The sequence below is a fragment of the Cohnella sp. WQ 127256 genome (genome assembly GCF_024519285.1).
GTDB lineage: Bacteria > Bacillota > Bacilli > Paenibacillales > Paenibacillaceae > Cohnella.
Genome location: NZ_JAMZCY010000001.1, coordinates 576,714 through 634,384 on the forward strand (window position 1 = coordinate 576,714; position 57,671 = coordinate 634,384).

The 57,671-nt window shown below is 44.7% G+C and carries 41 protein-coding genes (2 of these 41 cut by a window edge); 35 read left to right on the forward strand and 6 right to left on the reverse strand.

Translation table 11 applies throughout. The annotated features are described in order from the left end of the window. The 11 genes from melA to M1K58_RS02405 form a co-directional block, all read left to right on the forward strand. Nucleotides 1-722, forward strand: partial view of an alpha-glucosidase/alpha-galactosidase gene (gene melA, locus M1K58_RS02355; RefSeq protein WP_256757052.1) — the 3' end only. Its footprint begins 802 nt before the window's first position; 722 of the gene's 1,524 nt are visible here — the last part of the coding sequence; its start codon lies beyond the left edge, outside the window; its stop codon occupies nt 720-722. Between the two features lie 178 nt (nt 723-900). Beyond that, nucleotides 901-1,548 carry a CBS domain-containing protein gene (locus tag M1K58_RS02360; RefSeq protein ID WP_256757053.1) on the forward strand — a complete coding sequence of 216 codons (648 nt, stop codon included), beginning with the start codon at nt 901-903 and terminating at the stop codon, nt 1,546-1,548. Nucleotides 1,549-1,559: 11 nt separating this feature from the next. After that, a complete protein-coding gene (locus M1K58_RS02365) occupies nt 1,560-2,369 on the forward strand; it encodes a pyruvate, water dikinase regulatory protein (protein ID WP_256757054.1) in 810 nt (269 codons plus the stop codon). Nucleotides 2,370-2,557: 188 nt separating this feature from the next. After that, nucleotides 2,558-3,880 carry an ABC transporter substrate-binding protein gene (locus tag M1K58_RS02370; protein ID WP_256757055.1) on the forward strand — a complete coding sequence of 441 codons (1,323 nt, stop codon included), beginning with the start codon at nt 2,558-2,560 and terminating at the stop codon, nt 3,878-3,880. An 80-nt stretch (nt 3,881-3,960) separates the two neighbouring features. Next, entirely contained in the window at nt 3,961-4,902 is a 942-nt protein-coding gene (locus tag M1K58_RS02375; RefSeq protein WP_256757056.1) for a carbohydrate ABC transporter permease, read from the forward strand. Further along, nucleotides 4,899-5,729 carry a carbohydrate ABC transporter permease gene (locus M1K58_RS02380; protein ID WP_256757057.1) on the forward strand — a complete coding sequence of 277 codons (831 nt, stop codon included), beginning with the start codon at nt 4,899-4,901 and terminating at the stop codon, nt 5,727-5,729. The genes M1K58_RS02375 and M1K58_RS02380 overlap by 4 nt, the downstream gene beginning before the upstream one ends. Before the next feature lie 56 nt (nt 5,730-5,785). Continuing rightward, the gene (locus M1K58_RS02385; protein ID WP_256757058.1) at nt 5,786-7,264 is read left to right on the forward strand and encodes a response regulator; all 1,479 of its coding nucleotides are present in this window, start codon (nt 5,786-5,788) and stop codon (nt 7,262-7,264) included. Next, complete coding sequence (locus tag M1K58_RS02390) at nt 7,261-9,006, forward strand: sensor histidine kinase (RefSeq protein ID WP_256757059.1); 1,746 nt, start codon at nt 7,261-7,263, stop codon at nt 9,004-9,006. Before M1K58_RS02385 ends, M1K58_RS02390 begins: the two co-directional genes overlap by 4 nt. 48 nt (nt 9,007-9,054) lie before the next feature. Continuing rightward, a complete protein-coding gene (locus tag M1K58_RS02395) occupies nt 9,055-10,149 on the forward strand; it encodes a peptidyl-prolyl cis-trans isomerase (RefSeq protein WP_256757060.1) in 1,095 nt (364 codons plus the stop codon). Between the two features lie 47 nt (nt 10,150-10,196). Further along, the gene (locus M1K58_RS02400; protein ID WP_256757061.1) at nt 10,197-13,478 is read left to right on the forward strand and encodes a DUF5018 domain-containing protein; all 3,282 of its coding nucleotides are present in this window, start codon (nt 10,197-10,199) and stop codon (nt 13,476-13,478) included. Nucleotides 13,479-13,751: 273 nt separating this feature from the next. Next, a complete protein-coding gene (locus M1K58_RS02405) occupies nt 13,752-14,306 on the forward strand; it encodes an S-layer homology domain-containing protein (RefSeq protein WP_256757062.1) in 555 nt (184 codons plus the stop codon). A gap of 66 nt (nt 14,307-14,372) precedes the next feature. On the opposite strand, the gene M1K58_RS02410 is transcribed toward M1K58_RS02405, so the two are convergent. Both M1K58_RS02410 and M1K58_RS02415 read right to left on the reverse strand, forming a co-directional pair. Beyond that, nucleotides 14,373-16,103 carry a glycine betaine ABC transporter substrate-binding protein gene (locus M1K58_RS02410; RefSeq protein ID WP_256757063.1) on the reverse strand — a complete coding sequence of 577 codons (1,731 nt, stop codon included), beginning with the start codon at nt 16,101-16,103 and terminating at the stop codon, nt 14,373-14,375. Then, entirely contained in the window at nt 16,100-17,302 is a 1,203-nt protein-coding gene (locus M1K58_RS02415) for a quaternary amine ABC transporter ATP-binding protein (protein WP_256757064.1), read from the reverse strand. Before M1K58_RS02415 ends, M1K58_RS02410 begins: the two co-directional genes overlap by 4 nt. A gap of 174 nt (nt 17,303-17,476) precedes the next feature. On the opposite strand from M1K58_RS02415, the gene M1K58_RS02420 reads away from it, so the two are divergent. The 4 genes from M1K58_RS02420 to M1K58_RS02435 all read left to right on the forward strand — a co-directional run bounded on the left by M1K58_RS02420 (nt 17,477) and on the right by M1K58_RS02435 (nt 22,423). Next, nucleotides 17,477-18,481, forward strand: coding sequence for a LacI family DNA-binding transcriptional regulator (locus M1K58_RS02420; RefSeq protein WP_256757065.1), 1,005 nt, complete (start codon nt 17,477-17,479; stop codon nt 18,479-18,481). Between the two features lie 205 nt (nt 18,482-18,686). Next, nucleotides 18,687-20,114 (forward strand): ABC transporter substrate-binding protein, encoded by a 1,428-nt coding sequence (locus tag M1K58_RS02425; protein ID WP_256757066.1) that lies wholly within the window; start codon nt 18,687-18,689, stop codon nt 20,112-20,114. A gap of 111 nt (nt 20,115-20,225) precedes the next feature. Then, nucleotides 20,226-21,329, forward strand: coding sequence for a carbohydrate ABC transporter permease (locus tag M1K58_RS02430; protein WP_256757067.1), 1,104 nt, complete (start codon nt 20,226-20,228; stop codon nt 21,327-21,329). Then, the gene (locus M1K58_RS02435) at nt 21,329-22,423 is read left to right on the forward strand and encodes a carbohydrate ABC transporter permease (RefSeq protein WP_256757068.1); all 1,095 of its coding nucleotides are present in this window, start codon (nt 21,329-21,331) and stop codon (nt 22,421-22,423) included. Before M1K58_RS02430 ends, M1K58_RS02435 begins: the two co-directional genes overlap by 1 nt. 102 nt (nt 22,424-22,525) lie before the next feature. On the opposite strand, the gene M1K58_RS02440 is transcribed toward M1K58_RS02435, so the two are convergent. Continuing rightward, entirely contained in the window at nt 22,526-22,846 is a 321-nt protein-coding gene (locus M1K58_RS02440; protein ID WP_256757069.1) for a hypothetical protein, read from the reverse strand. 175 nt (nt 22,847-23,021) lie between these two features. Beyond that, the gene (arfA, locus tag M1K58_RS02445; RefSeq protein WP_256757070.1) at nt 23,022-24,536 is read right to left on the reverse strand and encodes an arabinosylfuranosidase ArfA; all 1,515 of its coding nucleotides are present in this window, start codon (nt 24,534-24,536) and stop codon (nt 23,022-23,024) included. A 228-nt stretch (nt 24,537-24,764) separates the two neighbouring features. On the opposite strand from arfA, the gene M1K58_RS02450 reads away from it, so the two are divergent. The 8 genes from M1K58_RS02450 (at nt 24,765) to M1K58_RS02485 (ending at nt 35,172) form a co-directional block, all read left to right on the forward strand. After that, entirely contained in the window at nt 24,765-25,682 is a 918-nt protein-coding gene (locus M1K58_RS02450; RefSeq protein WP_256757071.1) for an ArsR/SmtB family transcription factor, read from the forward strand. 7 nt (nt 25,683-25,689) lie between these two features. Beyond that, complete coding sequence (locus M1K58_RS02455) at nt 25,690-26,646, forward strand: RluA family pseudouridine synthase (RefSeq protein WP_256757072.1); 957 nt, start codon at nt 25,690-25,692, stop codon at nt 26,644-26,646. Nucleotides 26,647-26,685: 39 nt separating this feature from the next. Beyond that, nucleotides 26,686-27,357, forward strand: a complete 672-nt coding sequence (locus tag M1K58_RS02460; RefSeq protein ID WP_256757073.1) for a DNA alkylation repair protein — start codon at nt 26,686-26,688, stop codon at nt 27,355-27,357. A gap of 81 nt (nt 27,358-27,438) precedes the next feature. Further along, nucleotides 27,439-27,723, forward strand: coding sequence for a DUF3817 domain-containing protein (locus M1K58_RS02465; protein ID WP_256757074.1), 285 nt, complete (start codon nt 27,439-27,441; stop codon nt 27,721-27,723). A gap of 538 nt (nt 27,724-28,261) precedes the next feature. Beyond that, nucleotides 28,262-30,694: an RNA polymerase recycling motor HelD gene (helD, locus tag M1K58_RS02470; protein ID WP_256757075.1), complete on the forward strand. Its 2,433-nt coding sequence runs from the start codon at nt 28,262-28,264 to the stop codon at nt 30,692-30,694. Between the two features lie 165 nt (nt 30,695-30,859). Next, the gene (locus M1K58_RS02475) at nt 30,860-32,608 is read left to right on the forward strand and encodes an ABC transporter ATP-binding protein (RefSeq protein ID WP_256757076.1); all 1,749 of its coding nucleotides are present in this window, start codon (nt 30,860-30,862) and stop codon (nt 32,606-32,608) included. Then, nucleotides 32,605-34,515, forward strand: coding sequence for an ABC transporter ATP-binding protein (locus M1K58_RS02480; protein ID WP_306220124.1), 1,911 nt, complete (start codon nt 32,605-32,607; stop codon nt 34,513-34,515). The genes M1K58_RS02475 and M1K58_RS02480 overlap by 4 nt, the downstream gene beginning before the upstream one ends. Nucleotides 34,516-34,596: 81 nt before the next feature. Then, on the forward strand, nt 34,597-35,172 hold the full coding sequence (locus tag M1K58_RS02485) for a nitroreductase family protein (protein ID WP_256757077.1): 576 nt from the start codon (nt 34,597-34,599) through the stop codon (nt 35,170-35,172). Nucleotides 35,173-35,250: 78 nt separating this feature from the next. On the opposite strand, the gene M1K58_RS02490 is transcribed toward M1K58_RS02485, so the two are convergent. Next, nucleotides 35,251-36,267: a LacI family DNA-binding transcriptional regulator gene (locus tag M1K58_RS02490; RefSeq protein ID WP_256757078.1), complete on the reverse strand. Its 1,017-nt coding sequence runs from the start codon at nt 36,265-36,267 to the stop codon at nt 35,251-35,253. A 124-nt stretch (nt 36,268-36,391) separates the two neighbouring features. On the opposite strand from M1K58_RS02490, the gene M1K58_RS02495 reads away from it, so the two are divergent. The 10 genes from M1K58_RS02495 (at nt 36,392) to M1K58_RS02540 (ending at nt 46,629) form a co-directional block, all read left to right on the forward strand. Then, nucleotides 36,392-38,182 (forward strand): L-fucose isomerase, encoded by a 1,791-nt coding sequence (locus tag M1K58_RS02495; RefSeq protein ID WP_256757079.1) that lies wholly within the window; start codon nt 36,392-36,394, stop codon nt 38,180-38,182. A 75-nt stretch (nt 38,183-38,257) separates the two neighbouring features. Beyond that, entirely contained in the window at nt 38,258-38,914 is a 657-nt protein-coding gene (locus tag M1K58_RS02500) for a class II aldolase/adducin family protein (RefSeq protein WP_256757080.1), read from the forward strand. A 36-nt stretch (nt 38,915-38,950) separates the two neighbouring features. Further along, complete coding sequence (locus tag M1K58_RS02505) at nt 38,951-40,444, forward strand: rhamnulokinase (protein ID WP_256757081.1); 1,494 nt, start codon at nt 38,951-38,953, stop codon at nt 40,442-40,444. Between the two features lie 15 nt (nt 40,445-40,459). Then, a complete protein-coding gene (gene fucU / locus M1K58_RS02510) occupies nt 40,460-40,891 on the forward strand; it encodes an L-fucose mutarotase (protein WP_256757082.1) in 432 nt (143 codons plus the stop codon). Between the two features lie 174 nt (nt 40,892-41,065). Further along, nucleotides 41,066-41,665, forward strand: coding sequence for a TetR/AcrR family transcriptional regulator (locus M1K58_RS02515; protein WP_256757083.1), 600 nt, complete (start codon nt 41,066-41,068; stop codon nt 41,663-41,665). Between the two features lie 83 nt (nt 41,666-41,748). Then, the gene (locus M1K58_RS02520; protein ID WP_256758212.1) at nt 41,749-42,951 is read left to right on the forward strand and encodes an MFS transporter; all 1,203 of its coding nucleotides are present in this window, start codon (nt 41,749-41,751) and stop codon (nt 42,949-42,951) included. Between the two features lie 468 nt (nt 42,952-43,419). Continuing rightward, the gene (locus tag M1K58_RS02525; RefSeq protein WP_256757084.1) at nt 43,420-44,286 is read left to right on the forward strand and encodes an NAD-dependent epimerase/dehydratase family protein; all 867 of its coding nucleotides are present in this window, start codon (nt 43,420-43,422) and stop codon (nt 44,284-44,286) included. 51 nt (nt 44,287-44,337) lie between these two features. Then, the gene (locus M1K58_RS02530; RefSeq protein ID WP_256757085.1) at nt 44,338-44,736 is read left to right on the forward strand and encodes a GNAT family N-acetyltransferase; all 399 of its coding nucleotides are present in this window, start codon (nt 44,338-44,340) and stop codon (nt 44,734-44,736) included. Nucleotides 44,737-44,829: 93 nt separating this feature from the next. After that, entirely contained in the window at nt 44,830-45,780 is a 951-nt protein-coding gene (locus tag M1K58_RS02535) for a helix-turn-helix transcriptional regulator (RefSeq protein ID WP_256757086.1), read from the forward strand. 78 nt (nt 45,781-45,858) lie between these two features. Continuing rightward, nucleotides 45,859-46,629, forward strand: coding sequence for an effector binding domain-containing protein (locus M1K58_RS02540; RefSeq protein ID WP_256757087.1), 771 nt, complete (start codon nt 45,859-45,861; stop codon nt 46,627-46,629). A gap of 173 nt (nt 46,630-46,802) precedes the next feature. On the opposite strand, the gene M1K58_RS02545 is transcribed toward M1K58_RS02540, so the two are convergent. Further along, nucleotides 46,803-47,480 carry a 4'-phosphopantetheinyl transferase family protein gene (locus tag M1K58_RS02545; RefSeq protein ID WP_372339126.1) on the reverse strand — a complete coding sequence of 226 codons (678 nt, stop codon included), beginning with the start codon at nt 47,478-47,480 and terminating at the stop codon, nt 46,803-46,805. 420 nt (nt 47,481-47,900) lie between these two features. On the opposite strand from M1K58_RS02545, the gene M1K58_RS02550 reads away from it, so the two are divergent. Together M1K58_RS02550 and fabD are read left to right on the forward strand one after the other, a co-directional pair. Beyond that, nucleotides 47,901-56,849, forward strand: coding sequence for an amino acid adenylation domain-containing protein (locus tag M1K58_RS02550; RefSeq protein ID WP_256757089.1), 8,949 nt, complete (start codon nt 47,901-47,903; stop codon nt 56,847-56,849). Beyond that, nucleotides 56,846-57,671 carry the 5' portion of an ACP S-malonyltransferase gene (fabD, locus tag M1K58_RS02555; RefSeq protein WP_256757090.1) on the forward strand. Its footprint extends 389 nt past the window's final position, so 826 of the gene's 1,215 nt are visible here — the first part of the coding sequence; it begins with the start codon at nt 56,846-56,848; its stop codon lies beyond the right edge, outside the window. The genes M1K58_RS02550 and fabD overlap by 4 nt, the downstream gene beginning before the upstream one ends.

The window sequence follows — 57,671 nt, forward strand, 5'->3', positions numbered from 1 at the left end:
AGCAGTGGATTGATCTTAGTTATTGGATCAACGGTGAGACAGGTGGTTATTTACGGGTATGCACCGAAGGTCGTAACTGGTTCGAGACGGATTTCCCGAACTGGATGAAAGAGCCTCCAATGAAATATATCGCTGAAGAGCGTGGAGAAGAGCATGGCTCTTATATCATAGAAGGATTGGAAACGGGACGGGTATATCGCGGACACTTCAATGTGAGGAATAACGACGTTATTGCGAATCTACCTGAGGATGCAATTATCGAGGCACCGGGTTATGTGGACCGCAACGGAATCTCTATGCCACTTGTCGGTAAGCTACCTTTAGGTCCAGCAGCGGTTTGTAATGTTAGCATTTCCGTGCAAAGACTTGCGGTTGAAGCAGCCGTTCATGGGGATGACCAGCTTCTTCGCCAAGCCTTCATGATGGATCCACTAGTCGGAGCGGTATGTAATCCGCGAGAAGTATGGCAGATGGTCGATGAAATGCTTGTTGCGCAGGAAAAGTGGCTTCCTCAGTACGGCTATTCGATTGAAGCAGCTAAGAGTCGTCTTGCGTCTGGAAATCTCATTCCAACGAATGACGGCTATCGCGGTGCTGCTCGCTTGAAAGTAAAATCGGTAGAAGAGATGCAGCAGGATCGCGACGCTGCCAACAAAAACGCTGGTGAATCTGACAAAGGCAAGGAACGCGCGAGTTCTGGGCATACGCAAGAGTCTGTTTAACTGCTGTGAACTCATAATCCATCCTAATATGACAACACAAAAATCAAATCACTTATATATTGTGTCATATATTATTTTATGGTATACCATAAAGGTGGTATAATCGTTTTGTTTCTTAGTAGGAATTAGTTAGCTTATAATTGTACAAGTTGTTGAGATAGAGTAATAAAGGAGTGAGATGGTTATCGAACTCACAGTAAGGCAATTAACGATTATCGAGATTGTCAAAAAACATGCCCCCATCACCGGTGAGCAAATCGCCGAGTGCTTGGGAATTAGCCGTCCGACCATTAGGTCGGACTTGTCTGTGTTAGTCATGCTTGGCTATATCGATGCCAAGCCTAAAGTCGGCTATTTCCTCGGAAAGGTTATGACTTCAGAAGGCCAGCAGAGTGAGAAGTTCATGAATCTGAAGGTCAAAGATGTCATGAATCGACCTGTTATTATCGTAGATAGCGCCACGGTTAACGACGCAGTCATTGCCTTGTACGTAGAGAATACCGGATTTCTAACGGTTACGGATGACCAGGGATCGCTCACAGGGATGGTTTCCCTGAAGGATCTGCTTAAAGTGACTTTAGGTAATCCGAATGCTGCAGCTATCCCGATCAGTATGGTCATGACTAGAGTCACGCGTCTTGCATACGTTTCTCCCGAAGATTCGGTGCTGGAGGCTGCCAAAAAAATGCTCGACTTTCAAGTTGGTGGCATGCCGGTCGTGAATGCTCATAGTGACCACAATCGCCTTGAAGTGGTAGGGCGAATTACCAAAACCAATATGACGCAAGCATTGGTAGACTTGACCTCGGGGTTTATCACTGAGTAGGGGGAGAATGGATGTCGGAGCAACGACAGAAGGTTATTTTCGTATGTTCGGACGCCGTCGGTGAAACAGCGGAGGCTGTCGCGAAAGCAACGGCTCGTCAATTCGCGACCGAACAGGTCAAAATTCGTAGGTTTGGCAACATCAAGCATGAGGATGAAATTAAGTCGATCATTCAAGAAGCTGTGTTAGTCGGAGGTTTTATCGCGTACACCCTTGTTCAGCCTGAGTTACGTGAAACGATGAGAGAAGAGACAATTCGGCTGGGCGTCCGTGCTGTTGATGTCATGGGCCCGATGATGCAAGCCTTTATTGATACGTTCAATGATTCACCGAAATATAAACCGGGCTTGCTTCATGAGATGGATGAGAATTACTATCGTAAAATAGAAGCAGTTGAATTTGCCGTCAAGTACGATGATGGCAAAGATGCCCGAGGATTGCTGCAGGCACAAGTGGTGCTCGTCGGAATTTCGCGGACATCGAAGACACCATTAAGCATCTATTTGGCGCATAAGGGAATCAAGACGGCGAACTATCCGCTCACCATAGAGGTTAAACCGCCGCAAGAGTTATTTACAGCATCTAATCGTCTCGTTGTTGGTTTGACGATGCATCCGGAACGCTTACTTAAAATCCGTACTGAGCGCTTGAAAGCTTTGGGGTTACCGAGTCAAGCAAAGTATGCTTCTATGGAGCGAATTGAAAAAGAGCTGCAATTCGCTTTTGAGATTATGGAGCGGTTAAAGTGTCCCATTATCGACGTATCCGAAAAGGCAATCGAGGAGACTGCCGGACTGATTATGGAGCTTCTCTCAAATTAATGATAATTGAAAGACCTTCCGATTTCGGAAGGTCTTTCAATTATTTTACCTAAATGTTTAGCTCCCGATTGTGATAATATTCAACACGAACCTGCAACATTCACCGCATTTAAAGCGCTATCATTTGAATGTATGATGATAAAGAACTACAAAGCAATCGCAATTTATTAGAAAAGGGGAATGAAGAAATGGTCAAGCGCAGTTTTCTTGGAGCTACTGTTTTGGTTCTAGCATCTAGCATTTTCTTATCCGCATGTGGAAGCAATAATGAGGGGAGCGGAGGTAACGCTAGCGAAAAAGCGGCGGGTACTAACGCGCCATCTGCAAACAAGCAGGTCACACTCACTGTTTTTTCACATAAAGCAGGCTCGGAAGCTGGCGCTCTGCCGGATTTAATTAAAAAATTCGAAACCGAAAATCCAGATATCAAAATCGATTATGAAGCGACTTCCACTGGAAGTGGATACCATGATGCTCTCAAAGCGAAGTTCGCTGGCGGCGAAGGCCCTGATGTGTATATGAATGGTAATTCCGAGATTGAAAAGGTTTTTGCTAAATCTGGGGACATTGCAAATATGTCGGATCGTCCTTGGGCAAGTGAGCTAGGGGATGCTGTAAAAGCGCTGGCGCAATCAACATCAGAAGACAAAAAGGTTTATGGAGCTCCAATTGAGTTGAGCGGCTTGGGTATGTTCTTTAATACAGATGTTCTAGAAAAGAATGGTTTGCAAATTCCGAAAAACTGGGAAGAATTTTTGGCAGCTTGTGAGAAATTGAAACAAGCAGGAGTTACACCCATTGTGATGGGCAACAAAACCGGTTGGTCAGCTGCGGTTTTCGCAGATTTGACGGTATTCCAAAACAATACGGATACGACAGCTGCGCAAGTAGAATCAGGCGAATTAACGATGGATGCTTGGTACGGCCCAGCTCTGAAGAAGATTCAGCAATTATCTCAAAGTGGATATATTAACGGTGAACAATCCTTAGGTATGGAGTTCAGTGATGCGGCGATTTCAGAATATTTGAAGGGGAACAGCGCGTTTATGATCGGCGGAACGTGGATGATTTCCCAATTGTCTCAAGCGAATAAAGACTTTAAATTCGTGTTTGGTGCGGCTCCTGTAAATGACAGTGGTAACGCTAAGGTTAATATCATTTATGGAACTGGCTGGTGGGTAAATGCTAAATCCAAGCAGCTTGATGCAGCGAATACATTCGTGGATTGGTTCATGAAGGATGAGAACCTGTCGCAATATGTCAAAAGTCAGAGCGCATTCTCGCCTCTAGTGAACGGAACGAGTACGGATGATCAGCATGCGGCTCCGTTTGCTGCAGCGCTGAAAAATGGTGACGTTATTCAACCGTATATTCCATCCGGTAAATATAACATTGATTTCTGGACTCCAGAAACAAAAATGATTCCGCTACTGATTGCCAATAAGAATGCTAATCCTGAGGACATTACGAAAGAAATGCAAGTAGCACGCGATAAAGCAGTAAATAAATAAGCTATGAATTTCAAGGGGTGGCTGTTCCTCAGTGAACAGCCATATCTCCCATGGGATTGCTTTTCTTTAGGAGGACAACGATGGCTACATCATCCGTACAAGTGAAAAACCGGAAGCAGCATGCAATCAAATTTAAGAAAGGGACCTTGACGTATGATAACTTTTACATTTACTTATTAATGGTCCTGCCGGTGCTGATTCTTTATATGGTATTTAAGATTATCCCTTCATTATCTAGCTTCTATTTTAGTCTGACTGATTTTAACGGCATTACGACGAATTTTACTTTTTTAGGGATGAAAAATTACGTCAATCTATTTCAAGAGAGACATTTTATTGAGGCAATGAGCAATACGATCTATTTCTCGATTCTGGTTACTGTGCTTCAGAATACATTAGGCCTGTTAGCTGCGATTGGTTTGAACCAAGCATTGAAATCCAAAAATATATTGCGTACGGTATTGTTTTCACCCGCATTAATTAATGCGATTGTCGTTGCTTATATTTGGTCGTATATTTTCGACTTTAATGGCCCTCTGAACACGGTTCTGAAGAAGCTTGGGTTTATTGATGAAATGAAAACATGGCTCGGAGATGAAAGCTTTGCACTATACGGAGTCGTAATTGCTCATGTATGGCGATTCATTGGATACACAGCTGTTATTTATTTAGCTAATCTGCAAAGTATTCCTCATGAAGTAATCGAGGCTTCAGAAATAGATGGGGCAAACAGTTGGAAAAGGTTTTGGAGAATCATCTTTCCGCTTCTAGCACCCTCAACAACAATTAATGTGTTGTTAGCATTCAGTGGTACTATGCAAGTGTTCGATATTATTTATGGACTGACCAATGGGGGACCTGGCTATTCGACGGAAATGATGGCGACCTATATTGTCCGAGAAATTACAAATAATCAAGTGGGCTATGCCGCTGCTATGGGGATCATCTTATTTTTCTTTACGCTATTGTTCAATGGAATTGTTTATACGTTTTTGCGGAAAAGAGAGGCTAACTACGAATGAAAACGTCGACTTACTCGAAAATAGGAATCGAAATTGTGATGATCGCTTGTACAGCCATTATCTTCTACCCAATCATCATGATTCTAATGATCTCAGTGAAGACCAATTCGGAAGCGTCTTCTTCACCGTTAAGCTTTCCTAGTGAATTTGTTTTCCAAAATTACGTCGATGCGTTCCAAAAAATGAACTACATGAACGTGTTTACCAATTCCGTTACCTTGACGGCAATCTCGACTATTGCTGGTGTTCTACTATATGCACTTGCTGCATATGGAATCGCGCGCGCGAAAAGGTGGAAATGGTTGTTTCGGAGCTTTTACCTGCTGTTTATTATTGGACAGGTTCTTCCCTCCCAAACCTCGCTTCCACCACTTATTTTCATTATGAGAGAATTGCATTTGATGAATTCCATTCCTGGCGTGTCCTTAATTATTATAGGGGGCGGGACCAGCTTGGCAATATTGTTGCTTTGTGGTTTTATTAATACCGTCCCGATGGCACTGGAGGAATCTGCGAAAATCGATGGAGCAGGCCCTTTACAAATTTTTTCTAAAATTACGCTTAGGTTAATGGTACCGCCAATCATGACTCTCGTTATTCTGAATGTGGTCGCTGTCTGGAATGACTTTATGACACCGCTTCTCTTCTTACCGGGAAAAAGCGCCAGAACGATACCTTTAGAGGTGTTTTATTTCAAAGGCGAGTATATCACAAGTTGGAATTTGTTATTTGCTGCACTTATATTGTCGATGATTCCGTTGCTAGTGGTTTTCTTCTTTCTGCAACGTTATATTATTTCGGGACTTATGTCCGGTGCGGTAAAATAGATGAAAATTTGTCCTTTGTCGAAAGATAGTGGAAATATGAGAATGGGGAATTCTTAATGACAATCCAAATAGCAATTATCGATGATGAATATTTAGTTAGAAAAAGTGTTCAAATGAAAATATCAAATCCGAACTACCAAGTAGCATTTGAGTCCGATCACGGACAGGAGCTGTTGAACTACTTGGAATGCCATGGACCGTATGCAATTGATCTCGTTTTCGTCGATATTGTAATGCCGCTTATGAATGGCTTGGAATTGGTGAGAGCTTTGAAACGCTTATATCCTGATTTGCTCATTATAATGTTAAGTGCGCATAATGATTTTGAGTATTTGCAGCAGGCCATATTGTTAGAAGTGGATCATTATTTATTAAAGCCCATTGACGCGAAAATGTTGAATGAAACGTTACAGCAGTTTGTGGAGAAGCTGACATTGAGGGATCGCAAGTGGAAGAAACAGTGTCTAGATGAGATGGCGGTTATTCTATCGAGCAACGGGAATACGAATCTGAACGAGGCTGCAGCCCATACATTTAAGAGCTGTTTTTCTGAGGGGTATTGTCTCAAAATGGCATTGATCGGCAACTGGAACAGTGAGAGCTCGTGGTTCGATAGGAGGATACATTACGAATGGGGTCTTATTTTTCCAGGCATGCCTAATTTATATGTTTGGTTTGAGAGATTGGAAGAGCAATTCACCTGCTCTGAACTCGGTAATATTGTCCATGAAGAAACAATTACGGTATATTCCTGTGCAAGGATTGATCACCATGAACAGTTATGGACCGAAGTTAAGACAGGGCTTTCGTGGCTGAAATCTCATCTGATGCTAGGGTGTCATGTTACTAGTCTTGATGTGGAAATTGAGCAAACAGCTGCGATAGCCGTTAAGAAGTTCAAAGAAAAAACACGTGAATTGCTGCCTGTCATTATGAAGTATGTGGCGGTTAAAAACGATAAAAAAAGTTTGGAACTGATATCGGAGCTGTTTACTTTCCAGGCTGTTCCTCAACAGGTCATCAATGACTCGTGGAACAGTCTCTTGACCGAAATAAGGAAGGGTCATCCTATTATCAATGAGTTATTTGATGAAAGCGTGTTGTATTCCTGCGACAATACGGTTCGCTATTGTCGCGAGATGCTAGAGTTCTTGCAAAAATCTTGCTTCGAGCCAAATGAACGTAGTGTTAGTAGCGGTAAAGAAATCGTCAAGCAAGCAATGGACTACATTGTGCAAAACTACATGAACACGATCACTCTAAGTGGCATTGCTGAGCATTTCTTTATCAATCGCAGCCATCTTTCGCGCACATTTAAACAGGTGTATGGTAAAACGTTTCAAGAGATAATAACTGAGATTCGTGTGAAGAAAGCCTGTGAATTGATCCGGATCGGTAATAAGTCGGTTGGCGAGGTTTCGGCTATGGTGGGATATGAGGACAATCGATATTTCAGCCAAGTTTTTTACAAAAGCATAGGCATGACACCAAGCTCTTACAAACAAAGATACATAGAAAAGATTGAAGCGAAATGAACAAATTTCAAAGAGGACTTAATTATCGTAATAAGATTGTTGTCGTTTTTTCACTATTCATAGCTTTGGTAATGCTTATGGTCAGCATTTATTCCTATAAGAGAGAGTCGGTTTCGATTATTGTAACTTCCAAGCAATCGGCTCAAATCAATGTTGAACAGATTGGGCAAAAGCTGGATATGCAAATGATGCTGCTAAATAGAATTTCGTTCTCATTAGCGGTTAATAAGACAATAGCCTCCAATATGGAAAAATTAATCGAAGATGAAAACAAGAAGCAAGAAGTAGAGAACATCCTTACTTCTCTTCTGATTTCGTGGAAACAGATATCGGCGATCACAGTTTTCCCTTTGAACGGTGGAACGCTGTTTCGATCCCGAACGGCAACCTATAGTAACATTCAGGATATTCAAAAAGAGGAATGGTATTCGCAACTTTCCTCATCTTCTGAGAATTTTATCATCCTCCCGGTCTACGATAAAGACGAGACGATATTCGGTGCAAAGCCGAGCTTGTCTATTATTCGAAAAATCGTTAATCCGGAGTCGTTCGTTTTGGAAGGCTACCTTAAAGTAGATTTCCCGTTAACCTATATTACACACAATGTTTTGGAAAGCTCCATTATTGGGGACGGCGTATATAAGCTGCAAGATCAGTTGGAACAGACGATCATCTCTAATGTGAAAGACAAGGAAGAGCTTCCATTGTTCTTCTCGAAATCTGTCGAGCCGAGCTCAGGAGCCTATCTTCAAAACGTGAATGGAAACACGTATATCGTATCTTACGCCAAATTGGATCAATATCCGTGGAGTCTAGTCTATTATTCTTCGTTTAAGAAAACACAAAATAAAATACAACGGGCGTATGTGATTCAAATTGCTATTTTCAGTCTTTGCCTACTTCTTTCGATCATTGTCTCGTATTTCATTGCTAGGCGACTTTCATTACAAATCTACGATTTGAAGAAAGGAATGTTGAAGGCCGAAGAGGGTAATCTGAACGTCAAAGTAAAGATTCGGTCAAGGGATGAAATCGGCGTACTCATTCACTCATTCAATCGCATGGTCGTGGGAATTAAGGACTTATATGAGAAGCTTTACGTCGCAGAACTTGGGGAGAAGAATGCTCAGCTTCAGGCCTTGCAAGCTCAAATTAATCCGCACTTTCTCTTTAATACGCTGGAGGCGATTGATGCGTTGGCATTATCGAAAGAGAGCGAAGTGATAAGCGAGCTTATATTGAAGATGTCCAATTGCTTCCGATACGCCTTAAACTCTCAAAGCAATTGTACTTTGAAGGAAGAGCTTGAGCATTGCAACGATTATGTCGATATCTTTCGCATTAAATATCCTGACAAAATTGAGCTGCGAGTAGATGTGACCGAGGAGTTGAAGCACATTCCAGTGCCGAGATTAATCATTCAGCCGATCGTAGAAAATGCCATTCATCATGGAATACTGAAATCGGGGAAATCTGGACGAATTACAATTAACGTTCGTAAGGTTGGTATAGAAGAACTATTAATCGAGATTAAGGATACCGGGATTGGCATGGATCCGGTGAAGAGGAAGCAGCTCGAAGAAAGGCTTCGAACAGGGGGCTTACCAGAGACGGATCGGCATATCGGCTTAATGAACGTGAACTCGCGGTTGAAACATCGCTATGATACAAACTACGGGATTTCTATCGATTCAGCGGAAAATGGCGGGACGAAAATTAGCTTGTATATGAGGATATCCTGACCGGATTCAGCCAGATTGTTTTATTTTTTTTGTCGGGAGGGTATTTTGTTGAACAAACGGAACGGGTTGAAATTGGCGAGCAAGCGTGACAGAAAAAGAATGGCAAGAATCTACCTGATACTCGGCTCGGCGGTTATGATTATCGTCACACTTATCATTAGCGCTTGGATGCTGCAGAAACCGTCAGATGTGGTTGATCCCATTGGCTCAGAGGAAATCATTGCAGCCGTAAACGGGGAACCCATTACGTATGGGGAGTTCAATCTGAGGTTTGTTCAGAATCGGGCCGTTGTTCTCAATTACTTTAAGAACCTCTATAACATGGATTACGACGCTTCGTTCTGGACGCGCAGCGATAATGAAGAAGTACCGATCGAAAAGTGGAAATCCCTTTCATTGGAAGAAGTCGTCAAGATTAAGCTTCAGCAATTGCTAGCTAAACAAAATGATCTCGTTAGCAGTGTAAGCTATGAGGATTTTGTTCAGAGTCTTGCAGTTGAGAACAAACGGCGCAAGCAAGCTGAACTTCTTAAGGAGGTGATATATGGACCCCTGCAATACGATGAACAAGGGTATTACAATTACTTATTAAGCAATATGCGTACACGGATGCAAAACAAGCTAGCGGAGCAGTTTCCGGCAGCCAATGAGCAATTGATGGACTATTACGAAATTCATAAGGGACTGTTTCGAATCAAAGGAACAGTAATTACCGAGGTCACTGAATTATCGCTAAATACGTTTACTATGGACAGTGCAAGCTTGTTGTTTAAACAGATCAATGAGAAGCTCGAGAAAGGTCAGACATTTAAAGAAGCTGTTGAAGAGCTTGATATGAAATTAACGATACGTGAATTCAGCCCTCTCACTGAACGGGAAAACGCTATGATCCCGAATTTGACGGAGATGGCATTTACCTTGAATGTGGGACAAACGTCCGAGGTAGTTATTGAGGGAAACAAGGCGTACTTGCTTCATTGCATTTCCAAGGATGGATTCAGTTATCGTCCTTTCGCTGAAGTTAAGAAGGCGGTTGAACAGCTTTATTATGTAGATTTATACAGCCAAACCATAGACAAGCTTTCGAAAGAGGCTGAAATTGAAATCAATCGAGACGTATTCGATCGAGTTGTTGCTGAATGAAGAGAATGGTTTTAGAGATCTGCCAACTTTGAGGAGGTTAGAATACATTGAACAGAATGATGAAATGGAGTAAATTGTTCCTTGTTTGCGTCATTGCATTAGGGATGGGTAGTGGAGTTTTTATTCATCAAACAGATAAGGCTCATGCCGCAGTTGGGGTAAGCTACTATGTCGATTCGGACGGAGGGAATGATCAAAACAGTGGGCATAGCCCATCAGAAGCGTGGAAGTCATTGGCAAATGTGAATGCAACTATCTTTCAGCCGGGGGATAAGATTCTCTTTAAGGCTGGCGGAATATGGAACGGAAGGATGTATCCGCGTGGTTCCGGAAACAGTGCTAATCCGATTACGATCGATATGTACGGTGTTGGAAGTAAACCGTTGATTGCTGGGAACGGCGCAGTGAGAGAAGTCATTTTTTTATTCAATCAGCAATATTGGGAAATTAATAACTTGGAAATTACGAATAAGGGAACTGTCGCTGTCGATCATAGAAAAGGAGTGTTTATTACCGCTCATGATGGAGGAACGTTAGAACATATTTATTTGCGTAATCTTGTCGTTCATGATGTAAACGCTAACAATAATCGTTACGAGCAAGGAGGCATTATTTTTACAGTAACAGGTAATTCAGTGCCTACGAAATACAACGATATCCTCGTGGAAGGAAATACGGTTTATAGCGTTGATCGTGTGGGCATCTTCATGTCATCCAGCTGGGCCAACCGCCATTATGTGGATTGGGGGGAAAGAGAATGGATAGGTCATACAAATGTTGTTATTCAGAATAATACAGTATACGATTTTGGTGGCGATGCGATATTACCATTGGTTACATCTGGAGCGATCGTGCAGAACAACGTGGCATATGACGGAAATTACCGGGCGAACACGATGAGCACGGGCAACCGTTACGCAGCGACGATGTGGACAGGGAATTCTGACAATATCACGTTCCAATACAATGAAGCTTACAATTCAAATGGCATACTTGATGGTATGGGCTTTGATGCGGATTATGACAGCAAAGGCACGACGATTCAATACAATTACAGTCATGATAACGCAGGTGGATTCGTGATGATCATGGGTGCTCATAATCGGATGGATCCTCGTAATAATGATGATGTAACGATACGTTATAATATTAGCCAGAATGATGCTACGGTTGGAAACTGGGTCATTCAGTTCTCACAAGGAATTCCTTATAACACACAAATCTATAACAACACTTTCTATTCGGGACCGTCTATAAGCAATTGGATGATTGGCGGTTATAGCGGTGATTTATTTCAAGATAATACGTATTATTTAACGAACAATATATTTTACAATTTAGGCTCTGGCGGCTATTATGCACCGCGTAGCGTATTTGATTCAAATGTATTTTACGGCAATCATCCTGCAAGTGAACCAGAAGATGCGAACAAAATCACAACAGATCCGATGTTTGTATTCCCGGGTAGTGGAGGCATAGGCCGAGATACAGTGGATGGATACAAATTATTGGAAGGTTCCCCAGCGATCGGATCGGGTGCAGTAGTTGCGAATAACGGAGGCGAAGACTACTGGGGTAATCCGGTATCAGCAACGGAACGTCCGAACCGGGGAGCATATAACGGCCCAGGCGTGGTAGGCAGTCCACAGGCCCCTCCGTTTGAAGTTAGTAGTCGGAATATTCTGATTAATCCGGGCTTCGAAACAGGGGATATTGCACCTTGGGGCAAGACGGGACCTGTCGAAGTTCAAGGAAAAGTTGTAAATACGAATGCGCATAACGGAACGTATGCTATGGAGCTTGGGGTTGGCTACAATGGATTTGATAAAACCGTTACGGGTTTAACTCCAAATACTAACTATCAGGTAACGGCCGTCATTAAGAATAGATTCAAGGGTGATGTTACTTTTCTGGGTGTACAAGGCTATGGGGGCTCGCAAAACACGAGCGTAACCGGCACCGTTTACGAAATGGCCATGTTGCAGTTTAGAACGGGTCCAACGGATACGGAAGCAAATATATATTTGTGGAAAGGTGAAGGTAATAAAGACGTAACTTATGTCGACGATTTATCACTCGTCTTAGGGTGGAACGCGGAACAGGCACCTATTGCAGGTAAGAGCAGCGAGAGGGCGATTACAGACTTTAAGGTTCCAGGTCAAGTGGGTGCTAGTATACTGGATGAAACCGCTAATACGGTTACCCTTCATGTCCCTTTCGGAACGGATGTTTCGAGAATGACAGCTGATGTATTAGTATCGGATAAGGCTCGGGTCAGTCCTATGCGTGGTGCTATCGTTGACTTAAATACGCCACAGACATTTTCGGTTACTGCGGAAAATGGTTTAATTCAGCCTTGGGTGATCACGGCGATTATTAACGCAAAGAGTAGCGAGAAGTTGATTACAGGCTTTAAGGTTCCAGGTCAAGTTGGTGTCAGCACGATAGATACAAACGCGCATACCGTTACCATTCATATGCCCTTTGGATCGGATGTTTCAAGATTGACACCTGACATATCGGTATCAGTTAAAGCACAGGTTAGCCCAAATCAAGGTGCTATCGTGAATTTTAGTACACCGCAAACGTATAGCGTTACAGCGGAAGATGGATCGGTTCAAGAATGGACAATCACGGTAATTATTAATGCTGAGGATTATGTAAAGAGTAGCGGGAAGTTGATTAAAGACTTTAAGGTTTCAGGTCAAGTCGGTGTCAGCACGATAAATACAAACGCGCATACCGTTACCCTTCATATGCCCTTTGGATCGGATGTTTCAAAATTGACACCTGACGTATCGATCTCAGATAAAGCACAGGTTAGCCCAAATCAAGGTGCTGTCGTGAATTTTAGTACGCCGCAATCATATATCGTTACAGCAGAAGATGGAACGATCCAGATGTGGTCGATAACAGTAATTGTTGATGCTAAGGACAATGGTAGTGGTGGCAATGGTAGTGGTAGCAATGGTAGTGGTGGTAATAGTGGCGGTGTTACTGGTAGTGGCACCAATAGCAACAGTAATGGCGGCGGAATCCAGGACATGGGAACGCAAATTGTCAGCGAGAGTTTCTTGCGAAATGCTTCCGGAAATGATGTAGTGCTCGAAGCAGGCGATGGGATTAATGAGATTCTGTTACCTGTGAATGCAGCGGAGCTCCTAAACAATCGAGCATTGGAAATTAGAATTGGAAGTACTGTTGTACAATTGTCCCCTGAAGTATTGAATTCACTTTTTAAATTGATCGGGAGCGAAGCGGCACAAGGATTGCAAATCTCAGTCCATGTGGCAAAGCTTTCCGAACAGAATCTGAGCTCACTGCTGTAAGGCACGGGGGAAGGTGCTTTCCTCAAATCGGCAGGCGAAGCTTGGACGCTCGAATTATCGATTGTACAGGACGGAATTGAGAAGAAAAAGTATTCATTCGATCCTCCTGTAAACGTTAAGTTTGCCTTCGATGGAACTAGATCTGATAAGGACCTACTTGGTGTTTATTACTTCAATAAAATGAGTGGGAAATTCGAGTATATTCAAGGGAAACGAGAGGGAGCATCTTCGTCAATAAGTATTCCGATATCCAGTTCAGGTATCTATTCTGTATTGGAATATAACAAGGCATTCCAAGATGTTCCTCTCAGCCATTGGGTCAATCAAGCGCTTAAAATCATGACCGCTCTCCATGTTGTTGAAGGGCGTTCGGACAATCGTTTCGAGCCGAATGGCCAGGCGACCCGTGCGGAGTTTATAGCCGTATTGGCAAGGCTTCTTGATTTGCCATCGGACGGCAACAATTATTTCGAGGATGTATCTTCATCCAATTGGTACCAAAATGCAGTGAATGCTGCATATCAAGCAGGAATGATCAGAGGACGGACAGAGACTAAATTCGTTCCTAATGGTGTCATCACTCGTGAAGAAGTAGCCGTTATATTAGAGCATGCTTATGCTTACATTACGGGAAAAACTGCAGTGGCATCTTCCGTAACATTTGGAGATACGAGTTCAATCTCAGAATGGGCTAAGAGCAGTGTGGGTGTGGTATCAGAGCAAGGATTAATGAAAGGGATAAACGGCAATAAATTCGCGCCTAAACAATTCATAACTCGTGCTGAGATGGTACAGGCGATGTATAACCTATTCTTAAAACTAAAGTAAGAGAAATGAGGAAGAAACCCAACCCAATTATCGTGGGTTGGGTTTCTTCACATCTGTTTGTATGGACTACTTCAAATCCTCAATCGAGTTAATATCCATATATTTTGGAACTACGAATCCAAGCTTCGTTCCTGTAAGGTTGAGTCCCAAATCCTCGAAGCTTCCCTTGTATTTCTCATAATAATCAATGGCGGTAGTGGGTAGCCATGCAGCGACCATGCCATCCGCATCCCCGTTCGCGATCCCTGCCCACATGGGTCCGATCTCAACTTGCAGCATCTCGACCTTCATCTCTAGTCTGCTTTCTAGAACGGTCTTAACGACATAGGTGCTGGCAATTTCTGAATCCCAAGCGACATAAGCTAGCTTTATTTTCTGACCAGAAGCTTTGGGAAGGTCCTTCACCCAGCTATCCACTAATTCAGGGTTGTTTTTAACCCATTCAGCTGCAGCTTTGTTAGGATCCTCTCCTCCACTGATTAGACTCATAACGGTTTCCATATCGGAAGGTTGCCAATTAAATCGATCTAGCATTTGGTAAGCAGAAGGCTGTTCCTTGTTCAGATTCAATCTGACTATGGTGTGAATTTGCTCGCTTTCCCCGAATGAATGATTGGGGTCCTCTAAATATTTCAAATCATATTTAACGAACATCCAGTGGGGGGTCCAGCCTGTAATGATGATCGGTTGCTTGCTCTTGTATGCTTTGTCCAGCGCCGCGGTCATAGCTGTACCGGAGCCCTCCAGCAGCGTCCAATCCTTCAACCCATAATCCTCGATTGCTTTAGCGGCTGCTTTCATCAAGCCAGATCCCGGATCAATTCCGATAATTTGATACCCGACTTGATCCCCGATGACGTTCCCGCCTTTAATGTTGTTACCTTTGACATTTTGATAAATCACTGCCGCGATTAGAACAATAACTAACCCACCAGCTATCCAAGCGTTTCTTTTCAGAGATCCTGTTTTTTTCCTACGACCTTGCTTAACGAGCTTCTGCGACATTCGATCAAGTAGAATAGCGAGAACGACGACAGCTAGACCAGCCTCGAAGCCTTTACCAGTATTGAGCTGGGTTACAGAACGATAGACATCAGCACCGACTCCTTGAGCTCCAATCATAGATGCGATAACGACCATGGACAGAGAAAGCATAATCGTCTGGTTAATTCCGGCCATAATGTTGGGCAACGCTAAGGGCAGTTGAACTTGAAACAGTTTCTGACGTGGAGTGGAACCAAATGCATCTGCCGCTTCAATTAAATCTTCGGGAACTTGACGAATGCCTAGATTCGTTAAGCGAATGGTTGGCGATATCGAAAATATGACGGAAGCAATGACTCCCGGAACAACTCCCAAGCCGAAAAAAGTAACCGCAGGAATCAAGTATACGAAAGCAGGCATCGTCTGCATGAAATCTAACAAAGGGGTCAAGATGTTCTGTATACCCCGCCATCTTGCACTTGCTATACCAAGTGGGAGTCCCAATACAATAGACACTAATGACGAGGTTAGCACAAGCGCGGATGTATCCATCGTAGGATCCCAATAACCAAGATTCCAGATGAGAAGCAAACCAACTGCAGCGAATAGAGCTAAAGTCCATCTTCCTAGCCGATAAGCTATCGCCGTAATGATCACGATGATTACCCATGCTGGGAGAAGGTGGAGTAGAGAGGAAATGCCATCTACAGTCCCACCGATTATGGAGGCCAGAAAATCAAACAAAAAACCTAAGTTTGTTCCCAGCCATTCTACAAGGTGTTCTACCCAGCGATCTAATGGAAGCTTCGTCATTGCGGATGGCCTCCCGATTCATCATCGATACTTCCCGTGAGAGCGGACAGAACCGCTCCGCGCAAAATAATACCGAGAAGCTTACCGTTATCCCCTACAACCGCTGCGGGAACTCGACTACTTCCGACAACTTCGAATAACTCGTTCAGCAGTTGATCTGGACGAAAGGTAGGTACATCACGAATAACGATATCCATGAGAGATTGTTTATTGCGGATAGCGTTCGAAGCATCTTCAGCCGAAATGACACCTATTAGCCGCTTGGACTTATCGACAACATATAGGTTGGATACTCCACTATCATGCATCAGCTGAAGGGCTACCCGAGGTCCACGATCTGGGCTGATCGTTTCAGGTCTAATCATGACATGTGAAGCTGTGAGCACCTTCGACAAATCGACATCCTCGACGAATCGTGCGACAAATTTATTTGCGGGGTTAATCATAATTTCCTCTGGTGTACCGATTTGAACAATAGATCCATCACGCATCAAAGCTACGCGATCCCCTATTCTGAGCGCTTCATCCAAATCATGTGTAATAAAAATGATTGTTTTCTTCAAATTTTGTTGCAGATCTAGCAGCTCGTCCTGCATATCTTTGCGAATAAGGGGATCTAGTGCGCTGAATGCCTCATCCATGAGAAGAATTTCCGGCTCATTTGCAAGTGCTCTGGCGAGGCCGACGCGCTGTTGCATACCCCCACTTAATTGATCAGGGTAACTATCCTCCATGCCCTTTAAGCCAACGAGCTCAAGGGAATGCAAAGCTTTACCGTGACGCTCTTGTTTTTTTAAACCTTTAACTTCCATGCCATATTCAACGTTCTCGATAATCGTTTTATGCGGAAAGAGGGCGAATTTCTGGAACACCATGGCCATGCTTTCGCGCCGGATTTCTCTCAACTGTTGAGGATTTAAGGTAACGATATCTACTCCGTTAATAAGCACACTACCACCGGTCGGCTCGATTAATCGGTTTAATAGTCGCACCAAGGTGGATTTCCCGCTGCCGGAAAGCCCCATGATGACGAAGATTTCGCCTTCTTCAATCTGGAAGCTAACGCGGTTTACACCTACCGTATGCTTTGTCAGCTCGTGGATGGCTTTCTTGGTCATTCCTTTTGCCAGCATAGACAAAGCCTTCTCAGGCTCACTTCCAAATATCTTTGTTAAATCCTTTACTTCTACAATTGCCATAGGACCTCCACGAAAGTAACATCTAGTCTCTTTACTTAAGTGTTAGATTAAACAAAACAAGCCAAAATTACACATGGGAATAGCTGTTATATTTTATTGTTGACAGTGACGTTTGGAAGCGTTATCATGAAGTCGAAATAGTCTGAAAAGCTTTTCAAGAAAGCGGGATACATAATGAAACCAACGATCAGAGATGTAGCGAAGATGGCAGATGTCTCCATTAGTACCGTTTCACGTGTGATGAATACACCGGAATCGGTAGTGGAGGATAAGAAGGCCAAAGTATTGGAAGCGATAGAGAAGCTTAAGTACAAACCCAATGCCCTTGCTAGAGGATTGATCTACAAAAAAACAAACACCCTAGCTGTTGTTATTCCCGATATACGAAATCCTTACTACGCTGACATTATTAGAGGAATGGAGGATGCATCGAAGAAATTAGGCTACAACCTTATTATTTGTAATACGGATAGAGACAAGAAACGTTTGTTTTCTTACTTGAACAATTTTTACGAGCGACAAGTTGACGGTATCCTATATACGAGTGATCCTATTTTTCCCGACTATTACAATGAAATCAAGCGTTTGAACATACCGGTTATGCTAGTAGCCACCCATTCGATGGAATATGAACTACCCTCCGTTAAGATTGATGATGAACAGGCAGCCTACGATGCCGTGAAATATTTAATTGATAGTGGGCATCGAAAAATCGGAATGATCGGCTTCGACTTAAGTGACGGTATTGCAGGTCTGACTAGGTATCAGGGATTTGTGCGCGCACTGAGAGAGCATGACATAGATGAATGTAAAGACAATATCGTATACGTGGATGGATGGTCCTACGATACGCCGGACGCATCGGCCAAATTATTGGCCAAATGCCCGGATGTCACTGCCATTTTCACAGCATCGGATGAACTCGCAATTGGACTCTTGTGTTATCTCGATGAGCAGGGAATTGGCGTGCCTGGGGACATTTCCGTTATTGGCTTCGACAATATTAGGCTTTCTAGAATTACGATCCCGAAGCTGACGACTGTTGCACAACCAACGTATGAAATCGGCTATCGTTCAGTAGAGAAGCTGGATGCGATTATCGAAGAGAAGGAAGATCCTGTACTTCGTGAGCTTCTGACTCATGAAATTATTGAGCGGGCATCTACGAGAAAGATATAGCCTTTATTTTTTGTCGAATTTGAAAAGCTTTTCAGTAAACCGCTTGATCGACGAAATGTCACTCAGTAGTTGGTATATCAATGTTTTATATTCTATTTGGGAGGTGAATAAAAACTTAAAACGTGCGATATCTTTGAAACAGGAATCAAATTAGCAATCAAATTCCCGATTAACGCAACAACAAATTCTAAAGGGGCTGATTCAATTGAAACCATTCAAAAAAACAAGCACTGTGATTACTGCATTCATTCTAGTTTTTGCCATTGTTCTCGCGGCTTGCGGGAATAACAACGAGAATACTCCAGCATCGGCATCAAGCTCAAACGAGCCTTCTCCTTCGGTAGCTGCTTCTACAGAGCCTTCTCCATCAGCGAGCAGCGAACCGGCAGAGAGTTCAGGTGCAACTGCGCTCGATGATGCATTAGCAGGTAAATATAAAGGCACGAAGGTATCGATGTTCGGACCGTTCACTGATGTCGATCAGGTTAAATTTGAAGAAGCAATTAAAGCTTTTGAGGATACAACAGGTATCGACATCCAATATGAAGGCTCCAAGGAATTCGAAGCTACGATTTCGATTCGCGTAGACGGTGGCAGCGCACCAGATATCGCTGACTTCCCGCAGCCAGGCTTGCTAAACACGTTCGTGAAGTCAGGTAAAGTTATTGACGTCGCTTCGTTCATGGACGCAGAGAAGCTGAAAGCTAACTACAATCAGAGTTGGCTGGACATGGCGACTATGGATGGTCCAAATGGGAAGTTAATGGCGGGTATTTGGGCACGTAGTAGCGTTAAAAGTCTAGTTTGGTATCCTAAAAAGGCGTTCGCAGAAGCAGGCTACACGGTGCCGCAAACTTGGGATGAATTGTTAGCTCTAACCGAGCAAATCGCGAAGGACGGAGATCCAGCGTGGGCAATCGGTATTGAAAGTGGAGCGGCGACGGGCTGGGCAGCTACAGACTGGATCGAGGATATTATGCTTCGTACGACTTCACCTGAAAATTATGATAAATGGGTTAAGGGTGAGCTTCCGTTTACAGATGATATTGTGAAAAATGCCGTTAAGAAAATGTCCGACATCTGGCTGAACAAGGATTATGTATATGGCGGCACTAAATCGATCGTCACGACTGCATTTGGTGATGCTCCGAAGGTTATGTTTGATAATCCACCAAAAGCATGGCTGCATCGTCAAGCAAGCTTCATTACAAGCTTCTTCCCACAAAACCTCAAGTCTGGCGAGGATTATGACTGGTTCTATCTGCCACCCATCGATCCACAATACGGCAATCCTGTACTCGTAGCGGGTGACATATATGCGATGTTTAATGATCGTCCAGAAGTTCGTGCGGTTATGGAATTTTTCACTACGGGTGAGTCGATTAAAACTTGGATTCAATCGGGTGGTGTAATCGCACCGATGAACGATGCTAAACCAGAATGGTATACGAGCGACGTAGAGCGGAGAATGGCTGAACTGGCACAGAAAGCAACAACGCTAAGATTCGATGGTTCTGATCTTATGCCGGGCGCTGTAGGCGCAGGGACATTCTGGAAAGGGATGACGGACTACGTGAGTGGTACGGTTGATCTAGATGGTGCTTTGAAAGAAATTCAAGCGGGCTGGAAATAAGCGGAGTAATAACGATACGTTCATCGGAATAACTGATCGTTCCATAACGGAGGGTATTGCATAACTTGGATGCTTCCCTCCGTTTTGTTTATGGAAGGGAGCCCAACCTAAATGACAACTTCCACGGTAACAACACCGAATACAAAACCCAAAAACAATGTTTTACTGAATGTCATTTTGTCCATTATCGTCGTTGCTTTAAATGTTTTAATGCATACGGGAATATTCATTTTCCTTAGGGACAGTGAGATGAATCCAATAATCCATGCGATCTTAGCGATCCTATGGGGAGTCGGGGGCATTTATTTAATCTATTGGTCGCTTAACTGGGCGGTTGAACGGTATTCAGATTTGTGGCGAAGACGGATCCAGCCTTATTTATTCGTAGGTCCTGCGTTTCTTCTCTTAAGCTGGCTACTGCTCATCCCTACACTCCGTACGTTGTACATGAGCTTTCTTGATGAGAGTTCTTCCAAGTTTGTAGGTTTAGCTAACTATGCTGCAATTTTCACGAATCGATTGCTACTTACCGCATTGCGCAACAATCTGCTGTGGGTGCTATTCGGGGCAACGGCATGTATCGTGCTTGGTTTGCTTATTGCTGTATTGGCGGATAGAAGCAGCTTTGAGCGGATTGCCAAAGCGATCATCTTCCTGCCGATGGCCATATCCTTTGTGGCAGCAGGGGTTATCTGGAAGTTTATCTACTACTATCAACCAGGTAATGAGCAAGTCGGCTTATTAAATGCCATCGTCGTGGCTTTTGGAGGAGAACCTCAAGCTTGGACGAGTATGATGCAGCCGTGGAACAATCTGTTTCTGATCGCCATTCTAATCTGGATGCAGACTGGGTTTGCAATGGTCATTTTTTCAGCAGCGTTAAAAGGTGTGCCCGAAGATTTATTGGAAGCCGCAAGAATGGATGGAGCTGGCGAATTCACAATTTTCTTTAAAATTATTACCCCGTTCATCTCTACGACGATTTTATCGGTAACTACAACGATAATTGTGTTTACTCTGAAAATTTTCGATGTCGTCATGATAATGACAGGTGGGCAATACGACACGGAAGTGGTCGCGACCCAATTTTATCGACAATTTTTCATGTATCGTAATTTTGGGTATGGATCGACGCTCGCAATTGTTCTGCTCATTGCGGTTATTCCCGTCATCGTGTTTAATTTGCGACAAATGCGTAAACAGGGGGGATTCTAATGCGTCGCAGAAAGGGGAGAGCACGTTCCAAAACCGTCGTTAATGTCGTGCTAGCTTTTATTTGCTTAATATGGTTGATCCCAACATTCGGGCTATTCGTCTCTTCCTTCCGCCCAGCTACAGAGATATTGAAGACTGGCTGGTGGACCGTGTTTCCACATAAGGAGAACGTGACCAAGGATACGATTCAGTTACCTAAGGAAACCGATCTGAGACAGCCAATAGAAGTAAAGGGGAAAGCCTATTCCGACGCTGAGCTTAAGAGTGGGGTTAAAGCGAGTGATGGCTCGTTTCTCATTTGGGAGAATCGTCGTGGAAGAACGATTAATGTCCAACAATCAGGCTGGACGATGAATACGTCCTTTACGACAGAAAACTATAAAGGCGTCCTTACTGGTAAGCAATATCAAATTACCGATACAGATGGCAGTGTGAAGACAAAGAAAGGCAGTGGGTTATCGCGTGCATTTCTCAACACTGTGACCGTATCGATACCTGCGACGATTATACCGATTCTTATAGCCACCTTCGCGGCTTATGCATTTGCTTGGCTCAAGTTTCCGCTAAGGAAAACAATGTTCGTAATCGTGATCATGCTGCTTGTCGTTCCGCTCCAGGTGGCGATGATCCCCGTATTGAGGGACTACACCGCGCTTGGTCTTAACGGCACGTTCCTTGGCGTATGGATCGCACATGCCGGATTTGGATTACCGTTAGCTACTTACTTCATGTATTCGTATATTAGCCAGCTTCCGAAGGATTTGTTCGAGTCGGCCTTCATGGACGGTGCTTCGAATTTCACTATTTTCACAAAGTTGATATTGCCACTCGCTGTGCCTTCGATCGCATCTATAAGTATCTTTCAATTTTTATGGGTGTGGAACGACTATTTGGTGTCGCTTGTATTCATCGGTAATCAACCAGGAGTTCAAGTGTTGTCGATGAAAATTGCCGACATGGTCGGTACCCGAGGCAATGATTGGCACCTGCTGACTGCAGCTGCATTCGTGTCGATGTTAATGCCGCTTGCTGTATTCTTTGGTCTACAAAAGTACTTCGTCAGAGGTCTACTTGGAGGATCGGTTAAGGGGTAGTAAGGATAGAACGAACAAAGCCTGGGTCAACCGAGGGATGAGAATTCCCATGGTTCACTCAGGCTTTGTTAGTGTATCAGTCAAACTCGGACTCGGTAAAGACTACTTATCGATCAATTGACGAATCATTTGTTGCTTCCGTTGGGAGCAGCTTAGTCGTTTGGTTGTGTCTCCGAAGAAAATGTGGTTCTCACCTAAGGTTGTGATGTTCTTTACGTTAACATAACAATCGGATGAGACGCGGAAAAACGTTGCGGAGTCTGCCATGATGCGGTTTCTTTCATCGGAGGAGAGTCTCTTTTTGATATTGTAATTCCTTCCGTGAAAGCTGATTAACCCATGTGAGCCAACTTTGAAGAACAAAGTGTCTTGATGTGGCTCGAAATCCTCATACACATTTTTTTCTTGTAGCGCTACAGTCATCGTTCCAATCCCCCTTAGAATGATGTTGCTAAATGGTAGCGCTTTCAGTATAACACGAAAATCGGTGTTTTGGGTAACTTTCCTAAAAATATTATAAAGATTCACAAAAATAAGAAATAAGCCCCATCAGAATAATGATGATTTGATTTCATCATTCCAATGGGACTTCATTTTATTAATGATTCAGAAGGCTAATTCGGATGACATTCCAAGAAGCTTTATTTAGTGTGGCGCTAATCTTAGATCCGTCCGCATGAGCATTACCGTTCGAGTGAGGCTTAACACGATTCGGTTGGCTAGCTGTGTTCGTAGCCTTGAGATCTTGATTCTCAAGTACGATATGCTCAAGAACACGGCAAGCTCCGAAGCTGCGCAGATCGACCTCCAACGGAAGGGGGTTCGTCAGGTCACGGTTAACGGCAAACACAGTTACTTCGTTTAATTGTTCATTGTATACGGCGATCGATTCCAAGTAAGGAATGTCTGTAATATCCTTCGTATCATACTTAGGAGATTGAACGAGTGGTACGAGCGCCTGACCTCGACCATATACAGATGCGTGCATGTAAGGGTAGTAAATCGTTTGTGCCCAAGCCTGACCGTTATTTTCCGTCATGATTGGGGCGATGACGTTGACGAGCTGTGCCAAGCAAGCCATTTTGACGCGATCAGAGTTTTTCAGAAGGGCGATCAGCAAGCATCCCACAACTAGGGCATCTTCCATTGTATACAGGTCTTCCAACTGGGGCGGAGCGATTTGCCAAGGTTCAATTTTCTTATCTGCCTCGTTGGAATGGAACCAAACATTCCACTCATCGAACGAGAGCTGCATTGTTTTCTTGCTGCGCTTCTTCGCTTTAATAAAATCGCAGGTGGCCACAACGCTTCGAATAAAGTCTTCCATTTCAAGTGAGCGTCCAAGGAAGGTGGCCGTATCATTGTCATGATTTCCGTAGTAGCTATGCAGGGAAAGGAACTCCACATGATCGTAAGTATGATCAAGTACAGTTGCTTCCCATTCTGGGTATGTGGCCATTCCTTTACTAGAGCTTCCACATGCAGCGAGCTCGATGGAAGGATCGACCCACTTCATTACTTTCGCTGATTCTGCTGCGATGCGTCCGTATTCTATGGCTGTTTTCGCACCGATCTGCCAAGGACCGTCCATTTCGTTACCTAGGCACCACGTCTTGATCGCATGCGGCTGCTTGTAGCCATGGCTAATCCGTAGATCGCTCCAGTAGGAGCCAGAAGCATGATTCGCATATTCGACGATGTTACGTGCTTCGTCGACGCCATGTGTACCAAGATTGATCGCCCACATGACGTCTGTGCCCGCGATACGTGACCAGTCCACGAATTCGTTTAATCCGAATTGATTTGGTTCGACTGTTCTCCACGCCAGTTCAAGTCGACTAGGACGTTGATCTTTGGGTCCGATCCCGTCCTTCCAATCATAGCCTGAGACGAAGTTGCCACCTGGATAACGGATGATGGGAACTTGAAGAGCTTGAATCAGAGTGATGACATCCTTGCGGAAACCTTGTTCATCGGCTGTGGGATGTCCGGGCTCATAAATACCACCATATACGGCTCTTCCTAAATGCTCAATGAAAGAACCGTATAAGCGGTCGTCAATCGTGGAAATTACGAAATCTTTGTCGACGATCATTTTAGCTGAATGGGACATGATGATCTCTCCTTGGATTAATATATTTGTTAATCAATAAACATATACAACTATTCAAAACTTATTAAACAAGATAATCAGACAATTTGCAATAACCTTTTAACAATTTTATTTGATCTTTCAAGGATTTATATATATATTAATTTAAGTGATGAAGTGGGCTGCAGGTTATAATCCCGGACATTCTATTCCATATCGAATGAGTCCGATAGAATGGGGAGGACCCCAATGATCAGAGCAAATACCGATCGCAAATGGCTGCCTCTATATGAGGCGTTAGCTAGTGAAGTGCGTTTGCGAATATTGGAACTGCTTGCAGAGAAGTCGATGAACTTGAAGGAAATCGCTGAGCGACTCGAGCTGAGCAGCGCGATTCTGACGATGCATGTGCGTAAGCTAGAGCTAGCAGGCTTGATCGATACGAAGATGATACGCAAGCAAGGTGGAACACATAAGATTTGTTCCTTGGCCGAGACAGGTGTGGAAATCAGCTTGCCGCAGGCGGGGGCAACGGAAAGATTGTTTTATGAGCAGCATATTCCTGTGGGGCATTATACCTCCTTCGAGGTTTTCCCAACTTGTGGTTTAGCGACGCGTGAGAAGCTGGTTGGTCAGTTTGACGATCCGCGCTATTTTCTAGATCCCGATAGAGTTAATGCAGCGATCCTATGGTTTGGTAAAGGGTATGTGGAATACAAAATGCCGAATTACTTGCTGCCAAGCCAAGAGCCAGAGGAGTTAGAAATTTCTCTAGAGCTTGCATCAGAAGCACCAGGGGCAAATGATCAGTGGCCGTCGGACATTCGATTCTATCTGAATGATGTTCGGTTAGGGGAATGGACGAGCCCAGGAGATTACGGCGCACATACAAGAGGGCGATTCACACCTGAATGGTGGACGATTGATCTGAACCAATATGGGCTGTGGAAGGTATTAAGAGTAAATCGAAGTGGTACATACATGGATGGGCAGAAAATATCAGATGTTACGATAAGTGATCTGTTATTAGATAAGCATTTTTGGACTTTTCGTTTCGCGGTGGAAGAGGATGCGACCCATGTGGGTGGTTTAACTTTGTATGGATCGGGCTTCGGCAACTATAATCAAGATATTCAAATTAGGGTGTACTACAGCCAGAGGAGATAGATGAAATATGATTAACCGCAAAGTTACCCCCTCGGAAGGCGGCAAAAGGCTGCACCGCTTCCTTAGAAATCTCATGCCGAACATTCCACTGGGGCAAATATACAAGATGATCGATTCCGGAAAAGTTAAAGTAAATGGGAAGCGGAAAAATCAAAACTATGAGCTAGTCGCTGGCGATGAGCTGGTTCTGTACGTGGAGGACGCTGCCTATCAGGAAGCGAGCATTGGCCAGAAGAAGGCCAAGTATGTCGGAGTTAATGCAAATGTGAATGTTATTTATGAGGACGCTGAGCTGATGGTCGTTAATAAGCCTGTTGGGATGCTGACGCATCCCGACCAAGCAGACCAGAAGGATACGCTCGTCAATCGTGTGCATGCCTATCTGTATCGCCAGGGCGAGCTCGATAGTCCAATGTTCATGCCTGCTACTGCCAATCGATTGGATCGCAACACAAGTGGAATAATTCTTGTTGGGAAAACAGCGGGCATGCTGCATCAATTAAATCAGTGGATTCAGAAGCATGAGCTGCAGAAATATTATGTAACGATTGTAGAAGGCAGATTGACTGGGGAAGGGATATTAAAGGGTGATCTCATTCGCGATGAGAAGAAAAACCGGACCCACGTCGTCAGTGATAAGACGGATGTTGCGAAGCATGGCGGTGCCGAACAAGTGAAGACAGCTGAGACGCGGTATCGTGTTCTGCAGACGGGTAACTCGCACTCCCTTGTTGAGATTGAGCTCATTAGTGGACGGACGCATCAGATCCGTACTCATTTTCAAGATATCGGTCATTCCGTGCTAGGGGATATTAAATATGGGGGTAATCGATTCGGTGATGTGAACCATCAGCTGTTGCATGCTTGGCGTATCGTCTTACCGGACGGACGTGAGTTCAAGGCACCATTGCCTGCGCAGATGTGTACAGTTGCTGAACGAGTAGGTCTGAATTCGAATTTCTAAACAGAGGTTGTTATGGTGATTTAGTGGGGGGCGATAGGAATGATGGGCTACATAGATGCCTTAGCAGCATGGTTTAGACAGTATGCTGACCGGGAGAAAGCTTTGCCGATGGAAGGATATATGCGCAATCAGTATCCGTTCCTTGGAATAAAATCACCGGAGCGTAAACAGCTGATCAAACAGTTCTGGAAGGAACACGGTATTCCGAGTGAGGGGCAACTCCTAACGGTCGTGCAACAGCTGTGGCAATTGCCGGAACGCGAGTTTCAGAATGTGGCAATGGATTTTCTCGAGAAATACGGTAAACAGGCGGTGAAGTCGGATATCGATGTGTTTGAGAGTCTCGTAACGGCGAAATCCTGGTGGGATACGGTCGATTATTTGGCATCACACACGATGGGGGATCATCTGAAGAGGTTTCCGGAGCTCATCCCGAGCTATACGGAGCGATGGATTCTTTCTGATAATCTCTGGCTACGCCGAACCGCATTGTTGTACCAATTGAGATATAAGCAGCATACGGACGTGGAGAGGTTGTTCGACTACATTGTGCGTTGTAAAGATGAGAATGAGTTTTTCATCCGTAAGGCGATCGGTTGGGTGCTCCGGGAATATTCGAAAACCGATGAATCAGCCGTTCGTCGTTTTGTAGCCGATACGAAGCTATCCCCTCTAAGCATGAAGGAAGCCCTTAAATACGTTTCTCGTTAAATGACACAACTTCTTCACACCATTCTGAATGGGGCATTGGTATGATAGTACTAATTTGGCTCATGTCGGAGGGTTCAGCATATGTTAAAAACAACACTTGGGCGATTGCACCTTATTGGAACTGTCGAGACGATTTCATTCCTAGCCCTGCTATTGATCGCAATGCCGCTTAAGTATTTTGCTGATATTCCGGAAGCTGTAAGATGGGTCGGAGCTGCACATGGGGCTTTGTTCGTATTATATTTGTTAGCCGTGCTAAATACGCTCCTTGTTCGTAAAATGTCATTTCTATTAGCTGTGCTTGCAGTCATCGCCGCATTTATCCCTTTTGGACCTTATTTGATTGAGCGTAAGATTCGTAAATAACACTTCTGAGATAAAATGATATTTTCCAATTTTGAAATAAGAGTTACCCCATAAAGTCGTAAGACTTGTGGGGTAGCTCTTTTTTACTGTCTATGAGGAAGTAAACCATCATAGCAATGGTGTTAAGCTTCATTAGTTAATTACTCTTAATTTGATATTGATATTCAAATAAAAAGGTGCATAAGTAAAACATGGATAGATCATCTATTGATGATCTTTTTTTGTTGCCTTTCACATAAAAGCTTCTGAGGGCATGGTAGTTTCAGCCGTTATATTTAGAAGAGACAGAGGAATCCTGTTAGATAATTTTGCTGACATAGAAAAAAAGAGAACCGGCAAACGATGCCGGTTCTCTTCTATATAAAAGGTTTGCATGCTAAGCGTCATCATGATAAGATAAAAAGACTGTTGCATATATGGTTGTTAAGACAAATTTATTTCATCTTATCTACAGTATTATCATACCATGTGGATTTGCGGTTTGTCAAATGTTATTTTGTTTCTTCATACCAAACCGAAAAGGAGCGTGTTCGTAATAATGAAAAACGTGGAGGAATGGCAGCGAGAACAAGAGCGGCTAGATCTGGTTAAGGAAAGAATAAGATCAAGAATCACCGAATTGGAACCGGAAGTAGCTGGACTGCGAGATCAGGTGACGGACATTCGCAAGCGGTTTTGGGAAGAAGTTACAGTCAACACGAGCACGGACGAAGATTTCGAAGAGACCTTCTACAGTATAAAGCAGCAAGAAGCGTTGCTTTCCGAAAGGGAGCGTAGTCACCGATTACGGATGCAGCGTTGGAAAAACATGAATCGGCTTCTGCCGTCTCCCTACTTTGGACGCATCGATTTTCAAGAGGGTGGATTGAGCTTCAGTGAGCAAATATATATCGGTGTATCGTCCTTCGTAGATGAAGACGGTATGAGCTTTCTTGTGTATGACTGGCGAACGCCAATTGCCAGTATGTACTATGACTATTCCCCAGGGATGTCCGCTTATGAAACGCCAGATGGACAAATTACGGGAACAATGGAACTGAAGCGGCAATACCAGATCCGCGACGGTCAGCTCCAAAATGTGTTCGACACGAGTCTGACGATCGGTGACGAATTGCTTCAGCAGGTGCTTGGCAAGGGTGCGGATACACAAATGAAAAGCATCGTGGCTACAATCCAGAAGGAGCAAAATGCCATCATTCGCAACGACAAGAGCCGTATGCTTATTGTTCAAGGGGCGGCAGGCAGCGGAAAGACATCTGCAGCGCTGCAACGTGCAGCATACTTGTTGTATAAATATCGCAATCATCTCAAGGCGGACCAGATCGTTCTTTTCTCACCTAATCCGATGTTTAACAGTTATGTATCTACGGTCCTTCCCGAGCTTGGCGAGGAAAATATGCAGCAGACGACCTTTCAGGAATATCTTGCATATTGGCTTGAATCCGCATTGCGTATAGAGGATCCATTCGAGCAAATCGAATATGTACTAACGTCTAACTTTACGCAAGAGTATAGAGCACGGTTGGATGGGATTCAATATAAGGCGTCTGAAGCCTTCTTGCAAGCCATCCAAAGCTATGCGCTGTGGTTGAGGAAGGAAGGCATGCTATTCCACGATATTCGCTTTCGGGATCGCGAGTTGATTACGGCGGAACAAATGAAATCACAATTTTACAGCTACGACAGTTCCATTCGTCTCGTTAATCGTGTCTTTCTGCTGCGGGAATGGCTGCTGAGAGAACTGACTATGTTGGAGCGTAAGGAACAGGATGCGTTCTGGGTTCAAGATGAGCTCGATTACCTTGATAACGAGCAATATACCGAAGCCTACCGTACATTGCTCAAGAAGTACCAGCGAGAAACGGCGGTTTTTGATTTTACAGAACAATATGTGGAAGCCTATGGGGAGTTTCGCAGCCAGGAGCAGGGAGAAGAAAATGTCTTCGACTTTACCATGCAGGAAGAAGAACTGCTTCGTCGGACGATCGTGAAGGAGCATTTTAAACCGCTGAGACGGGAAGTGAAGAGGTTAATGTTCATAGATTCAATCGGGCTGTACGATCAATTGTTCAATGACGAGGGCGCTTATCGTAAAATGACGAACGATACCGTTGTGCCCGACCTGTGGCCGGAAATCTGTAAGCAAACGAAGGATAAGCTAAGTCGGCTTGAGCTGTTTTATGAGGATGCGACCCCGTTCTTGTATTTAAAAGAACTCCTTGAGGGAGCTCGGACAAACACGGAGGTGCTGCATTTGTTTGTCGACGAGGGTCAGGATTATTCGCCGTTCCAATATGCGTTTCTCAAACAGTTGTTTCCTCGGGCTCGCATGACTGTGCTAGGAGATTTCTGCCAGGCGATCTTTCCCCAGGCAACGAATCTGCACGAGGCGGATTCTCCTTTGATCCGGCTTTACGGCGAGGCGGAAACGAGCTTGATTCGTCTTGTACGAAGTTATCGTTCAACCCGCGAGATTGTGGAGTTTACGAAGTCATTGCTAAACAGCGAAGAGATCGTGCCATTCGAGAGAAGCGGTAGGAAGCCGTATCTTGTGAAGGCTGTCAGCAGTGAAAAACGGGCGGCGCGAATAATTGAAGACCTCGCGACGCTGAGGGCTGAAGGCTACGACTCCATCTCCATAATAACGAAAACTGAAGCCGAAAGCCGCGAGGCCTACGAAGCATTGACGACACAGGGCTGTGAAGCGCTGCGGCTTATTACGAAAGAGACGCTCACCTTCGAGAAGGGGGTGTCGGTTATACCTGCTTATCTCGCCAAAGGTGTTGAGTTTGATGCGGTACTGATCTACGATGCTTCTACTCAAGTATACAATCGGGAAAGCGAACGCAAGCTCTTCTATACGGCATGTACGCGCGCGATGCATTGCCTCTTGCTCTATACAACAGGAGAATGGACACACTTCATTCCGACAATCGATATATCGTTATTTGAGGTGGAGGAACTTCTGTAGCATGTCTTCGTGATCAAGGTAAAGCGGGCCATCCTCAAAGGATGGCCTTGCCTTAAAGCAGCTCCGTTCATATTCAGTTCATAATTAAGTCATATAATAATTTTTACATATGAAATCTATGTTATTATAGCAATGATATTTTGATTCGAACCGGAGATGATGCTAATGATAAAGCTATTTCGTTTTTTGAAGCCGTACCGCTGGATCGTTGTTGTAGTGATGGCGCTTATTCTCATGCAGTCTTTAAGTGAGCTATATTTGCCCACTTTAATGGCTGATATTATCAACGATGGGGTTGTGAAGGGCGACATTCCATATATTTGGAAAATTGGTGGGTTCATGCTTGCTGTTACGGCAGTAGGCACCCTAGTTTCCATTGCTGCAAGCTACCTATCTTCTCGTATTGCAGCTGGCTTTGGTCGTGATCTACGAAGTAAGACATTTCGTCACGTTGAGAATTTCTCCTTACAGGAATTTGACAAGATTGGAACGGCATCGCTCATTACTCGCACGACCAATGACATTACTCAAGTGCAAATGGTGCTCATGATGATGATGCGGTTAATGGTTGCGGCACCGATGATGTGCATCGGCGGATTGATCATGGCTGTATCTAAGGACGCGCATCTATCGCTCGTATTTGTTGGCGCCATTCCTATTCTAGCGCTAACGATATTTATTATTGCAAGTAAAGGGATTCCCTATTTCAAAGTGATGCAGAAGAAGATCGATAAGCTAAATCTTGTGCTTCGCGAAGGTTTGACTGGGATGCGGGTTATTCGGTCGTTTAACCGATTCGAGCATGAGACAGAGCGCTTCGAGGAAGCGAACCAAGATTTGACGCAAACCGCGATCAAAGTGAATCAAATTATGGCTTTTATGATGCCAATGATGATGCTCATTCTCAACTTTTCTTCGATTGCAATTATTTGGTTTGGTGGGATAAGGGTCAGCGGCGGTCATATGCAAGTTGGGGATCTCATGGCTTTCTTGCAATATGCGATGCAAATTATGTTCTCTCTCCTCATGGTATCGATGATGTTCGTTATGGTTCCACGAGCTTCGGCATCTGCAGTGAGGATTAACGAAGTATTGAATACTGTGCCAGTTATCGTAGACAAAGGTAGAGATCCAGAAACGGAGAGTGGATCGGACGCATTGGAACAAGGTGCAGGCGTAGTTGACTTCGACAATGTGACCTTCCGCTACCCAGGTGCAGAGAGCCCAGCGATAACAGGGATTTCCTTTCAGGCTCGCCCAGGAGAGGTGACGGCGATTATCGGAGGAACAGGATCAGGCAAATCCACATTGATTAGCTTGATTCCAAGGTTCTACGATATTGAGGACGGCGTTGTTCGTATTGATGGACGCGATGTTCGTGATCTATCGATTGATGAGCTCCGCTCAAAAATTGGCCTAGTGCCACAGAAGGCCATGCTGTTCACTGGAACGGTGGCTGATAATATTCGTTATGGAAAAACCGATGCGAGCGATGAAGACGTAAATCATGCAGCAAGGACTGCACAGGCTGATGAGTTTATTAACGGAATGCCTGAAGGGTATGCTGCGCCCGTCTCGCAAGGTGGATCGAATCTGTCTGGTGGACAGAAGCAACGGTTATCCATCGCTCGTGCGCTTGTTCGGAAGCCACAAATCTATTTGTTCGATGACAGCTTCTCCGCACTTGATTTCAAGACAGATGCGAAATTAAGGGCAGCTCTCAAGGGAGAAACGACGGAAGCTACCGTTATTATTGTGGCACAGAGGGTGAGTACAGTCATGGATGCTAATCGGATCATTGTGCTCGATGAAGGACAAATAGTCGGCATCGGCAATCACAAGGAATTGATGGAAGGCTGCAGAGTGTATCGTGAGATTGTATCATCGCAGCTGTCTGAGGAGGAAATCGCATGAGTGAACCACGCGGTAATCAGGAGATGCATCATAAAGGACCACCACCAGGTAGAGGACCGATGGGTGGAGGCATGGGCGGCGGTGGTATGGGCATGCCTGTACAGAAAGCTAAAAATTTCAAAGGTACACTACGTAGGCTAATGGGATATTTGCGTCCGCAACGCACGAAATTACTGGCTGTGCTTATAACCGCAGTACTTAGTACAGCTTTTGCAATCTATAGCCCAAAGGTGCTCGGTAACGCAACGACAATATTGTTCGATGGTATGATGGGTAAGCTTCGTGGCGACCCGGATGCCCATTTCGATCTTGCAGGCATTTGGCAAATTGTTGCTTTCCTTGCTGCTCTCTACTTAGTAAGCTCGATATTTAGCTATATCCAGCAGTTTCTCATGGCTGGAGTTGCTCAGAAAACAGTATATGGCTTGCGCAATGAAGTGAATGCCAAGCTTGGTAAGCTTCCGCTTAAGTTTTTCGATAGCCGAACGCATGGTGAAATTCTGAGCCGAGCAGTTAACGATGTCGATAATATTAGCAACACCTTACAGCAGAGCTTGACTCAACTGATTACATCAGTCATTACGATCATTGGCGTAATCATTATGATGCTCACGATTAGCCCGTGGTTGACGCTTATTCTGCTACTAACACTCCCACTTTCTCTTATCGTCATTAAAGGGGCAGCGGGTCGGTCCCAGAAGCATTTTAAAGCTCAGCAGATGGAGTTAGGCACTTTGAATGGCCACGTTGAAGAAATGTATTCCGGTCACAAAATCGTTAAAGCGTATGGGCAGGAAGAAATCTCTGTTGCCAAATTCGATAAAATTAACGAAAGATTGTACGAATCTGGGTGGCGTGCACAATTCGTATCTGGGAATATTATGCCGCTAATGAGCATGGTGAGTAACATCGGCTATGTGTTCATCAGCGTAGTTGGTGGAATTATGGTTACGAAGGGTTCGATCTCGATTGGTAATATTCAAGCTTTTATCCAATACGCTAGACAGTTCTCCATGCCGCTAGTACAAACTGCAAATATCGCCAACATTATTCAATCGACAATCGCGTCGGCTGAGCGTGTGTTTGAGCTATTGGACGAAGCTGAAGAAATTCCAGAAGCCAGTGGGGGGCTTGAAGCTGAGCTAGTTTCTCCGAAAGGGGACGTTGCCCTGCATGGAGTGAGTTTCGGCTACAAGGAAGATGCAATGCTCATTGAAAATATGGATATCAACGTTAAGAATGGTCAGACAGTGGCGATTGTTGGTCCAACTGGAGCTGGGAAAACAACGTTAGTTAACCTGCTTATGCGTTTCTATGAAGTAAATGAAGGTCATATTACGATAGACGGGGTTGATATTACGCAGATGAAGCGTGGTCAACTTCGCAGCTTGTTTGGTATGGTGCTTCAGGATACTTGGCTGTTCAACGGGACGATCCGCGACAATATTGCTTATGGACGCAAGGGGGCAACGGAGGAGCAAATTATTGAAGCCGCCAAAGCAGCACATGCGGATCACTTTATCCGCACGTTACCAGAAGGCTATAGTACTGTGTTGAATGAAGAAGCTTCTAACTTGTCGCAAGGCCAGAAACAGCTGTTGACGATTGCCCGCGCGATATTGGCGGATCCCGCGATTCTCATTCTGGATGAAGCGACAAGTAGTGTAGATACACGGACGGAAGTGCATATTCAGAAGGCAATGCATGAGCTGATGAATGGCAGAACAAGCTTCGTTATCGCTCATCGCCTATCAACAATTCGGGAAGCAGATTTGATTCTTGTCATGAATAAAGGTAGCATTATCGAGAAAGGCACGCATAATGAGCTGTTAGCTCAGGATGGCTTCTATGCGGATCTGTACAACAGCCAGTTTACTGGCGGGGGTGTACAACAGAGTGTGGGATGAGCGGGTGATGAAAATTCCTCTTCGCGCGAAGCATCATACAACAACCTTTACTAAACCAATGTGACGAGAGGAAAGATGATCATGGCAAGCTTTGAAGAAGTCGTTCGCGGACGTCGCAGTATCGGGAAAGTAAAGGCGGATCCAGTTCCTAAGGAGCTAGTGGAGAAGCTGATCGAAGCCGCAGTTTGGGCACCGAACCATCATGGAACTGAACCGTGGAAATTTATCGTTATGACAGGAGAAGGCAGACGGGTATTAGGTCAAGCCTATGTGGACATAACATTGGAATCGATTCAGGACTTCACTGAGGAAGAGCGGAACATACGGTTGGAGAAGGAAGTCGCTAAGGCATTCCGTGCTCCGGTTGTTATTGCGGCGGTATGTGTCCCCTCGGATGCTCCCAAGGTAAATCCGATTGAAGAGCTTGCCGCAGCTCATTCTGCTGTGCAAAATCTATTGTTAATGGCACATGCAAGTGGTCTTGGTGCAGTGTGGCGTTCGGGAGATCCGATGTATCATCCGAAGATGAAGCAAGCGTTTGGGCTTGGTGGGAACGAACAGGTTGTTGGACTTATTTATATAGGCTACCCGGATATGCAACAGCCTCTTGGTAAGCGGATTTCGGGTAAAGAGAAGACAGTTTGGCTTGAAGGCTAATAGGTCCTAAAATCAAAAAGAGTCAATCCACACGGTAATTATCGTGGGATTGGCTCTTTTTAATGTTATTCGACATGATTAATCTATTTCAGATACCGAACGCCGGACGATCATGTCGGCAGGGAGGACGATCTTCTTCCACGGCATGCCTGTTTCTTCGCGTTCTTGAATGCGTTCTACGAGCATCTGAGTGCCGAGATAGCCGAATTGATAAGCTTGCTGAGCAACAACGGTTAAGAAAGGGTCGATATCGGAAAATGGACCCAGATCATCAAAGCAGACAAGGGACATGTGCTCAGGCACGGTAATGCCACGGTTGTGTAGTGTTCGTATGACTTCTACCGCTAGAACATTGTTTCCCGCAACAATCGCAGTCGGTAGGGGGTCCATTCGATTTAGCCAGCTTTCGATATCGGATAAGTCACTTCGAGGCTCAAAGGCAGTCTCTAGTACATAATTCTCGTCAAATTGTAGATCGTTCAGCTTCAGAGCTTCCTTGTAGCCTTCTAATCTTAACCGGGCGCTAGAAACATTCGGAGATCCATTGATTAATGCAATCCGTTTGTGCCCCAGCGAGGTTAAGTGGTCCACGAGCTTACGCGCACCTTCTTTACTGTCGCCAAGTACAACGTCACTGTCCATGCCAGGAACTTCCCGATCCAGCAGCACGAAAGGGACCCGATGCTTGCGAAGGGTTTCTAGGTGTGGCAAAGAGGGATCACCTGCCGGGGCAACTAGGACGCCATCCACTCTGGTGGTCAAGATCGTGTCGACGTAATCCTTTTCCTTCTCCACGCTTTCATCCGAATTACCGAATAAAAGACGATAGCCATGCTTCTTGGCAGCATCCTCCGCACCGCGCGCTAATGTCGTATAGAAAGGATTCGTAATATCCGTTATAAGCAGGAACAGCAGATTGCTCTGCTGAAGCACTAAGCTACGAGCCATATGGTTAGGGACATAATTCAAATCTTCCATGACACGACGAACCTTGGACCTCGTTTTATCGCTGATTTTACCAGTGTTATTGATAACCCTAGAAACGGTCATCGCAGACACACCTGCTTTGGCAGCAATGTCGTATATTGTAACCATGAATAAGACTCCTCGTCGTCAATAGGTTCTTCTATCTTACAAAATTAAAGAATTGACAGCAAGCGTTTTGCCTGATAATTTAATGTTATCGGTAACATTTTATAACACTTTGGAGGCTGATCACATGGCAGAGCAAAATTTCAGATGGAACGGCGGATTTCCGAAAATCGGTATTCGTCCTACGATTGATGGCAGACGCAGAGGCGTTCGTGAATCACTAGAAGAACAAACAATGAACATGGCTAAAGGTGTAGCTAAGCTATTCTCTGAAAACTTGCGCTATCCAGATGGTTCACCAGTGGAATGTGTGATAGCGGATACAACAATCGGTGGTGTAGCGGAATCTGCTGCAGCTGCAAGCAAATTTGCTAGAGAAAACGTGGGTGTATCGATAACGGTTACGCCTTGCTGGTGTTACGGAACGGAAACAATGGATATGGATCCTTCAATCCCTAAAGCGGTATGGGGCTTTAATGGTACTGAGCGTCCAGGGGCTGTGTATCTTGCAGCGGTATTGTCCGCATATGCTCAGAAAGGTCTACCCGCATTCGGAATCTACGGTAAAGACGTACAAGATGCTGGATCAACAGAGGTTCCAGAAGACGTAAAAGGGAAATTGCTTGGTTTCGCTAGAGCAGGACTTGCAGTGGCTCTGATGAAAGGCAAATCTTACTTATCTATGGGTTCTGTATCTATGGGTATCGCGGGTTCGATCGTCAATGATAGCTTCTTCCAGGAATACTTAGGTTTACGTACCGAGTATATCGATATGAGCGAATTCGTTCGTCGTATGGAAGAAAACATCTACGATCCAATCGAGTATGAGAAGGCATTTGCTTGGGTAAAGGAAAATTGCATTGAAGGTCCTGATAACAATCCAGCGGAGATTCAAACATCCCGCGAACAAAAGGACAAGGATTGGGAAACTGTTGTTAAGATGACGATCATTGCTCGCGACCTGATGATTGGCAATCCTCGCTTAGATGAACTGGGCTTCTACGAAGAAGCACAGGGACATAATGCAATCGTGTCTGGTTTCCAAGGTCAACGTCAGTGGACGGATCATTTCCCTAACGGCGATTTCATGGAAACGATCCTTAACTCCTCATTCGATTGGAACGGGATTCGTGCTCCATACATGGTTGCAACGGAAAATGATAGCTTGAACGGTGCCGTTATGTTGTTCGGTAACCTACTGACTAACACAGCGCAAATCTTCTCGGACGTACGTACTTACTGGAGCCCAGAATCTGTAGAGCGAGTTACAGGTCACAAGCTTGAAGGTGCTGCGGCAAACGGAATTTTACATTTGATCAACTCGGGTTCTTCGACAATGGACGGAACTGGTGAGCAAACGAGAGACGGTAAGCCAGCAATGAAGCCTTTCTGGGAAATTTCCGCTGAAGAAGCTCAGAAATGTCTAGATGAAACTTCTTGGCGCCCGGCTTCTGTTGAATATTTCCGTGGGGGCGGTTACTCCTCCGACTTCCTAACTCGCGGTGGTATGCCGATGACGATGTCCCGTCTGAACTTGGTTAAAGGAATCGGACCTGTGCTGCAAATTGCGGAAGGCTATTCCGTAGATCTCCCATCTGATGTACATGACACGTTGGACAAACGGACAGATTCGACTTGGCCGACAACTTGGTTTGCACCGATCCTTACGGGTAAGGGCTCGTTCAGCAGCGTATATGATGTCATGGACAACTGGGGTGCTAACCATGGCTCAATCAGCTATGGTCACATTGGAGCGGATCTAATCACGCTTGCTTCTATGCTTCGTATCCCGGTTAGCATGCACAACGTTGCTGACGATCAAGTTTTCCGTCCTCGTGTATGGGGCTTGTTCGGTACAGACAATGCAGAAAGCGCAGACTATCGCGCATGCAACAATTTCGGACCTCTTTATAAATAATAATCTGACGACACTGTCGACTGTTTCAGCAATGAAGCAGACGGCAGTTGTCTGTCCATAGAATGGAGTAATCCCATGAGTAGCCATGATATACGTCAAGAACTATGCAAATACGCTCAGAAAACCGTATCGAACAAGTTAGTTGTAGGACCTGGTGGCAACCTGAGCGCACGATTCGAGGGTAAAATGTATCTTTCTCCAAGCGGCTTCGCTTTGGATGAAATTCAACCAGAGCAATGGGTAGAAGTTGATATCGAGACAGGGCACATTACGGACATCGGTCTTCGTCCTTCTTCAGAAGTGCTTATGCATCTTTACGCATATCGCCAAAATCCGAACATCGGAGCTATGGTACACACGCATCCGCCTTATTGCATCGCTTTTACACTTGTGGAGAGGGATCTTCCGATCATGTTCCCAGACCAAGCGGCTCTTGTAGGCAAAACGGTATACGTTGACTATGTGCTACCGACTACGGATAAGCTTGCCGACGCTGTTGTTGAGAAAATCGAGCATGCTTCGATCCTCTTAGGCAACCATGGCTTAGTAACAACTGGGCGCAATTTACGTGAAGCTTACTATCGCACCGAGGTTGTTGAGGAAAGCGCGAAGATTTTCCTTATCGCTAAAGCGATTAAAGAGCCGAAGGTTCTAACTAAGGAAGAGTTCGAGGAAATCGCTTCCCTTGAGAGCGAAGCTTACCGTGTAGAATTGCTACAGAAGATGAAATAGAAGAAGCTCTCGCTTCGAAGAAGAGAGGGGATTGTCATGACAACGGGAACAACGGTATTGGCATTCGACATGGGGGCTAGCAGTGGGCGGGCTGTGATCGGACAGTTGATGTCTGATTCAGAGGGCGTACGTAAGCTGGAAGTTACGGAAATCCATCGCTTTCCCAATCATGCGATTCAAGTTGGACAGCATTTACACTGGGACATATTGCGACTGCTTCATGAGTTGAAGAAGGCAATTCGTCTTGCCTTCCAAGGTGGATACTCGCCGGCGACATTTGGTATTGATACATGGGGTGTCGATTTTGGGTTGCTTGATGCGAATGGTGAGCTACTAGGTAACCCTTATCACTACCGTGATTCACATACGGAAGGTCTCATCGAAGAAGTAAGCGGTTTGATTGGACAAGAAGCATTGTTTAAGATGAGCGGCTTGCAGTTCATGCCTTTTAATACTCTGTATCAGTTGTACGCGATGAAGAAGGCGGCTTCTCCGAAGTTAGATATCGCACAGACGTTACTGCTAACGCCTGATTTATTGACGTATTTGCTTACCGGAGTGAAGTCATGTGAGTTCACGATGGCGACGACTACACAGCTCTATCATCCGGGTACACAAGCTTGGAATACGGAGCTAATGGAGCGTTTAGGCATTCCTTCTCAGCTATTCCTCACACCTGTGCATCCAGGAACGGTCACGGGTTCCTTGTCACCTGAAGTCATGGCAGAGTTAGGCGTTCCAGCTATCCGGTCGGTATCGGTCGGAACGCACGATACGGAGTCCGCGATAGCTGCTGTTCCTGCAGGAGATGAGCCGTTTGCTTTTCTTGTGTGCGGGACATGGTCGCTGTTAGGTACTGAGATGAAGCAGCCTTTGCTAAGCAATGAGACGATGGAGCTGGAATTTTCCAACGAAGGCGGCGTAGGCGGGACGTACCAATTGCTTAAAAACATCATGGGTCTGTGGCTGCTACAGGAATGTAAGCGGGAATGGGACGAGCAAGGGAAAGAGATCAGCTTCCCTGAATTGGTCCGTATGGCCGAACAGGCTACGCCGTTCCGTAGTCTGATCCATCCTGATGATCCGAGGTTTTTCTCGCCGTCTGGCATGGTGGACAAAGTCCGCGGCTTCTGTGCCGAAACGAATCAACCGATTCCTCAAACCGAGGGAGAAATTGTTCGTTGTATTCTAGAGAGTCTAGCGTTACGTTATCGCCAAGCACTAGAGCAGGCGGAGAAGTTAACAGATACTCGTTATGGCGGTCTTCACATGGTTGGCGGTGGCATTCAAAATCAACTCCTATGTCAATTCACAGCTAATGCGTTAGGAAAACCAGTATGGGCCGGGCCAATTGAAGCGAGTGCAATTGGCAATATGCTGATGCAGCTAGTAGCGCTAGGGGAATGCAAAGATTTGCGGGAAGCACGTAAGCTCGTTGCAGATTCGTTCCCAATCGATGTCTATGAGCCTAGTATTGATGCGAATTGGTCCACTGCCTATGAGACTTTCCTTGGCTTCGGTCGGGTATAACAGGAGGAAACGTAGATGTTAAAAGGGATCTCAAGCTTAATTTCTCCGGAACTGCTTAAAGTGTTAATGGAAATGGGACATAGTGATGAGATTGTGATCGGCGACGGTAACTTTCCTGCTGCCAGCCATGCGCAAAGATTAATTCGTGCAGATGGTCACGGTGCTCCTGAGCTGCTTGATGCCATTCTTCGCTTGTTTCCGTTAGATCAATACGTGGACAAACCTGTAGCCCTTATGCAAGTGGTGCCAGGTGATACGGTGGAAACGCCGATCTGGAGCACTTACGGCGAAATCATTGAAGCACATACGGGCATTAAGGCTCCGTTCGAGGAAGTGGAACGGTTCGCATTTTACGAGCGAGCTAAGAAGGCCTATGCGATCATCTCCACAGGAGAAGGCGCGCTTTATGCGAATTTGATATTGAAAAAAGGCGTTATCACGAAGTAATTCACATAACGTAACTGATCTTTATGATCCTGTTCCTTCTTCGATGAAGGGACGGGATCTATTATTTTTTGGATCCTATCTCTACCTCTTGCGAATTTGAACTTTTTTCGTTAGAATACTGAATTATCGTTCAGTATTGTAGTGTATCGCCTTCTTTGGATCGGAGTGGATGAATTGAATAAAAAGAAGCTCCAGAGCGAGCAAACAAAAAAACGAGTCGCGGATGCTGCAAAAGCTTTATTTGTTCAGAAGGGATATAAGGCAACTTCGATAGACGATATCGTGAATGCAACGGGGAGTAGTGCCGGGAATATTTATTATCATTTTAAAAGCAAGGAAGGCTTATTTCTCTATTTAATAAGCGAATGGGATCGAGAATGGGAGCAGAGGTGGAGTGAGAAAGAAGCGATTTATCATACGACTAAAGAAAAGCTTTACGGTATGGCGGAGCAATTAGTTGTTGATAATCTCAATCACCCTCTAACTAAAGCGGCTGATGAGTTTTTTAACAATGCGGAAAAAGCAAGTGATGTTCAAGAACGAATAGCTGAGATGATGGCAGGTTATCTTAAATTTAATCGCAAGCTGCTTCAGCAGGGAATTGAAGACGGTGAGCTTATGGAACTTAACGTGGACAGTCTTGCTATTGTTCTTGATAGCTTAATTATTGGACTTAGTCAGCATTCTCGCAAAATGCAGCAGGAAGCTGCACTCGAATTATATAAATTAGCGATGGATATCTTCCTTAATGGAATTACAAAAGCTCCGGTTTGATCTCTAAGGGTTAGGAACAACAATCCTTATCCAAACCAACATCTTAGAATGAACGTTCAGTATAATTGTTTGGGGGATTTATGATGGTATTGTTACTTAAAAATAGGGGAGCTATTCTGCTCCTTATGCTAAATATATTTCTGGTATTTACAGGAATCGGTTTAGTTATTCCAATTATGCCTATGTATATGGCAGATCTAAATATTAGTGGAACTGTTGTGGGACTCCTTGTCGCAGCATTCTCGTTAACTCAGCTCTTATTTTCACCTTTAGCTGGTAGGCTGTCTGATTCGTATGGTCGGAAAAGAATCATTGTGCTGGGGATGCTTGTTTTTAGCTTTTCCGAGTTACTCTTCGGGATTGCTGGCTCGCCAGCTCTGTTATTTCTCGCAAGAATGCTGGGGGGAATCGGAGCAGCTCTAATTATGCCGGCTGTAATGGCTTATACAGCAGATGTGACGACGAATGAAGAAAGAGCGAAAGGGATGGGATTTATCAATGCAGCGATAACAACGGGATTTATTATCGGTCCTGGCATTGGTGGGTATCTTGCTGAATTCGGTATTCGCGTTCCGTTCTACGCTGCTGCAATTGCTGCACTTATAGCGGCGGTTATTACGGCATTGATTTTGCCTGAATCAGCACGAGCTAGCAAGCCGATAAATTCAAACGCGGTTCTGGAGAAGAAAAAAAGCTTTATTCAGCAGTTGCTACACTCCGTCCATGAGCCTTATTTTATTAGCTTGATCATTGTGTTTGTTATGTCTTTTGGTTTAGCGAATTATGAAACGATCTTTGGGCTGTTTGTTGATCATAAGTTTGGGTTCACTCCGAAAGACATTGCGTTTATTATTACGTTTGGTTCCATCGCAGGTGCTGTTGTACAAATCACCGTGTTTGGATGGATTTTGGAACGCTTTGGAGAGAGGAAAGTCATCTCAATCTGTTTATTAATTGCAGGACTTTTTATCTTATTGACACTTTTTGTGAGCAGTTTTTGGATGATTTTCGCGGTTACTTTTATCGTGTTTTTATCGATCGATATTTTACGTCCGGCGATCGGTACACAGATGTCGTTAATGGCCCAAGAGCAGCAAGGGTATGTCGCTGGCTTGAACTCTGCTTTTACGAGTCTGGGGAATATCGCTGGACCTATGGTTGCAGGATTCTTATTTGATGTTGATATTAACTACCCTTATGTGCTTGCAGCCGTTATCTTATTTATAAGCTTTATATTATCCGTGAGAAGTGGAAGCGGAAGACGTGTGGGATTAACACAAAGTTAACCCATCACCGGGAATAAGTCCGCAGATACCTAAGAGAAACAAAAACAGTAATCTAGTCGACTCCTCATGCCGGCTGGATTACTGTTTTTTTATCGTAGATGATTTGTATGAATCAATAAGGTGATGGTGTAACGTTATTCGTCAGAAACTACCGATGTGGTGAGAAATAGAGTGATGGGATAACGTTAAAGGCTTCTCAGAACCTGTTTTTGGTGCGTTTGTGATCGATAGAGTGATGGCGTAACGTTATTCATGAGCTCCGTGGCGTGCGGGCGGCAAATAGAGTGTTAGGACAACTCTAAGTTTGGCTTAGTGCGGTCAAGTATGGCAGGGCTAGTGTTCCTCGAACCGATCTGTTATGAGAATTGGCACACTCAAAGTGATAGTAAATTGGATCTTAACAATGCCAATTTTGCATGTTAGGATGGATAAAAAATACCGCAGAGTCAAGATCAAGGGGATTAACAAATGAAAATATTCGTAGCGGGATCAACAGGTGTGATTGGCCGTCTGTTACTACCGAAGTTAGTAAGTGCAGGTCACGAGGTCGTTGGGATAACCCATCACAAGCTGAACAAGGAAAGCATTGAAAATGGGGGGGCAAAAGCAATTATTGCCGATGTCTTCGAACGTGATTCGATTCTATTGGCAATGAAAGAGGTACAGCCAGATGTGGTCATCCATCAACTCACATCTCTAAGTAAATGGAATCTATCGGATAACGCCAGGATCAGAAGGGAAGGCACTCGAAATTTGGTGGATGCTGCCCTGGAGGTGGGGGTTAAGCGAATCATCGCGCAAAGTATATCTTGGGCATATGAACCAGGAGAGGGGTTCGCGACGGAGGATGTCCCTTTGGATGTAGATTCCCCCATGCCTAGGAAAATGACGATTGACGGTGTTGTGGCATTGGAACGGGCTGTATCCGAAGTACCTAATCACGTTATTTTGAGGTATGGGATGCTATATGGACCCAATACCTGGTACGACCATGAAGGGATACTGGCAGAGAAAATACGGAATAAGCAAGTACCTGCAACTGACGGTATCACTTCCTTCCTCCATGTAGAAGATGCGGCTAATGCAGCCTTGCTTTCGTTAGATTGGCCAACGGGAACAATTAATGTAGTAGATGACGAGCCGGCAGCGGGAACAGAATGGCTTCCCGTGTATGCGGAAGCCCTGCAAGCACCTCAGCCGGATCTTCATCCGGTCTGTAACAGTTGGGATCGGGGTGCATCAAATGCCAAAGCTCGTAAAGATTATGGGTGGACCCCGCTTTATCCAACCTGGAGATCAGGGTTTGCTCAAAGTCTACACAAGGATTATTCGTGAGTGCGAATGATGAAACGACAAATGAAACCAAATAAGGGGGGCAGTCAATCCATGAACATTGAATATAAAATAAACGAGGTACTGCAAGCTGTAGATGTATCAAATGTTTTCCATAGTTCAGGAATCAAGCGGCCGGCGGATGATTTGGAGCGTATTCAACGTATGATCGACAATGCCGACGTCAATCTCTCCGCTTGGGATGGAACTAAGCTTGTGGGAATTGCGAGGGCCATTACGGATTACTCTTATTGTTGCTATTTATCAGATCTGGCAGTCAGCAAGGAGTACCAGAGGACCGGAATTGGCAAGGAGCTTATTCGTCGTCTGCACGAGCTTATTGGTGAGGAAGTATCCTTACTATTGTTATCGGCACCAACCGCGATGAATTATTATCCTTCTATCGGCTTCGATAGGAAGGATAATGCATTTATTATCCCTAGAATGTATTAATGCTTTTTGCACTTCCCTGTGCCTGTCGCCATAGTTAATCTATCTGTTAAAATAGACATTAACTATGTCATTATCGTAATGGGGCTGTTGACTGTGAAGCTAGATCGTCTACTCGCAATTGTTATCCTATTAATAAACCGCCGGATCATTCAAGCCAAAGAGTTGGCGGATCATTTTGAAGTGTCGGTGCGTACGATTTATCGAGATATGGATGTCCTTAACCAAGCAGGAATACCGGTCATTTCTTACCAGGGCGCTGGGGGTGGCATAGGCTTATCGGAGGGTTATCGGCTCGATCGCAACGTTCTGACTAACAATGAAATGGTTGCAATTGTGACCGCGCTTCAAAGTGTTTCAACAACACATGATAGCCCAGATATTAAGCAGCTGCTTGAAAAGATGCAAAGTGTCGTCCCTGCCGCGGAGTCAGAGCAATTTCAGATCAGAACCCAGCAGTTTATCGTTGATCTGTCTCCTTGGGGGAGGCAAAGTCATATGGAGGACAAGCTGGCGCATTTGAAGAAAGCCGTTGAGGAAGCGCGTGAGGTAATCTTTACCTACTGTAATGCGCAGGGAGAGGTGACTCAACGTCGCGTTGAACCCTATACACTTGTGCTGAAGCAACAAACCTGGTACCTCTATGCCAATTGTTTGGAGCGCAAGCAGTTCCGCTTATTCAAGCTGTTCAGAATGAGGGATGTTGAGGTTCAGTTGAGTTATTTTGTCCGTCAAAATATTTCTCTAGATCAGATTCCATGGAACCAGCAGTGGACAACAGCTGAGAAAACAACCTCCTTGCGTCTACGATTCAACCAGAGTGTGAAGCATCTTGCAGAGGAATGGTTTGGAGTAGAGGCTCTTATTGCAGAGCCTCAAGAGAGTGAGAGTACAGAAGAGAAATACGTAGTCGTTGTTGATTTTCCGGAGGATCGCTGGTTATATGGCTTCATTCTTAGCTTTGGACAGGATGTAGAGGTGCTGGAGCCTGAGCATATCCGCAGCAAAATTAAAGGGATTGCTCGGAATATTGAACAAATCTATTAACGAATGAATTAAACCTGACAAACAGCTGTCAAGTTACTCCTTGTATAGTTTAGACATAACCAATAAGGAGTCGATGAGATGCAACAGGTTGGATTGCAATGTCAAAGCTGCGGAATGCCGCTACTAAGTTCAGAAGTGTTTGGAACGGATGCCACAGGCAATGTCGTACAGGATTACTGTAAATACTGCTACGAGAAAGGTGAATTCACTCAACCGTCTTTCACAATGGACGAAATGATAGGATTCTGCATTCCGTTTCTTGTAGAAGAGGGAATGGAAGAGAAGCAGGCTAGAGAGCTTCTCACAAATTCACTTCCTAGTCTAAAGCGATGGTCATCGGTCGAAGGGCAACCCATCGTGCCAACCTACTCGCTCATTCAATTAGAAGAAATCAAGCTTGTAGGTATCGCAGAGAGAACAACGAATAAAGCGGAGATGACCGAGCAAGCAAAGATTGGCGGTTTGTGGGGAAGATTCTATGGAGAAGGCATCCAGCAATCCATCCCAAACTTGGCTCATGCAGGTCCGCAATCGATTTATGGCTGTTATTGTGATTATGAGAATGGAGCTGCTGGTGAATATACGATTTTACTTGGGTGTCAGGTAAAGGAGATCAATTCTCTACCTTCCGGAATGGTAGGAAGGGTGCTCCCAGCATCACAGTATGCCGTCTTTACGACTAAGATGGGTCCTGTATCGACTGTTGTCATCGAAGCATGGCAAGCCATCTGGAGATGGTCTGCCACATCTGAGCTGAAGCGAACGTTCACGGGGGATTTCGAGCTCTACGATGAGCGTAGCTCAGATCCTGAGAATGTCCAAGTTGATATTTATATTGCCGTTAATTAAAGCCCAAGTCTGATGATTCTATTTGGATCAAGAGTTCGACACAAATAGACCATAAACGAGGTTTTCGTTTTATTGATAAACTCATTAAATAAGTATGTTAATGTAAAAAATGTAGAAATATGATTGGTGTAAAGTGGTTAGCCCTGAGCGGCTAATCACTTTTTGTGTTTTCGTTAAAATGTATCCGATTGCTTCCCCGTTTGTGGGTGAGGTATAGGATACATAGAGGAGATGTCTTCAAGTGAAATGGGATTGGCAATAAGCTCTTCGATAGCAGTTGATCGGCACACAGATAGCATATAATCAGGCTCAATTTGCAGCGTACGCAGGATCCATGTCTGATCTGGAGTATGGACTTGCGTTTCGTTTTCCTCAAGTGACTGAATTTCAAATGAATCAAGTGGGGTAAATAGACCGGAGCCTATGGCTTTGAGATAGCTTTCTTTTTGTGTCCAAATTTTATAAAAGGCATTTAACTTCTTAGGGGTGCTTTGTTTAGAAATATAACTATTTTCATTAAGTGTAAAATTCCGGATAGCTATGCTGGAATATTGAAAATCTCGTATGTATTCAATATCAATTCCAATTTCGGCGTGATCAAAAACACAGGCTACATAATCTGCGGTATGCGATAGGTTGAAGTATAGACCGGGTTGGGCTAATAAATAGGGCTTCCCTGATTTGTGAGTACCCCAATCCAAGCGTTGCCCGGACATGTTGTGTTTGGTTAGGAGAATATAATTCACAAGCAATTCACTGACGATGGAGCGGTTAAAATCGTTGGCCTGCTTAAATCGGATTGCTTTATCCAATCGGGACTTGGATACGTATGGAGATAACCGTTTGATCATTTCCGAATGTCGAAGATGATCGATTCGAACAAGATAGATATTCAAGCAGCATTATCCCCCAAATTGTATATTATTATTGTTAAAATAATCATAATTAAATAGGATATAGCAATTATTTATAAGTCATTACTAAAAGAAAAAAAACGACAGAATAAGCATACAATCCATAAGTGTTTAGTTCTTTATATCTATGTGCATTAGGTCTAAATAACTATTTAGTAATTTATGGATGTAATGTTACAATACAGACCTGACAAAATATATATTAATTACATCACATTTTATATGAATTGTATAATTTTTGTTTTAAGAATATTAGATCAAAAAGTTCATAAATAGATGAGGTGGTCATTTTCGCAGTCTTTTTTTGCTTATTTGTGCAAACGTTTGTACAGATGAATTTGACTGAGGAGGAGTATTGTGAAGAAGCAATATAACAATCTAAACGAAGCTTTCGAATGGGCGTGTCGTTCAGATAAAGGCATTATTTTTGTCGACAAAAATAGAGACCAAAGGGTTTCCTATTATCAGCTTTATGAGGAATCTTTATATATCCTTAATCATTTGCAAAGAAAAGGGATGAAAGCAGGAGATCTTCTGCTCCTTCAAATCGAGGAGCCTCGATGCTTCCTTCTCGTCTTCTGGGCGTGTTTGCAAGGAGGCATCATCCCGGTCCCCATTACCGTAGGTTCAACTCCCGAGCACCGGATGAAGGTTAGGCGAATATGGGAACTCTCAGATCATCCCTACCTGATCGCATCACCAGAATTACGCTTATCGTTCGATGAACCGATTGAGCAGGGAGGGGGAGACCCACTGGCGGTTAAGTTTAATGAGCGATTGTGGGATACAGACTCCATCATGACCAATTATTCCGCAAAGGGAATAATACACTCCTCCCAGGCTGATGATATTGCATTCCTACAGTTCTCCTCCGGATCTACGGGGGATCCTAAAGGAGTTATTCTCACTCATCGGAACTTGTTAACGAACATAGATGCCATCTTGACTTGTTCGAATGCTGTTCCGAGTGACAGATCACTAAGCTGGATGCCCCTTACACATGATATGGGTTTGATCGGTTTTCATTTAGCCCCACTAGTCGCCCAGATGGATCAATGGATCATGCAGCCTAGACTATTCTTAATGCGACCACATCTGTGGCTGAGTAAAGCTCATGAATACCAAGTCACACAGATTTCTTCTCCTAACTTTGGATATAAGCATGTATTAAATCATCTCACCCCGGAAGATAACTACAACTGGGATTTATCATCCATTAAATTTATTTTTAACGGTGCTGAACCGATTTCTGTACATTTAGCTAATGAGTTTCTTACACGTATGGAGCCATATGGCCTATCCAGAAATGCAATGTTTCCTGTTTACGGAATGGCGGAGGCGAGCTTAGCCGTCACTTTCCCCCCGATAGAGGAAGAACTCCAAGCTGTCTATGTGGAGCGGTCAACTATCGGTGTTGGAACAGCGGTTGTTTATAGTGAGGCTGATCGTTCAACCAGTGTAGCATTCGTCGATGTTGGCTTTCCGGTCAGCCATTGCCAGGTGCGAATATGTGACGATGCAAATCAACCACAGGCTGAGCATGTTATCGGTCATATTCAAATCAAAGGGGACAACGTAACGAGAGGTTATTATCGGAACGAGGATGCTACACAGCGTTTAATATCCGAGGACGGATGGTTGCAAACCGGGGATATCGGATTTATGCGAGGCGGTAGATTAGTCATCACCGGACGGAAAAAAGACATCATTTTCGTTCACGGTCGTAATTATTTCCCTCATGACTTAGAGCAGTCCGCTCTGGAGGTTGATGGTATAGAATTTGGTAAAATCGCAATCTGTGGCGTGACAAACGATGGGTTAGGAACGGATGAGATTGTTGCATTCCTACAGCATCGGGGTAAAGATGATTCGTTTGCTTCAATCGCGTGGGAGTTAAGAAGGCATCTCAGCCGGAGCTCGGGATTAAATATTGCATGCGTTATACCGATCAAGCAAATCCCCAAAACAACAAGTGGAAAGCCACAGCGATATAAATTAGTGGAACAGTACACAAAAGGGGAATTTCAGGATCGTATCGAGCAATTTCGAAGCATAATGAATAGCCGAAGTGATTCGAGCCTAGAATTACCTCATGACGAAGTGGAACACAAGCTAGCTGAGCTTTGGGCAAGTATTATGGGAAGCAAGGTTGGAATGTCGGATTCGTTCTACGATTACGGCGGAGATTCTTTGAAAGCTGCATTACTACTATCCAGCATTCATAAACATTTTCAGGTAGACATTCCTACGAATGTCTTTCATGAAAATGCGACTATCCGAGCGATCGCTGAATATATCCGTCATTCCGAAGTTACTCCGTACAATCCAATCGTTAGAGCAGAAGCTGCAGCGCATGATCCGGTTTCTCCAACACAGCGAAGAATGTACCTTCAAGAACAATTCATCGGGGCCGGGACGGCCTATAATATGCCTTTCGCATTGAAGCTTGAAGGAAAAGTAGATGAGATTCGATTGGAACAAGCGTTACAGCTGGTGGTCAGCCGACACGACGCTCTACGTACGTCATTCGCCATGATAGAAGGCGAGGTTAGGCAAATCATCCATCCGAATGAACATGTTCCGATGGAGCAATTGACAGCTGATGAAGAAAATCTACCGGAATTATTAACTAAGCTGAACCTTTCTTTTAACCTACACAACTTACCTCTCATTCGTAGTACCCTCATCTTGGTTCACTCACACATGAACTATCACATCCTTCACCTAGACATTCATCACATTTGTTCTGACGGAATATCCGCAAATCTATTATGGAATGAACTCTTTCAGTTGTATCAAGGAATTGAACTTCCGCAGCCGTCCCTACAATACCGCGATTATGCCGTGTGGCTCACTACAAGTTCTGGACTTGAAGAGAAGCAGTCATTAGAAGGCTACTGGTCTGAACGGCTGTATTCGGAATTGCCGGTGTTGGATTTACCAACAGATTTCAAGAGGCCTGAGCGTAAATCCTTCGACGGTGACACCATACGAATTCAAGTCCCGCATCATTTGTCTAGCCGCGTACAGAATTGGATCCAGGAAGAGAAGGTATCGTTATACTCGTTCCTATTGTCGGCCTATTCTTTGTTATTGAATAAGTATGCAAGACAGGACGACGTGATCATTGGGGCATTAGTCGCTGGCAGGAATCATGCTGATTTGATCTCTGTCATGGGCGCTTTCATCAATTATATTCCGATCCGCTTCCAGGTCGACGCTAATGCGAGTTGGTCTGGCTACATCCGAAATGCTCAACAAGCGATCATCCAAGATTTCGAACATCAGCAATTGCCCTTTGAAGAGATCGTATCGCTTACGAAATGCACAACTTCTCCATCTCGTAATCCACTTTTCGATACAATGGTCATCCTGCACAATCAGATGGATTTTGCGAAGACACTTGTTTTGCAGGATTTGTCCGTAGCTCATTATCCATTGCCGAGCGTTACAGCGAAGCTGGATATTAAGCTCGACGTCTACCTGCTAGGCTCGTCGGAATGGGAGCTTGTATGGGAGTTTAATACGAATTTGTTCCACAAGAGCACGATCGAGTGCTTCAACGCTCATTTCCTTCGCTTACTAGAGCTGGTTATTGACCAACCGGATATGAGATTGGACGATATAGAGCTGCTGAGGGCAGAGGAACAGAAGCGACTGCTGCTGGAATTTAACCCTATTGCGAAGCCTTCTACCGACAACTGTCTTGTACATCAGTGGGTTGAAAAGCAGGCAGAGGTTAGAGCTGATCAACGTGCGGTTATTTTCGATGAAAGTGATCTGTCTTATGGGGAGTTGAACTCTAAAGCAAATCAACTGGCTCGAGTGCTTCGTGAGCGGGGAGTGAAGCCGGATTCCATTGTTCCGATCTCCGTGGTCCGATCACCAGTAATGATTGTTGGGATATTAGCCATATTGAAGGCGGGTGGGGCTTACCTGCCTATAGCCCCTGAAATCCCAGTGGAAAGAATCCGCTACATGCTTGAAGACAGCGGAGCGAAGCTACTGCTAGTTAATGATGGGGGACTCGATGACCTTCCGTTCGATGGCAGTCGCATTCGCTTGGATGACGAAGGTCTGTATAGGGGAGATCCTACTAACCTAAATACCATGATGGAGCCGAATCATTTGGCTTATGTGATTTATACTTCTGGGTCTACGGGTAATCCCAAAGGAGTAATGATCGAGCATCGTTCGGTCATTAATCGAATCGAGTGGATGCAAAACGCATATCCGCTTCATGCACAAGATGTCATCATGCAAAAAACGGCGTTTACGTTCGATGTATCGGTATGGGAGCTCTTTTGGTGGGCTCAATCGGGGGCTGCTGTTCATTTTCTCATTCCGGGAGGTGAAAAGGAACCACAAGCGATCGTGAAGGCGATTGAGAGAAACCGCGTAACCACGATGCATTTCGTACCTTCAATGCTGCACTTATTCTTAGCTTATATCGAAGGGAACCCGGAGCAGATAGAAGCTTTGCGGAGCCTACACTATGTGTTTGCAAGCGGAGAAGCCCTGCCAGTAGGCCAAGTGAATCGATTTAACGCTTTGCTGCACGATCATCTCGGCACCAAGTTAATTAATTTGTATGGACCTACTGAAGCAACAGTGGACGTGTCGTACTTCGATTGTTCAATGGGAGAGGCTTTAAGTTCGATACCGATCGGCAAGCCAATCGACAATACTCAGCTATACGTCGTTGATAAGCATAGACGGTTGTTACCGCCGGGCATTCCTGGTGAATTATGCATCGGTGGCATAGGTTTGGCGAGAGGATATTTGAATCGACCGGAGCTAACGGAAGAGAAATTCGTGGAGAACCCGTTCGTGCCGGGAGCACTAATGTATCGTACAGGCGATTTGGCGAAGCAACGTCTAGATGGCAACCTCGAATATTTAGGGCGTCTTGACCATCAAGTCAAAGTTCGTGGCTACCGGATGGAGCTTGGTGAAATTGAGCATCATCTGCTACAGCATGAAGCTATTCAAGAAGCAGTCGTAATTACGAAATCTGTTGAGGATGGAAATACGGAATTATACGCTTATCTCGTCGTAGGGCAGCCATTAAATGCAGCAGAATTTCGTTCCTTCTTGATCAAGCGGTTACCTGAATATATGGTGCCAGCGTATTTCGTGAAAATCGAAAGAATGCCTCTCTCTTCTAGCGGCAAAGCAGATCGCAAAGCCTTGTCCAATCTATATACAGAGATCATGCTCAGTAAGCCGTTCATGCCTCCACAAAGTCCGATGCAGATTGCACTTGCTGAGATTTGGGAGGAAATACTTCAGGCGAATGACATTGGTATTGATCATGATTTCTTTGAGTTAGGTGGGCACTCCCTTAAAGCGGCGCAGCTCGTTCATTCGGTACAACAAAAGTTGAAAATTGAGCTTACGCTAAGGGAGATTTTCAGCTTTCCAACGATTAAAGAGCTAGCGATGTTTATGGAGAATAAAACGGAAAGTGTGCTTGCTCCGATTGTTGAAACGGCGAGCCGAGCTTATTATCCATTGTCCTCCGCGCAGAGCCGACTGTACATTCTGAACAAATTTGAAGGGATCGAAACGACCTATCATCTCCCGGTCGCATTCCTATCCGAGGGAGTCATCGATCCCATTCGTTTCGAGCAAACGATTCAGGCTCTAATCGCTAGGCACGAGAGTTTACGGACGACTTTTGAACTCGTAGACGGAATTCCAATGCAGAAAATCCATGATCAGGTTACTTTTCAATTAGAGACGTTTGAAGGTTACGAAGCCAGCTTACACGGATCGTATAAGAAGTTTAGCCGTCCGTTCGAGCTTGATCATGCTCCGCTGTTAAGGGCTGGTCTAAGGGAATTACCGGATGAGAAGCAATTGATCCTGCTTGATATGCATCATCTCGTTTCTGACGGTTTGTCTATGGGCGTTCTCGTCCGTGATTTCGTCGAGCTATACGAGGGAAGGCCGCTTCCGGAATTACAAGTGCAGGTTAAAGACTATATAGCATGGCAAACGATTCAATTAGCTTCCCAGCCACTTCAAAACCAACGGCAATATTGGCAGGAAGTATTTGCAGATGGTGTGCCTTTGTTGGAGCTGCCTACGGATTTCAAACGGCCTTTGGTCAAATCGTATGTAGGTAGCCTAATCCCGTTCGACCTTAATGCGGAACAAACGCTTCAATTGAAACAGCTAGCGAATGAATCGAAAACGACCTTATACATGGTCATGTTGGCGTTGTTTAATGTATTACTCGCCAAGTATTCCAGCCAAGAAGATATTGTTGTCGGATCACCGGTTTCAGGAAGGCCTCATGCCGATCTGCGTAACTTGATTGGGATGTTCGTCAATACGATTCCACTGCGGAATTACCCTGCTGCAGATAAATCGTTCATGGTGTTCTTGCAGGAGCTGAAAGAGAATGTACTAACCGTCTTCGAGAATCAGGATTATCCATTCGAAGAATTAGTTGGAGATTTGCAGGTGAGTCGTGATTTAAGTCGTAATCCTCTGTTCGATGTCATGTTCGTCATGCAGAACATGGATATTCCCGAACTAAGGATTAATCAGATCAGCATGAAGCGGCTAGCTCTACCGCATTCTCAAGCGAAATTTGATCTCACTTTGGAGGTGTTCGAGCAAGAGGGCGGTCTGACATGCAACTTCGAATATTGCACGGAGTTGTTTGCGACCGAAACGGTTGAACGTCTCATCAAGCATTTCCAAGCGATAATTTCGAGTATATTAACGGATTCGTACATTTCTATTGGGGAAATCGAGATGATGTCGCCACAAGAGCGACACCAGATTATTCATGAGTTCAATGATACGGCATGCGATTATCCGCAAGATGAAACACTTCATCAGTGGCTGGAAAATCAAGTGAACCGCCAACCTGAACAAATTGCACTGATCTTTGGTGATACCCAATTGACTTACTTTGATCTCAATGCGAAAGCCAATCAATTAGCTCATGTGTTAAGGGAGAAGGGGTTGGGTCAGAATCGGATTGCCGCAGTTATCGCTGAACGATCACCGGAAATGATGATTGCTCTGCTCGCGATTGTGAAAGCAGGAGGAGCATACTTACCGATTGCCCCAGATTATCCGGTGGATCGAATTAGCTATATGCTCAAGGATAGCGGGGCTTTAATCTTGCTAGCGCAGGAGCGAGGGTTGACTCCGTCTGCACCTCAGATCGAATTTGCTGGGACAATAATTAACTTAGATGATTCATCAATGTATGAGGGAGATCCTGCAAACTTAACACTGGAAGTTTCTCCGCGAGACATGGCATACATGATCTATACGTCCGGTTCAACGGGTAATCCGAAAGGGGTTATGGTTGAGCATAGCGCTATAGTCAATCGATTGTATTGGATGCAGAAGCAATATGCGATCGGACCCGGTGATGTTATTTTGCATAAAACGGCTTTTACGTTCGATGTTTCCGTGTGGGAGCTGTTCTGGTGGAGCTTAGCGGGTGCGACTGTTTGTTTCTTGGAACCTGGAGGAGAGAAGGATCCGGAGAAGATCGTACAGGCGATCGGTCGCCACAACGTGACGACAATGCACTTCGTACCTTCAATGCTGCACCTCTTCCTAGATTATTTGGAAAGGCAGCCGGATCTCGAAAGTATTGGAACTGCGGGAATGGCAAGCTTGAAGCAAGTTTTTGCGAGTGGAGAGGCATTGCCTATACAGCAAGTGAAGAGGTTTTACGAGTTAATTCAATCCCGAATGGAGGGCGGGGCTAAGCTCATTAATTTGTACGGTCCGACGGAGGCAGCGATCGATGTTTCCTATTATGATTGTCAGTCTGGAGAGCCTGCGGAGGTCATTCCAATCGGTAAACCGATTGACAATATTCAGCTGTACATCGTGAATTCACAGATGCACTTACAACCTATTGGCTTGCCTGGAGAACTGTGTATTGCAGGCGTAGGATTAGCACGCGGGTATATGGAACGTCCGGAGCTAACGGCAGAGAAGTTCATTCCCAATCCATTCGTACTAGGAAAGCGGCTCTACAGGACTGGGGATTTGGCGAGATGGCTCCCAGATGGAAATATCGAATATCGGGGCAGGCTTGATCATCAAGTGAAGCTTCGCGGCTATCGAATCGAGCTCGGAGAGATTGAAGCGGGGTTGCTACAAAACAAGGAAATCGCCGAAGCGGTCGTGCTTGTGAAAGAGTCGCTGCAAGGAGATAAACGCTTGTGTGCTTATCTCGTATCGAGTCATGAGCTTGATGTCACAGCTATTCGACAACAGCTGTCACGCGTTCTGCCGGAGTATATGATCCCGTCCTCTTATACGCAAGTGGAAGCTATGCCATTGACTGCAAGCGGAAAAGCAAACCGTGCTGCGTTAGCTAAGCTCGAGCTGAGTCTCCATTCCAATGAAGACTACGTTGCACCGCAGAACGAGCTAGAAGTGAAGCTGGCTGAGATTTGGAGAGAGCTTCTGAATGTGGAGCGCGTCGGTATTCGAGAGAACTTCTTCGATATCGGTGGACATTCGTTACTTCTTCTCCGTATGCACGCAAAGCTTGAGGGTGAATTCCCAGGCAAAGCGAAAGTAACCGATTTATTTGCTTATCCAACGATTGAGAAATTAGCTGAGTTCTTCGTTACAGCTGGCTCGGGCTCTAATTCGGAAATATCGTTAGAGTACATCGAATTTCCGTCTGAGTTTTTCGTTAGCCGCCAGGAACAGCAAGCTCCAGGTGCGGCATTCAAAATTCAACTCGACGAAGCGGTATCGAAAGATTTAATCCAAGCAGGCAACGAGATTACCACTGGGTTAGAAGCCATATTAACTGCACTTTATGCTTATCTATTTGCTCAGCTGACCCAGAGATCTAAGAATGGAATACACATTGGATTATCTGATCAGAGGATTTACCCCATAGAGGTTGATCTTCAACAAATACCAAAAACTTTGTCTTTTGCGCAAACGTTTGCGCATTATTTTGCCAGTGAGACTCAACGAATTCGTGATCTAGGAAAAGGCTACGACGGGAAAGACATCTTGAAGAAACAGCTCAATCCGCCAGAGAAGTGTATTTCCGCATTGTTGTACGACCCGAATCACTTTGCGGCACATGCTCGTTTAACGGAAACCTTCGATGTGATTGTTTCCTACCGAATCGAGAATAGACAAATTGTTCTTTACTGCGATTACAACGGGAGAAGATTGCGTAAAGACAAAATAAAACAATTGATGCAGGGGTACGCGAAATTAGCCCGGTGGTTTGTTAGTCAATATCGCAGCGATAAGGAAGTATCGACTGCTCGGGATGGTGAGACGGTATGATCGGCAAAGTAGCATTGCTTTTCCCAGGAACAGGATCTCAGTATATCGGGATGTTTAAATCTCAATATGAACAGTACGCACTAGTGAGAGAGACGTTCGACGAAGTTGAAGAAGTCCTCAAGCTCAACTTGGCAGAGAGGTGTTTCACCGATGGGTTTCAGGAGCAGTTAAGCATCGCCTATGCGCAAACCGCAATATTCGTGTGCAATGTAGCCGCCTACCGGGTGTATATGAACGAGGTAGGCATTAAGCCAAGCTTGATGGCGGGTCATAGCTTAGGCGAATTGTCAGCCTTAACCTGTGCAGGAGTGTTCCGAGTTCAGGACGCGGCTGAAGCTGTTTGGTTAAGAGGTGAAGCGATGGAAGCAGCGGTCCCTGAAGGAGGGGGCGCCATAACGGCAATCAAGCATCTTTCTGCAGAGCTCGTGCAGGAGCAATGCAAGCGATCAAATGCTGAAGATGGAACGGTTTCGATTGCTTGTTACAATTCATCCGATCAAATCGTGATCGCTGGCCATAGAGCAGCTGTAACCAGAGTATCGGAAGCATTGAGAGAGCTTGGCGCGCAAACGATCACGTTAAATTCTAATGTACCGTTTCACACCTCACTTATGGTATCGGCCGCGGACAGACTGAGAGAGAAGTTGCTGCAAATCCAGTTAAATGAACCGCTCTGTCCTGTCCTTTCGAATGTTACAGCGAAGCCCTACGAACGGGGATCGGAGGGTGTAATTGACCATCTGGCGCGACAGTTAACACATCCCGTTCGTTGGGAGGAAACCGTTCGCCACATGCAGCAAGAAGGGATTTCGTATGCGGTGG

What these genes read in the sequence shown, in the direction of transcription:
- M1K58_RS02475 (WP_256757076.1), top strand. Translation starts at nt 30,860, where the DNA reads ATGATAAAGCTATTTCGTTTTTTGAAGCCGTACCGCTGGATCGTTGTT.
- M1K58_RS02490 (WP_256757078.1), bottom strand. Translation starts at nt 36,267, where the DNA reads ATGGTTACAATATACGACATTGCTGCCAAAGCAGGTGTGTCTGCGATG.
- fucU (WP_256757082.1), top strand. Translation starts at nt 40,460, where the DNA reads ATGTTAAAAGGGATCTCAAGCTTAATTTCTCCGGAACTGCTTAAAGTG.
- M1K58_RS02485 (WP_256757077.1), top strand. Translation starts at nt 34,597, where the DNA reads ATGGCAAGCTTTGAAGAAGTCGTTCGCGGACGTCGCAGTATCGGGAAA.
- M1K58_RS02390 (WP_256757059.1), top strand. Translation starts at nt 7,261, where the DNA reads ATGAACAAATTTCAAAGAGGACTTAATTATCGTAATAAGATTGTTGTC.
- M1K58_RS02455 (WP_256757072.1), top strand. Translation starts at nt 25,690, where the DNA reads ATGATTAACCGCAAAGTTACCCCCTCGGAAGGCGGCAAAAGGCTGCAC.
- M1K58_RS02460 (WP_256757073.1), top strand. Translation starts at nt 26,686, where the DNA reads ATGATGGGCTACATAGATGCCTTAGCAGCATGGTTTAGACAGTATGCT.
- M1K58_RS02500 (WP_256757080.1), top strand. Translation starts at nt 38,258, where the DNA reads ATGAGTAGCCATGATATACGTCAAGAACTATGCAAATACGCTCAGAAA.
- M1K58_RS02450 (WP_256757071.1), top strand. Translation starts at nt 24,765, where the DNA reads ATGATCAGAGCAAATACCGATCGCAAATGGCTGCCTCTATATGAGGCG.
- M1K58_RS02440 (WP_256757069.1), bottom strand. Translation starts at nt 22,846, where the DNA reads ATGACTGTAGCGCTACAAGAAAAAAATGTGTATGAGGATTTCGAGCCA.
- M1K58_RS02370 (WP_256757055.1), top strand. Translation starts at nt 2,558, where the DNA reads ATGGTCAAGCGCAGTTTTCTTGGAGCTACTGTTTTGGTTCTAGCATCT.
- M1K58_RS02380 (WP_256757057.1), top strand. Translation starts at nt 4,899, where the DNA reads ATGAAAACGTCGACTTACTCGAAAATAGGAATCGAAATTGTGATGATC.
- M1K58_RS02465 (WP_256757074.1), top strand. Translation starts at nt 27,439, where the DNA reads ATGTTAAAAACAACACTTGGGCGATTGCACCTTATTGGAACTGTCGAG.
- M1K58_RS02420 (WP_256757065.1), top strand. Translation starts at nt 17,477, where the DNA reads ATGAAACCAACGATCAGAGATGTAGCGAAGATGGCAGATGTCTCCATT.
- helD (WP_256757075.1), top strand. Translation starts at nt 28,262, where the DNA reads ATGAAAAACGTGGAGGAATGGCAGCGAGAACAAGAGCGGCTAGATCTG.
- M1K58_RS02495 (WP_256757079.1), top strand. Translation starts at nt 36,392, where the DNA reads ATGGCAGAGCAAAATTTCAGATGGAACGGCGGATTTCCGAAAATCGGT.
- M1K58_RS02430 (WP_256757067.1), top strand. Translation starts at nt 20,226, where the DNA reads ATGACAACTTCCACGGTAACAACACCGAATACAAAACCCAAAAACAAT.
- M1K58_RS02540 (WP_256757087.1), top strand. Translation starts at nt 45,859, where the DNA reads ATGCAACAGGTTGGATTGCAATGTCAAAGCTGCGGAATGCCGCTACTA.
- M1K58_RS02410 (WP_256757063.1), bottom strand. Translation starts at nt 16,103, where the DNA reads ATGACGAAGCTTCCATTAGATCGCTGGGTAGAACACCTTGTAGAATGG.
- M1K58_RS02525 (WP_256757084.1), top strand. Translation starts at nt 43,420, where the DNA reads ATGAAAATATTCGTAGCGGGATCAACAGGTGTGATTGGCCGTCTGTTA.
- arfA (WP_256757070.1), bottom strand. Translation starts at nt 24,536, where the DNA reads ATGTCCCATTCAGCTAAAATGATCGTCGACAAAGATTTCGTAATTTCC.
- M1K58_RS02520 (WP_256758212.1), top strand. Translation starts at nt 41,749, where the DNA reads ATGGTATTGTTACTTAAAAATAGGGGAGCTATTCTGCTCCTTATGCTA.
- M1K58_RS02360 (WP_256757053.1), top strand. Translation starts at nt 901, where the DNA reads ATGGTTATCGAACTCACAGTAAGGCAATTAACGATTATCGAGATTGTC.
- M1K58_RS02545 (WP_372339126.1), bottom strand. Translation starts at nt 47,480, where the DNA reads ATGATCAAACGGTTATCTCCATACGTATCCAAGTCCCGATTGGATAAA.
- M1K58_RS02480 (WP_306220124.1), top strand. Translation starts at nt 32,605, where the DNA reads ATGAGTGAACCACGCGGTAATCAGGAGATGCATCATAAAGGACCACCA.
- M1K58_RS02505 (WP_256757081.1), top strand. Translation starts at nt 38,951, where the DNA reads ATGACAACGGGAACAACGGTATTGGCATTCGACATGGGGGCTAGCAGT.
- M1K58_RS02365 (WP_256757054.1), top strand. Translation starts at nt 1,560, where the DNA reads ATGTCGGAGCAACGACAGAAGGTTATTTTCGTATGTTCGGACGCCGTC.
- M1K58_RS02530 (WP_256757085.1), top strand. Translation starts at nt 44,338, where the DNA reads ATGAACATTGAATATAAAATAAACGAGGTACTGCAAGCTGTAGATGTA.
- M1K58_RS02375 (WP_256757056.1), top strand. Translation starts at nt 3,961, where the DNA reads ATGGCTACATCATCCGTACAAGTGAAAAACCGGAAGCAGCATGCAATC.
- M1K58_RS02435 (WP_256757068.1), top strand. Translation starts at nt 21,329, where the DNA reads ATGCGTCGCAGAAAGGGGAGAGCACGTTCCAAAACCGTCGTTAATGTC.
- M1K58_RS02415 (WP_256757064.1), bottom strand. Translation starts at nt 17,302, where the DNA reads ATGGCAATTGTAGAAGTAAAGGATTTAACAAAGATATTTGGAAGTGAG.
- M1K58_RS02385 (WP_256757058.1), top strand. Translation starts at nt 5,786, where the DNA reads ATGACAATCCAAATAGCAATTATCGATGATGAATATTTAGTTAGAAAA.